This is a genomic window from Lysobacter sp. P5_C4 (assembly GCF_054049695.1).
Genome location: NZ_JBFULX010000007.1, coordinates 1 through 57167 on the forward strand (window position 1 = coordinate 1; position 57167 = coordinate 57167).

Consider the following 57167-nt stretch of genomic DNA (forward strand, 5'->3'; position numbering starts at 1 on the left):
GCGCAACGCGGACGCCGCACGGTGCATGCCTTCGTCGACGCCGGTGATCACCAAAACGCGCTTGGCGTTGTGCGCGCGCAGGAATTCGGCAGCGGCGATGCCGTCGTCTTCCGGCGACAGCGAGAAGCTCGCGTTGCCCGCCGGCGGCGGGACCGCGGCGCGGTTGAGCGCGAGCATCGGCACGGTGCCCTTCGCATCGCGGAACACCGCGGCGACTTCATCACGGCCGAGCGGACCGACCACGAAGTCGTTCCCTTCGGCAACGGCCTTCTGGTAGGCGGCCACGGCGCCGCCCGGCGTCCCTGCGGTGTCGTAGAACGCCACTTCGGGGCGACGGCGGGATTCACCGTAGTAACCGGTGAGGAAACCATCGCGCACCGGCGCCGCGGCGGGTGCGAGGCTGCCCGACAAGGGCAGCAGCACGGCGAGCTTCATGGGTGGGCGATAGCCATCGCGTTCGGCCGGCGGGCGATCGCCTGCGTCGAATTTCCACGCGCCGCGATCGAACGGCCGCGGCAAGGGCAGACCGCGACGCTGCAACGCGTGGCCAGCGTAGGGGTACAGCGGATCGCCGGAAGGCAATGCAGCGGCGTCGGCGGACAGCGCGCCGTCGTCGAGGCCGGCGAGCAGCTTTTCGATCGCACGGTCGTTCTCCGCACGCTGCGCCGCGGGAAGCGTGGCGGCGTTGCGCGCCAGGTCGCGCGCCTGCGCGAAGGCCGGCGAAAACACGTGGCCCGCGGTCGAGGGCCCGGACACCTTCACGGTGGCGCAACCGGCCATGCCGATCGCGAGAATGCCCAGCAACAGCGCGCGCAGCCACGTGCCGCGGGTGAAGGTGCCGGTCCTGGTCCTGATGGAATGCATCGATACCTCGGCCGCGGGCGCGGCATGGGGGGAAGCGGCTAGGATTCTACCTGTCCGCCCGTCGATGCCATCGTTGACGTGCGCATTTCGCCGAAGGGTTCCCGATGTCCTCCCCAGTTCGACCCGGCACGCTCCACGTGATTGCGACGCCCATCGGAAACCTGGGCGACCTTTCGCCGCGCGCGCTGGAAACACTGCGCGCAGTCGCGGCGATCTGCGCCGAGGACACGCGCCACACGCGCCAACTGCTCGCGCACTACGGGCTCGAACGGCCGCTGGTGGCGCTGCACGAACACAACGAAGAACAACTCGCCGACAAGCTCGTGGCACGCCTGCAGGCCGGCGAATCGCTGGGCCTGGTTTCGGACGCGGGGACGCCGCTTGTCAGCGACCCGGGCTTTCGCCTCGTGCGCGCTGCGCGTGCGGCGGGGATCGCGGTGAGCCCGGTGCCGGGTGCGTGCGCGTTCGTGGCCGCGTTGAGCGTCGCGGGCCTGCCGAGCGATCGCCTCGTGTTCGAAGGCTTCCTGCCCGCGAAGGGCAACGCGCGCCGCGAACGCCTCCTGCCGCTCGCCGCGGAAACGCGCACGCTCGCCTTCTACGAATCGGCGCACCGCATCGAGGAAACGTTGGCCGACATGGCGGCGATCTTCGGCGCGCAACGCCGCGCGGTGGTCGCGCGCGAGCTGACCAAATTGTTCGAAACCGTCCTGGACGGCACGCTGGAAGACTTGCGCGCGCGCGTCGCCGCCGATCCGAACCAGCGCAAGGGCGAGTTCGTCGTGCTGGTCACCGGTGCTGAAGCCGACGAGGACGCGCGCATCCTGGAGGGCCGCCGCCTGTACGCGAAACTCGGCGAACACTTGCCGCCTTCGACCGCCGCGAAGCTGGCCGCGGAACTCAGTGGCGCACCGCGAAAGGCGCTGTACGGCAGTGGATGAGGCTGCGCTTGCGCCGGCGCGCCATGCCCGAAATGACAATGGGTAACGGCCGCGGCAGTTGTTAGCGTGTGCACGGATTTTCCCCTGGATCGCCCGATGGGCCCGCCCGAAGCGCCCACTGATTCCCGCACGGCGTACGCGTGCATGCTCGAGGACACACCCGCGATCTGGTCCGCGTTCGTGCCGTGGATCGCAAGCGCACTGGGTCCCGGTGGTATCGATACCTGCGACGTCGTCGTGCATCACGCCGCCCCGCTGCGGCCGGACATCGCCGAGCTTTGCGCCACGCTGGGCCTGCGCACGGTGGCGGTGTCGCCGTTCGATCCGCGTTCCCCGCGTTGCGACAAGCTGCGCCAGGTGCAGACCGATTTCGAAGATGCGCAACGCGTCGTGCTGATGGACGTCGACATGGCGTTCGCCGCGCCGATACCGATCGCGCAGATCCGCGCACCCGTGGCCGGCACGCTCGTCGATGCGGCGGGTCCGCCGCTGCACATCCTGCAACGCGTTTTCCGGTCGGCGGGCGTTGGCATGCCTGCCACGCGCACGAGCGCGTGGCGCGATGCGGCGGGTGCGTCCGACACGCTGCTCGGCAACTTCGATGGCGGCTTGTACATCATCGATGCCGGCTTGCTTCGCGAAGCGCTCGGCCCGCGCTGGGCGCACTGGACACGCTGGCTGCTGGACCGCGTGGGCTTGCTCGAACGGTGGCGCGCGCATGTCGAGCAGGTTGCGTTCTGCCTTGCACTCGCCGATGTCCGGATCGAGGCCGACGTGCTCGATGCGCCGACGCTGCTCCACCAGGGGCGCCTGGATCCGGACATGCGGCTGGAAGTGGGATCCGCTGCCTTGGAAGCGACCCTGCGCGTGAACGCCGCGATCGATCAATTCCAGCGCCAGCGGTTCGACAACCGCACGTTCTGGAACCACCGGTATGTGACGCATCCGATGCTCGGCAGCGGCCCGGAGTCGCGCGGCGAATCGTTGGCGAACAAGCGCGCGTGGTTGTCGGCGCTGGTCGCGCGCGCACCGCAGGCCTCGTTGCTCGACTGGGGCTGCGGCGACCTGGAAGTCGCGCGTGGGTTGCCGTGCGAGGACGGCACCGGCGTGGATATCGCCGTCGAAGCGCTGCGGTTGGCGCGCGCGAAACGCCCGGATTGGCACTTCCTGACGCCGATGCAATTCGACGCGATCGATGGGCGACCGCGCGATCTCGTGTTGTGCCTCGACGTCCTGGCCCATCAACGCACGCGCGCCGATTACGTGCGCTTGCTGCATCGCGTTGCTTCGCTCGCCTGCCTGGGCATGGTGGTGGCGGGCTACGACGCCGAGCCGTCGCTTTCCACGCCGATCACGTATTTCCACGAACCCTTGCGCGCGTCGCTTGCCGCGTTGCCGGTCATGCTCGAAGCCGTGCCGCTGGGCGCTTACGGCGAGGCGACGCTGTACTTTGCCGCGACGAGCGAAGCGGGGCGCGCCCTCGCGCATTCGGTCGCGGCCGCCTGCGCCGCCTGATCTGCGGTCGCGCGCCCAGCGTGGCGCCGCAAGGGGCGCGATGCCCCTTGCGATGCCGCTGGATCAGGTGGCGAAGCCGGCCGATAAGCCGGGTTCTGTCGTGGACAACCATTCCTCTGGACGCATCGTCGCCGATGCGCCTCAAGCAGCCTACCCGGACCCGACGCGGGCAACGTCATGAGGTCCCTATTTGGCCTTGCTCCCGGTGGGGTTTGCCGTGCCGGTCCGTTACCGGACTCGCGGTGCGCTCTTACCGCACCATTTCACCCTTGCCTGATCCCCGAGGGGCCATCGGCGGTTTCTTTCTGCTGCACTTTCCGTCGGCTCGCGCCGCCCAGGCGTTACCTGGCACCGTGCCCTGTGGAGCCCGGACTTTCCTCGGCGCGCTTGCGCGCGACGCGGTTGCCTGGCCGACTCCGCCGCCGGGGATTGTGTCAGAACCGGCGCCCGGCGGGTGGCCACGGGGGCGGGGCCGGAGAGGCCAAATCTCAAAATTTGAGACGGATCAGCGCTTAGTGGATAACTCTTGAACCAGACTCTGAAGTTCGCCGCAAGCCATTGATGGCAAAAGCGAAATGTTGTCCCCAAGCCTGTTGACAACCCTGTGGGTGGGGCCTAACGTGGCGACTTGTGGGGATTCCGGGAAATCCGTGGAGACCCATCCTAACGAGCCCGCGGCAGACGGGCAAAACCGGGCAGGGCGATGTTCCAGGGTGAGACCGCCATCACAATTGACGACAAGGGCCGGCTGGCCATCCCGACCAGCTACCGGGAGGTCGTCGCGCGCGAATGCGGGAACCAGTTGGTCGTTACCTACAGCCCCTTCGACGCCGGTTGCCTTTATATCTACCCGATGCCGGCCTGGGAACGCGTCCGCGACCAGGTCAACGCCTTGCCGCGCACCAAGAGCGTCAGCCGCAACCTGCAGCTGAAGCTGGTCGGCGCCGCCACCTTCGTCGAACCCGACGCGAGCGGCCGCATCTCGCTGCCCGCCAGTCATCGCAACGCGACGGGCCTTGAAAAGAAAGCCGTGCTGTTGGGCATGGGCGACAAATTCGAGCTGTGGAGCGAGCAGTCGCACCTGGCGCAGATCCGGCAGACCTTGTCGGACGACGACCTGGGCGACGGGTTGCTGGAATTGCAGTTGTGACCGGCGGTGGCGCGGATGCCCGGTCCGCCCACCTTCCGGTCTTGTTCGCGCAGGTCATGGAAGGCCTGCGTGTGCGCACCGACGGACGGTACCTCGATGGCACTTTCGGCCGCGGCGGCCATGCCGCCGGCGTGTTGGACCGGTTGGGCGCAGGAGGGCGCTTGCTGCTGATGGACAAGGATCCCGAGGCGATCGCCGAAGCCGAGCGCAAGTTCGGAACGGATGCGCGCGTGGCGATCCGCCGCGGCAGCTTCGCCGACCTCGCCACCTGGGATCTCGTCCGCGAAGGCCTCGACGGCGTGTTGCTCGACCTCGGTGTCTCCTCGCCGCAGCTGGATGTCGCCGAACGTGGGTTCTCCTTCGGCAAGGACGGCCCGCTCGACATGCGCATGGATCCCGATTCGGGCGAAAGCGCCGCGCAGTGGCTCGCGCGCGCCGACGATCGCGAGATCGCGGATGTGCTTTTCAAGTATGGCGAAGAACGCCAGTCGCGCCGCATCGCGCGCGCCATCGTTGCGCGTCGGGAAACGCAGCCGCTGGAGCGCACCGCGCAGCTGGCCGAACTCATCGCGTCGGTGATGCCGCGCGGGGATTCGAAGATCCATCCCGCCACGCGTTCGTTCCAGGCGATCCGCATCTTCATCAACCGCGAACTGGCGGACCTCGAAACCGGCCTGGACGCCGCGCTCGCGTGCCTCAAGCCCGGCGGCCGCCTGGCGGTGATTTCATTCCATTCGCTCGAAGACCGCATCGTCAAGCAGTTCATTGCCCGCCACGCCAAGGCGCCGCCGACGAACCGCCGCATGCCGGTGGTGCCCCACTTCGTGCCGACGCTACGCGTGATCAGTGACGCGACCAAGGCCGATACCGCCGAACTCGCTGCCAATCCCCGCGCGCGCAGCGCCGTGTTGCGTGTCGCCGAAAAACTCGGGGAGGCTGCATGATGTTCCTGCGCAGCCTGATGTTCCTGCTGGTCGTGGCGAACGTGGCCTCGGCCATCGGCGTGGTGTATGCGCGCCATGAGCACCGACAGCTGTTCGTCGCCTTCAAGCGCCTGGAGCGCCAGCGCGACGAGCTCAACATCGATTTCGGTCGCTTGCAGTTGGAACAGGCGACGTGGGCCGAAGCCAATCGCATCGACCAGGTCGCGCGCAACAAATTGGGCATGGCCTTCCCGTCGGCCGAAGACACCGTGGTGGTGCGTCCATGAGGCCGATGCCGCCGAACGAAAAACGCGGCCCGAACGGTGTCGGCCGCCTGCGCGCACTGTTCGGTGCGCAGCGGCAAAAGCCGCGCGGCCGCGCGCAGTTCAACCTGCGCGGGCGCCTGGCAATCGTCGCCGGCACGCTCGCGCTGTGTTCGACCGCGTTGCTCGGCCGCGCCTTCGATCTCCAGGTCGTGCACCAGAAGTTCTACCAGGCCCAGGGCGACGCGCGCTTCCTGCGCGAGATCCCGATCGCCACCTCGCGCGGCATGATCACCGACCGCAACGGCGAGCCGCTCGCGGTGTCCACGCCGGTCGAATCGATCTGGGCGAATCCGCAACTGCTGCTCAAGTCGCCCGAGCGCATCCCGGAACTCGCCAAGGCCCTCGGCGTACCGGCCGACCACCTCGCGCGCAAGCTCTCGCAGCGTTCGACGAAGGAATTCGTCTACCTGCAACGCCGCATGCGCCCGGAAACGGCGGAGGCGATCGTCAAGCTCGGCATCCCCGGCGTGTTCTCGCAGCGCGAATACCGCCGCTTCTACCCGCAGGGCGACGCGGTCGCGCACGTGCTCGGTTTCACCGACATCGACGACAGCGGCCAGGAAGGACTGGAACTGGCGTTCGACGAATGGCTGCGGGGCACGCCCGGCGCCGAGAAGGTGATCCGCGATCGCCGCGGCCGCATCGTCGAGAACGTCGACCTGGTCCGCGCCGCGCTGCCGGGCAAGGACCTCACGCTGTCGATCGACCGCCGCATCCAGTTCCTCGCCTATCGCGAACTGCGCAACGCGCTGCTGGAAAAAGGCGCGAGCAGCGGTTCGGCGGTGGTGCTCGACGTCGCCACCGGCGAGGTGCTGGCGATGGCGAACCTGCCTTCGTTCAACCCGAACGCGGTGGAAAGCGCGAACCGCGAAGCGCACCGCAACCGCGCGGTGACCGACCTCATCGAGCCCGGTTCGACGATGAAGCCGATCACTGTCGCCGCGGCGCTGGAAAACCACTTCATCACGCCCGCCACGCGCTTCGACACGAACCCGGGCTGGATCCCGAATGGCCGCTTCCGCACGACCGACACGCACAACTACGGGGTGCTCGACACCACGGGCGTGATCACCAAGAGCTCCAACGTCGGTGCGGCGCTGATCGTGCATCGCGTGCCGGACCGCATTTTCTACGACTACATGCGCAAGCTCGGCTACGGGCACACGACCGAAAGCGGATTCCCGGGCGAAGCGGCGGGCCTGTTGCCGGCGCCGGACCGGTGGAGTGGCACCAGCAAGCAGACGATGGCCTACGGTTACGGCCTGAGCGTGACGCCGCTGCAGATCGCCCAGGCGTACGCTGCGATCGGCAACGGTGGCAAGTTGGTTGCGCCGACATTCGTGAAAGGCCAGCGTAACCAGGCCCACCAGGTGATGGATCCGGTGGTCGCCAACGAAGTGCTGCGGATGATGGAAACGGTGACGATGCCCGGCGGCACCGCGACGCAGGCGCGCGTGCTCGGCTATCGCGTCGCCGGCAAGACCGGCACCGCGCGCAAGGCGAGCGCGGGCGGCTATTCGCGCCGTTACGTCGCCTTCTTCGCAGGCCTGGTGCCGGCGAGCAACCCGCGCTTTTCGATGGTCGTGGTGATCAACGATCCCGCGCCGGAACTGGCGTACGTCGGCGGATTGGTGTCGGCGCCGGTGTTCCAACACGTGATGGATGGTGCGTTGCGCCTGATGGATGTCGCGCCGGACGATCTGGATGCGTGGCTCGCCGTGCAGGCCGCGGCCGAGGCCAAGCGCGCACCGAAGACGGCGAATGCGCCTGGTGCGACGCCCGCGCCCGTGGCGCCGGTGGCGCTGCCGGTCGCGCCCACGCCGGGAGCGCGCCAATGACGCGCGCGATGCGCCTGTCCGAACTGCTGCCCGATGTCGCGGCCGTGCCCGCCGGTCTGGAAATCACTGGCCTGGTGATGGATAGCCGCGCCGTGAAGCCGGGCGATGCATTCGTCGCGATCGCCGGCTTCGGCGCGCACGGCCTGTTGTTCGCCGAACAGGCGAAAGCCAGCGGCGCCCGCGCTGTCTTGTTCGAACCGCCGGCGCCCGAAAACGCGCCTGCGCCCGCCGATGCGATCCCGGTGCCGGGGTTGCGCGCGCGCCTGGGCGAACTCGCCGATCGCTTCCACGATTTCCCGTCGCATGCGCTGACCACCGTTGGCGTCACCGGTACGAACGGCAAAACCTCGACCGTGCAGTTGCTCGCGCAGGCGTGGACGCTGCTCGGCACGCGCGCAGCGTCGATCGGCACGCTCGGTGCAGGCCTTTACGGCCGGGTGGTGCCGACCGGATTCACGACGCCGCTGGTGCTGCAGGTGCACCAGTTGATCGCGGAATTGCGCGACGAAGGCGCGCAGGCGCTGTCGATGGAGGTCAGTTCGCACGCGCTCGACCAGGGCCGCGTCGCCGGCGTGCACTTCGACGTGGGCGTGTTCACCAACCTCACGCGCGACCACCTGGATTACCACGGCGACATGGCCAGCTACGGCGCCGCGAAGGCCAAGCTGTTCGGTTGGCCCGGGTTGCGCGCGGCGGTGATCAACCTGGACGACGACTACGGGCGCGCGATGTTCGATGCGCTGCCGAAGACGGTGCGCCACGTGGGCACCAGTGCGCGCGGTGATCGCAGCGCGACGGTGCGCGCGGAAAACATCACGCTGGACAATCGCGGCGTCGGGTTCGACCTGATCGTCGGCGACGAACGCCATGCAGTTCGCTCGCCCTTGCTCGGCCGCTTCAACGTCGACAACCTGCTGGCGGTCGCCGGCACGCTGGTCGCGCTCGGCCATGCACCGGCGCAGGTCGCCGAGGTGTTGTCGCGCCTGCAGCCGATCCACGGCCGCATGAATCGCTTGGGTGGCGAGGGCGATGCGCCACTGGTCGTCGTCGATTACGCCCACACGCCGGATGCACTGGAACAGGCGCTGACCTCGCTGCGCGCGCATGCCGCGGCATCGCTCGCCTGCGTGTTCGGTTGCGGCGGCGAACGCGACACCGGCAAGCGCCCGCAGATGGCCGCGATCGCCGAGCGCCTGGCCGACCGCGTGTTTGTGACCGACGACAACCCGCGCGGCGAAAACGGCGACCACATCGTCGACGACATCCTCGCCGGCTTCAGCGATGGGATGCGCGTCGACCCGCGCCTGGCGATCGAACGCGACCGTGCGAAGGCCATCGCGCGCGCGGTCGGCGAAGCCGGGCCGAACGACATCGTGCTCATCGCGGGCAAGGGCCACGAGCCGTACCAGGAAATCGACGGCGTGCGGCACCCGTTCGACGACACGGAAGTTGCTTCCCGCGCATTGGAGGCGCGCCCATGATCGCCATGCCGCTCTCCCGTATCGCGAATCTCGTCGGGGGCCGTGTCGTTGGCGATGACGTCCTGGTCGATGTCGTCGCCACCGACACGCGCGCGATGCCGCAGGGCCATCCGCTGTTCATCGCGCTCAAGGGCGAACGTTTCGACGGCCACGATCACTTGTCGATGGCCGCACGCAACGGTGCCGTCGCCGTGTTGGTCGCGCGCCAGGTGCAAAGCCCGCTGCCGCAACTGATCGTCGCCGACACCGAGCGCGCGCTCGCCGCGTTCGCCGCGGGCGTGCAACGCGAGCGCAAGACCAAGGTCATCGCGATCACCGGCAGCAACGGCAAGACCAGCGTGAAGACGCTGGTGCTCGCGATCCTGCGCGCAGCGTTCCCCGAAGAAGGGGCGGTCTACGCCAACCCGGGCAATCGCAACAACGAGATCGGCTTGCCGCTCGCGGTGCTCGATGCCCCCGAGCAGGCCCACTTCGCCGTGTACGAGATGGGCGCGGGCAAGCCCGGCGACATCGCGTATCTCACCGCGATCGCGCGTCCGGACATCAGCGTCGTCAACAACATCGCCCCCGCGCACCTGGAGCGCATGGGCAGCCTGCTCGGCGTGGCCGATACCAAGGGCGCGATCTACGATGCGCTGCCGGCCGATGGCGTCGCGGTGATCAACGCCGACGACGCGTTCGCGCCGTACTTCGCCGAACGCGCGCACGGCCGCCGCCTCATCCGCTACGGGCTGGAAGCCACCGCCGACGTCACCGCGCATGCGATCGACCTGCTGCCCGACAGCGCGCACTTCACGCTGGTCACGCCCATCGGCGAGGTCGAGGTCGGCCTGTCGCTGCCCGGCCGCCACAATGTGTTGAACGCGCTCGCCGCCGCATCGATCGCGCTCGGCGCGGGCATCGAACCCGAGGTGATCGCCGATGGCCTCGCGCAGGCGCGCTCGGTCGCCGGCCGCCTGGTCACGCATCGCCTGCGCAACGGCGCGGTCCTGATCGACGACAGCTACAACGCAAACCCCGGTTCGCTGAACGCCGCGATCGACACGCTTGCTTCCAGTGGCGACGCCGCGTGGCTCGTGCTCGGCGACATGCGCGAACTCGGCGCGGACGCCGAAGTGCTGCACGCCGAAGCCGGCCGACGCGCGAAGAGCGCCGGCATCGCGCGCCTGTATGCGCTCGGTCCGTTGAGCCAACACGCCGTCGACGCCTTCGGCGACGGCGGACATCACTTCGATACGCATGCCGCATTGGCGCAGGCGGTGGCAAGCGGCCTGCACGCCGGCGTGCGCGTATTGGTCAAGGGCTCGCGCGGAAGCGCGATGGACAAGATCGTGACGGCGTTGCTGCGCGACGAGGGGAACGCACCGCATGCTGCTTGAACTCTTCCGCTGGCTGGAACAACTCCAGAGCGTCTTCGGGCTCTTCGGGTACCTCACGTTCCGCGGCATCCTCAGCGCGCTCACCGCGCTCGCGCTGTCGCTGTGGTGGGGGCCGGCGATCATTCGCCGCCTGGCGCTGCTCAAGGGCGGCCAGCCGATCCGCAAGGACGGCCCGCAGTCGCACTTCTCCAAGGCGGGCACGCCGACGATGGGCGGCGCGCTGATCCTGCTCACGATCGCCGCATCGGTGCTGCTGTGGGGCGACCTGCGCAACCGCTACGTGTGGCTCGTGCTCGGCGTGATGATCGCCTTCGGCGCGATCGGCTGGTGGGACGACTGGATCAAGATCGTCAAGCGCGATCCCAACGGGATGAAGTCGCGCTGGAAGTACCTGCTGCAATCCTTGTTCGGCCTGGGCGCCGGCCTGTTCCTCTGGTACACCGCCGATACACCGGCGGCGACCACGTTCTACATCCCGTTCTTCAAGACCGTCGCCTTGCCGCTCGCGTCGATCACCTTCGTCGCGCTCGCGTACTTCTGGATCGTCGGTTTCTCCAACGCGGTGAACCTCACCGACGGCCTCGACGGCCTGGCGATCATGCCGAGTGTGCTGGTGGCGTGCGCGCTCGGCGTGTTCGCGTACGCATCGGGTAATGCGGTGTTCTCCGATTACCTGCAGATCCCGCCGGTGCCCGGGGCGGGCGAACTCGTGATCATCTGCGCGGCGATCGCCGGCGCAGGGCTCGGCTTCCTGTGGTTCAACACCTATCCGGCAATGGTGTTCATGGGCGACATCGGCGCGCTTGCGCTCGGTGCGGTGCTCGGCACGGTCGCGGTGATCGTGCGCCAGGAATTGGTGCTCGTGATCATGGGCGGCATCTTCGTCGTCGAGACGCTCTCGGTGATGATCCAGGTCGCCTCGTTCAAGCTCACGGGCAAGCGCGTGTTCCGCATGGCCCCCATCCACCACCACTTCGAGCTCAAGGGTTGGCCGGAGCCGCGCGTGATCGTGCGCTTCTGGATCATCTCGGTGATCCTCGTCCTGGTCGGCCTCGCCACGTTGAAGGTGCGCTGATGAGCGACGGCAGCAACGGCCGGCACCAGGCGACGCGGCTCGACGCGATCGAAGGCCGCTTCGATCCGTGGCTGATGGGCGCGGCGATCGCGCTCGCCTCGCTGGGCGTGGTCATGGTCGCATCGAGCTCCATCGCCATCGGCGAGGGGATGCACGTGGGGCCGTTCTATTTCCTGATCCGCCACCTGGTGTTCCTGGCCGGCGGTTGCGCGCTCGCGGTCTGGATGATGCGCACCGAGCTCAAGACGATCGAAGCGAAGAACCACCTGTTGCTGCTGGCGTGCTTCGTGCTGCTGCTCGCCGTGTTCGTGCCTGGCATCGGCCGCACGGTGAACGGCGCGCGCCGCTGGCTGAACTTCGGCGTGTCGAACTTCCAGGCCGTCGAAGCGGTGAAGCTGCTCTACATCGTGTGGCTCGCCAGCTATCTCGTGCGCTTCCGCGATGAAGTCAATGCAACCTGGATGGCGATGCTCAAGCCGCTCGGTGTCGCGGCACTGCTGGTGGGCCTGCTGATCCTGCAGCCGGACTTCGGTTCGCTCTCGCTGATCCTGGCCATCACCGCCGGCATGCTCGTGCTCGGCGGCGTCAACATGCCGCGCATGTTCGGCCCGGTGCTGGTCGGCCTGCCGATCCTCGCGGCGATCGCGATCGCCGAACCGTATCGCGTGCGCCGCTTCACGTCGTTCATGGATCCGTGGGCCGATCCGTTCGACAGCGGTTATCAGCTGACGAACGCATTGATGGCGGTGGGCCGTGGCGAAATCTTCGGCGTGGGCCTGGGCGCGTCGGTGCAGAAGTTGTCCTACCTGCCCGAAGCGCACACCGACTTCATCCTCGCGGTGATCGCCGAGGAACTCGGCCTGGTCGGCGTGGCGCTGGTGATCGGCCTGTATGCGCTGCTCGCGGGCCGCGCGTTCTGGGTCGGTCTGAAGTGCGTCGAGATGCGCCGCCACTTCGCGGGCTATTGCGCCTTCGGCGTCGCGCTGTGGATGAGCCTGCAAAGCTTCGTGTCGATCGGCGTGAACCTCGGATTGCTGCCGACCAAGGGCCTGACGCTGCCGCTGATTTCCTCCGGCGGTTCCAGTGTTCTGATGACGAGCATGGCGATCGGCCTGCTGCTGCGCGTGTCCTACGAACTGGATCGCGCCGAACGCCAGGTCGCGCGCCTGCGTGGCGAAGCGCAGCAACCGGCGCCGGGCCACGTGCCGGCGACGACGCAGCCGCCGGTCACGACCGCGGCGAGCGCGAGCGTGCGCGGCACCAGCCGCCTGCGCCAGCGCGTCGAACCCACGCTGGGGAAGACGGCATGACCGCTCCCGCGCGCGTGATGATCCTCGCCGGCGGCACGGGCGGCCACATCTTCCCGGGCCTGGCGGTGGCGCGTGCATTGCGTGCGCGCGGCGCGCAGGTCACGTGGCTCGGCGCCGACGGCCAGATGGAAACGCGCCTGGTGCCGCAACACGACGTGCCGATCGACACCATCGCGGTGAAGGGCCTGCGCGGCAAAGGCATCGCGACGTTGATCGGCGCACCGGTGCGCGTGCTCAACGCCGTGCGTTCGGCGGCGCGTGTGATCGCGCAGCGTCGTCCACGGGCGGTGATCAGCTTTGGTGGTTACGCCGCGGGCCCGGGCGGCGTCGCCGCCCGCCTGGCGGGCATTCCGCTGATCGTGCACGAACAGAACCGCGCGCCCGGCTTCACCAATCGCGTGCTTGCGCGCATGGCGCGTCGTGTGTTGACAGGCTTCCCGCAGACGTTCGCCAGCAGCGTGATCGCCGAAGTGGTCGGCAATCCGGTGCGCGATGAGATCGCGGCCGTGCAGCCGCCACAATTGCGCATGGCGCGCGGCAACGACCGCATGCGCCTGCTCGTCCTCGGCGGCAGCCAGGGGGCGCGTGCCCTGAACATGGCAGTGCCCAAGGCGCTGCAGGCGTTGAACGACCCGACGATCCAAGTCCGCCACCAATGCGGCGAAAAGCTGCGCGCCGATGCCGATGCCGCGTACGCGCAGGCCGGCATCGTTGCGCGCGTGGAGCCCTTCATCGCCGACATGGCCGATGCCTATGCGTGGGCCGACATCGTCGTGTGCCGCGCCGGCGCGCTGACGCTCGCCGAACTCTGCGCCGCGGGCGTGGGCAGCGTTCTCGTCCCGTTCCCGCAGGCGGTCGACGATCACCAGACGCGCAATGCCGAGTATCTCGTCGAGCGGCATGCCGCCGTGCTGCTGCCGCAGAACGACGCACTCGCCGATCAGTTGCGCAATGCCTTGATCGAGTTGCGCGGCAACCCCGTCAAGCGCAGCGCGATGGCGGAAGCCGCGCGCGCCATCGCGCGCCCCGATGCGGCCGCGCGCGTGGCGCAGATCGTGCTCGAGGAGATCGCACGCTTCGACCGGACACACAGGGAGGCGGCGTGATGGCCAACATCCAGCGCCGCCTGCAGGCCACCGGCGATCTCGCGAAAGCCTACCCGCGCGTGCATTTCATCGGCATCGGCGGCGTCGGCATGAGCGGCATCGCCGAAGTGCTGTGCACGCTCGGTTACCAGGTCTCGGGTTCCGACAACGCGGACAACATGGTCACGCGTCGTCTCACGGAACTGGGCGCAAAGGTGTATCGCGGCCACGGCGCGGAGAACGTGCGCGACACCGATTGCATCGTCGTCTCCAGCGCGATCCGCAAGGACAATCCGGAACTGGTGGAAGCGCGCGCGCAACGCATTCCGATCGTGCCGCGCGCCGAGATGCTCGCCGAACTGATGCGCTTCCGCCGCGGCATCGCCGTGGCGGGCACGCACGGCAAGACGACGACCACCTCGCTGGCCGCAAGCGTGCTGGGCGAAGGCGGGCTGGACCCGACCTTCGTCATCGGCGGCAAGTTGCTCGCCGCGGGCGCGAACGCGCGCCTCGGCGGTGGCCAGTGGCTGGTCGCCGAAGCCGACGAAAGCGACGGCTCGTTCCTGCGCCTGAATCCCGCGGTCGCGGTGATCACCAACATCGACGCCGACCACCTGGAGAATTACGGCGGCGACTTCGCGAAGGTGCAGGAAGCCTTCGCCGAGTTCCTGCATCGCTTGCCGTTCTACGGGCTTGCGGTGCTGTGCATCGACGATCCGGAAGTCGCCACGCTGGCGAAGAACACGCCGCGTCACGTGATGACCTACGGCTTCGCGCCGGAGGCCGACGTGCGTGCCGAAGACGTCGGCCAGATCGGCGCGTGCATGCACTTCACGCTGCACCTGCCCGATGGTTCGCGCACGCCGGTCGAACTCGCGCTCCCGGGCCGCCACAACGTGCAGAACGCGTTGGCCGCGGCCGCGATCGGTTGGCAGCTCGGCGTGGCGCCCGAAGCGATCGCCTTCGCGCTGAAGAAGTTCGAAGGCATCGGCCGTCGTTTCAACCTGCTGGGTCAATTGCGCACGGAGAAGGGCGCGACCGTGCAGCTGGTCGACGACTACGGCCACCACCCGAAGGAACTGGAGGCGGTGTTCGCCGCCGCGCGTGGCGGCTGGCCGGACAAGCGCCTGGTCGTTGCGTTTCAGCCACATCGTTACAGCCGCACGCGCGATCTGTTCGACGAATTCGCCGCGGTGTTGTCGACCGTCGATGCGCTGGTGTTGACCGAGGTCTATCCGGCCGGCGAAGCGCCGATCGCGGGCGCCGATGCGAAGGCGCTGGCCCGCGCGATCCGCACGCGCGGTCGCGTCGATCCGATCGTCGTCGGCGGTGCGAGTGACTTGTCGAGCGTGTTGCCGGATGTGTTGCAGGACGGTGACTTGCTGCTGCTGATGGGCGCCGGCGACATCGGCGCCGCGGCACAGCAAATCGCCACGCAAGGTTTCGAAGGAGCAATGAAGTGAGTGGCAAGCAGAATTTCCCCCCGCTGCGCGTGACCGACCCGGCCGTGTTCGGCCGCGTCGCGGTGCTGATGGGCGGCACCAGTTCCGAGCGCGAGGTTTCGCTGGATTCGGGCCGCAACGTGCTCGACGCGCTGCGCGCGCGCGGCGTCGCCGCCGACGCGGTCGACGGCATTCCGAACCTGATCCGCGAATTGCAGGACAAGCATTTCACGCGCGTGTTCAACATCCTCCACGGCCATGCCGGCGGCGGCGAAGACGGCGTGCTGCAAGGGTTGCTCGATGCCTTGAACGTGCCCTACACCGGTTCTGGCGTGCTGGGCTCGGCGCTGAGCATGGACAAGATCCGCACCAAGCAGGTGTGGTTGTCGCTCGGCCTGCCGACGCCGAAATACGTGCAGCTCGGCAAGGGTGCGGACATCCACGCCGCCGCAATGTCGCTCGGCCTTCCGGTCATCGTGAAGCCTGCCGCCGAAGGCTCCAGCGTCGGTGTCTCGCGCGTGTACGAAGAGAAGGACCTAGACGCGGCGGTCGAACTCGCGAAGCGCTACATCGACGAAGAAGCGCGCGGCGAGTTGCTGATGGAGCAGCTGGTCGAAGGCGACGAGCTGACCGTCGCCGTGCTCGGCGAGACCGCACTGCCCTCGATCCGCATCGTGCCGAAGGGACAGTGGTACGACTACCACGCCAAGTACGTCGCCGAAGACACGCAGTACCTGTGCCCGGGGCTGGAGGGCGAGGCCGAAGACGAGATCCGCCGCCTCGCGGTCGCAGCGTTCAAGGCCGTGGATTGCAGTGGCTGGTCGCGCGTGGACGTGATGCGCGATCGCGCGAGCGGCCAGTTCTACTTGCTCGAAGTGAACACCGCGCCGGGCATGACCTCGCATTCGCTGGTGCCCAAGGCCGCGCGCCAGGTCGGCATCGAATTCGACGAGCTGTGCTGGCGGATCCTCGAAACCTCGCTCGACCGCGACGGAGGTGCGCGCAAGTGAACGCACTGCTGCGCATCCTGGCGTGGACCCTCGCGGTGGCACTGGTCGTGCTGCCGGTCGTTGCGTTGCTCAACGGCTGGGTCGCGTCGGAGCGCTGGCCGCTGCGGACGCTGCGTGTGCAGGGATCGCTCCACAACGTCGACGAAGCACTGCTGCGCTCCACCGTGCTGCCGTATGCGAAGCGCGGCTTCTTCGCCGTCGACCTGGAATCGGCGCAGACCGCCGTCGCGCGCCTGCCGTGGGTCGAGCGCGCCGAAGTGCGCAAGCACTGGCCCGACGTGCTGGAAGTACAGGTGATCGAGCATCGCCCGTTCGCACGCTGGGGCACCGACCGTTTGCTCAGCGAACACGGTCGCCTGTTCCCGGTGGAGGGCATTCGCGTGCCGGCGAAGCTGCCGGAGCTCGCCGGGCCCGACGCACGCGTGCAGGACGTGGTCGCGCTCTACAACGAATCGCGCGTCCTGTTCGCGAGCACGGGCACCGACGTGCGCTCGCTGAAGCTCGATGCACGCGGCAGTTGGTCGCTCATGCTCGACGACGGTACCGAAGTGATCGTCGGGCGCAGCGATGCGCGGCCGCGCCTGGGCCGCTTCGCGCGCTTGCTTCCGCAACTGACGGCGCAGCCGCAACGGATCTTGCGTCGCGCCGACCTCCGCTACACCAACGGGTTCGCACTGCAGTGGGCCGACGCACCGGCCGCCGCGGTCGCACCTGTCACGAATTCGCAGGGAAATACATGAACCGCAAAGGCGACAAATCCTTGATCGTGGGCCTCGACATCGGCACGTCGAAGGTCACGGCGCTGGTGGGCGAATACTCGCCGGGCAGCCCGATCGAGGTGATCGGCATCGGCTCGCACGAATCGCGCGGGCTCAAGCGCGGCGTGGTCGTCGACATCGAATCCACGGTGCAATCGATCCAGCGCGCGGTGGAGGAAGCCGAACTGATGGCCGGCTGCGAGGTGCGCTCGGTCTACGCTTCGATCTCCGGCAACCACGTGCAGTGCCGCAATTCGCAGGGCATCGCACCGATCCGCGACGGCGAAGTCACCTATGCCGACCTCGACCGCGTGCTCGAAGCGGCGAAGGCCGTGGCGATTCCGGCAGACCAGCGCATCCTGCATGCGATCCCGCGCGACTACGTGCTCGACGATTCGCAGGAAGGCATCCGCAATCCGGTCGGCATGACCGGCGTGCGGCTGGAAGTGCACGCCCACCTGGTGGTGTGCGCGCAGTCCGCGGCGGCCAACATCAGCAAGTGCGTGCAGCGTTGCGGGTTGCAGGTCGACGACCTGATCCTCGCCTCGCTCGCATCGAGCACCGCGGTGCTCACGCCCGATGAACGCGAACTCGGCGTCGTGCTGGTCGACCTCGGCGCGGGCACCACCGACATCGCGGTGCACGTGCAGGGCGCGATCGCGCATTCGGCCTCGCTGCCCATCGCCGGCGACAAGGTCACCGAAGACATTGCGCACATGTTGCGCACGCCGACGCCGGAAGCCGAGCAGATCAAGGTGCGTTACGCCTGCGCGCTCGCGCAGTTGGCGACGGCCGAGGAGAGCATCCAGGTGCCCAGCGTCGGCGATCGTCCGCCGCGCCGCCTGCCGCGTCATTCGCTCGCGCAGGCGGTGCAGGCGCGTTACGAGGAAATCTTCGAAATGGTGCAGGCGGAGCTTCGCCGCAGCGGTTTCGAACAGCACGTGCGCGCCGGGATGGTGCTCACGGGCGGTGCTTCGAAGATGGAAGGCGTCGTCGAACTCGCCGAGGAAATGTTGCAGATGCCGGTGCGCGTGGGCATCCCGCAGCACGTCACCGGCCTGGGCGAGGTCGTCGGCAATCCCGTGCACGCCACGGGGGTCGGGCTGCTGCTGATGGGTAGCCAGATCGAAAACCCGCGCAGGCCGTCGATCTCGGCGGGCCGCGCAGGCTCGTTCTTCAACAAGTTGAAGAACTGGTATCGCGGCGAGTTCTGAGGAAGGCGGGCAGGGCGGAAGGGACGGCGGAACACTTTTGCAACACGAATACGTAGTTCATAAAACACCTATAAGAGGACACGGACATGGCGCACTTCGAACTGGTTGAAAAGATGGCCCCGAACGCGGTGATCAAGGTCGTCGGCGTCGGTGGCGGCGGCGGCAACGCGGTCGCCCACATGGTCAACAGCAGCGTGGACGGCGTGGAATTCATCACGGCGAACACCGACTCGCAGGCGATCAAGAACTGCGGCGCGAAGCTGCAACTCCAACTCGGCTCCAACGTCACCAAGGGCCTGGGCGCCGGCGCGAATCCGGAGGTCGGCCGCCAGGCGGCGCTGGAAGATCGCGAACGCATCATGGATGCGCTGCAGGGCTCGGACATGGTGTTCATCACCGCCGGCATGGGCGGCGGCACCGGCACGGGCGCGGCGCCCGTCGTCGCGCAGCTCGCCAAGGAGATGGGCATTCTCACGGTCGCGGTGGTCACCAAACCGTTCCCGTTCGAAGGCCGTCGCCGCATGCAGGTGGCGCTCAAGGGCATCGACGAACTCGGCCAGCATTGCGATTCGCTGATCACGATCCCCAACGAAAAGCTGATCACCGTCCTCGGCCGCAACGCCACGATGATCCAGGCCTTCCGCGCCGCCAACGACGTGCTGCTCGGCGCCGTGCAGGGCATCGCCGACCTGATCGTGCGTCCGGGCCTGATCAACGTCGACTTCGCCGACGTGCGCACCGTCATGTCCGAAATGGGCCTGGCGATGATGGGCACGGGTGCGGCGCGCGGCGACGATCGCGCGCAGGCCGCGGCCGAATCGGCGATCCAGAACCCGCTGCTCGACGACGTCAATCTCTCCGGCGCCAACGGCATCCTCGTCAACATCACCGCCGGCCCGGACTTCACGATGGCGGAGTTCGACGAAGTCGGCCGCACGATCGAGAACTTCGCTTCGGAAGACGCGACGGTCGTGATCGGCACCGTGCTCGATCCGGAAATGCAGGACGAAGTGCGCGTCACGGTCGTCGCCACCGGCCTGAATCGTGCCGTCTCGCGCCAGGCCTTGCCGACGCGCGAGAGCGGCATGGCCTACCAGGGCCGCGAGTCGATGGTGCGTTCGCCGATCAAGCTGGTGCGCAACGCGACGACCGGCCAGCCGGACTTCGATGCGATGGCCAACCTCAACGAACCGGTCGTGCCGAACTTCTCCAACGCGACGTCGGGCAACCTGCGCGGTAATCGCAGCGAGCCGGCCGCGGCGGACTTCGGTGGCGACAGCAGCTACCTGGACATTCCGGCGTTCCTGCGCCGCCAGGCCGACTGAGCAATACAACGGCTGAGAAGCGCGGGGCTGCGCCAGGCCCCGCGCCGTGTCCTTCGGTCGGCCGGACCCTACCGGCCGGCCTCTTTGGGGCACGCCTCCGTCGAACCCGGCGCACCCTAGGGACGCACCCACAAGGCACGTCCACGGGACGCTCCATCCGCCATTTGCCAAAGTGTTCAGCAGGCAGCGTGGTACCCTTTGCGGCCGCTGCGCCACCGGCGCAGTCCGTTCGAATCCCCCGCCTCGGTCCGAGGTGCGAAGAGTCCAGACCGCACGCACACGATGCTGCCCCAACGCACCCTCAAGAACGTGATCCGCGCGACCGGCGTTGGCCTGCACAGCGGAGAGAAGGTCTATCTCACGCTGCGTCCGGCCGCCGTCGATACGGGCATCCGTTTCCGGCGCGTGGACCTGGACCCGGTCGTCGAGATTCCGGCTGACGCCGGCCTGGTCACCGAGACGATGTTGTGCACCGGCCTGTCGTCCAACGGCGGCAAGGTCATGACCATTGAACACCTGATGTCCGCCTTCGCAGGCCTGGGCATCGACAATGCGTATGTCGACCTGTCGGCGCCGGAAGTGCCGATCATGGACGGCTCGGCCGGTCCGTTCGTGTTCCTGCTGCAATCGGCGGGGATTTCCGAACAGTCGGCGCCCAAGCGCTTCATGCGCATCCGCAAGACGGTCGAAGTGCGCGACGGCGACAAGGTCGCCCGCTTTGAACCCTACGACGGGTTCCGCATCGGCTTCACCGTGGTCTTCGACCATCCGGCCATTCCCGCCGCGCAGTCGCGCGCGGAGGTCGACTTCTCCACCACCTCCTACGTCAAGGAAGTGAGCCGCGCGCGCACCTTCGGGTTCATGCGCGACCTGGAGTTCATGCGCGAGCGCAACCTCGGCCTGGGCGGCTCGATGGACAACGCGATCGTGCTCGACGAGTTCCGCGTCCTCAACGACGACGGGCTGCGCTACGCCGACGAATTCGTTCGCCACAAGATCCTCGACGCGGTCGGCGACCTGTACCTGGCCGGCCGCCCGATCATCGGGGCGTTCGAAGGCTTCAAGTCCGGCCACGCGCTCAACAACAAGCTGGTCCGCGCCCTCCTGGCCGATGCCTCGGCGTGGGACGAAGTGACTTTCGACGACCCGGCCGCCGCGCCCGTCGTCTACGGCAACCCTGCCATCGCCTGACCGGCGGTGCTGCAGTGCAGCAAGCCTCATGCCAATCCGACGGCGCGGTCATCTCCGTGATCGATCTGTGAATCGGATCGGTCGCCTTAACGCCTCTTTAACGAATTCGGAATGATTCGTTAGCGAATCAGGGGCAAAGGGCGGGGTAGCATCCCTCCAAGCCGAATCCGGCCTCCCGTGCAAACGTACTCGGGGAGATCGATCGGCCAGAGTCAGGAGTCTTTGGAACCCGTGTCCTTGGGATCCACGAGGGACGCCAGCGCGGACTGCAATGCTTCTTTCGCAGCCGCCGACATCGGTGTGACTTTCGGTTCCGGCCGCTCAGGCGGTTGGAACGGGTGGGTCGTCGTTTTGACGACCAGCTCGGTCGCATCGAGCCCGAGGGATCGGGCCGCGTCAAGGAGGTCCTGTGCGACGAGCCGCAGTTTGGCCCGCCATACAGGTGCATCCACGACGTAGACGAGCCTGCCGCAGTCGACGTTCGCAACCCGTGCATGCGGGGCGAGCCCGGGTGGCAGGGAAGGGCGCAACCGCTGATCCAGCGCGTCAAGCCATAAGGCACGGCGCAGGGGATCGAAGGCGACGTCCGCGAGCAACGCCTCCATGGGCGCTTGCGGACCCGCATTTCGATTTGCGCGTGCAGGCTTTGGCTTGCTGGACTTGGGATCCGATATCGACATGAGCTTCAAGATCGTACTGAACAATCGCCACCGACAGCCGACGGGCCTGGTGGGCCGCCTTTCCGACAGCGCGCAGCGCCGTCCGGGTGTCGCCGCCGGCATTCTCCTCGCTTCGGGCCTCGTATTGGGCCTTGTCGCTTCCGTCGGCGTTGCAGGCGCGTACAACGCGCACCTGCAGGCCAAGGTCGAACAGCAGGGCACCGAGCTCGCCGCCACGCGCGCGAACTCGCAACGCGAGATCAACGCGCTGGCCGCGCGCCTGGGTGAACTCCAGGCCCAGGCCAACCGCCTCAACGCACTCGGCGAGCGCCTTACCCGCGCCGGCCAGCTCGAAGACGGCGAGTTCGATTTCGAACAGCCGGTGCCGACCGGTGGTCCGGGCCCCGTGCGTGACATGCCGCGCGACGAACTGCACCGCGAGCTGACCTCGCTGGAGCAAGAATATGCCGCTTCGGGCCAGCAGCTCTCCGTAATGGAATCGCTGCTGTTCAACCGCGAGCTCGACCGCAACGCGGTTCCCTCGCGCGATCCGATCGCCAACAGCTACATCACCTCCGGCTTCGGCGGCCGCGCCGATCCCATCGTCGGCGGCCACCAGTTCCACAAGGGCATCGACTTCAAGGCGAACGTGGGCGACCCCGTGCTCGCCGTCGCCGATGGCGTGGTTTCCTTCTCCGGCGTGCGCTCGGGCTACGGCAATGTCGTCGAGATCGACCACGGCAACGGCTACGTCACCCGTTACGCGCACAACTCGCGCCTGCTGGGTCGCGTCGGCGACCTGGTCCGCGCCGGGCAGCAGATCGCAAAGGCCGGCTCCACCGGCCGTTCCACCGGCGCCCACGTGCATTTCGAAGTGTGGGACGACGGCCGCGTCGTGAATCCGCGCAAGTTCCTGGGGCAGAACGGCAACCGCTCCGCCACGCGGGGCTGATCCGGGCGGGAACTCCGAACGCTGCGCCCGGTCACATGCGGGCTTGATAGGCGCAGCGTCGGACCCCAGCTACAATGCCGCGTTGCCGTACAAAGGGCGCCCCGCGCCCTTTTTTGTTGCCGGACGCCTCCCCTGCGAGGCCCGGCCCACTTCCCGGAATTGGTGTCCCACGATGCTCAACAGCTTGCTCACCCGCGTTTTCGGCAGCCGTAACGAACGCCTGCTCGGCCAGCTCGGGGGCATCGTCAAAAAGATCAACGCGCTCGAACCGCAGATGCAGGCGTTGTCCGATACCGAGCTCCAGGCGAAGACGCCGGAGTTCAAGGAACGCATCGCGAAGGGCGAATCGCTCGACAAGGTGTTGCCCGAAGCCTTCGCCGTCTGCCGCGAAGCCTCGCGCCGCGTGATGGGCATGCGCCATTACGACGTGCAGCTGATCGGCGGCATGGTGTTGCACCTGGGCAAGATCGCGGAAATGCGCACGGGCGAAGGCAAGACGCTCGTCGCCACGCTGCCGACCTACCTCAACGCGCTCGAAGGCAAGGGCGTGCACGTGGTGACGGTCAACGACTACCTCGCGCGCCGCGACTCGGCGTGGATGGGCAAGTTGTACAACTGGCTCGGCCTTACCGTCGGCGTGGTGTATCCGGGCATGCCGCACTCGGACAAGCACGGTGCGTACGGCGCCGACATCACCTACGGCACCAACAACGAGTTCGGCTTCGACTACCTGCGCGACAACATGGCGCTGGCGAAGGAAGACCGTTACCAGCGCGGCCTGCATTACGCGATCGTCGACGAAGTCGACTCGATCCTGATCGACGAAGCGCGCACCCCGCTGATCATCTCCGGCCCCGCCGACGAATCGCAGGATCTCTACGCCGTCGTCGACGCCATCGTCCCCGCACTGACGCGCCAGAAGGAAGAGGAAGGCGAAGGCGATTACTTCGTCGACGAGAAGGGCAAGCAGGTCCACCTGTCCGAAGCGGGCATGGAACACGTCGAAGACCTGCTGCGCCAGGCCGGCGTGCTGAAGGGCGACGACGACGCGCTGTACGGCGCGCAGAACATCCACGTCGTGCACCATCTCAATGCCGCGCTGCGCGCGCATGCGATCTACCAGCGCGACGTCGACTACATCGTGCGCGATGGGGAAGTGATCATCGTCGACGAATTCACCGGCCGCACGCTGCCGGGCCGCCGCTGGTCCGACGGCCTGCACCAGGCGGTGGAAGCGAAGGAACGCGTGCAGGTGCAGCGCGAGAACCAGACGCTCGCCTCGATCACCTTCCAGAACCTGTTCCGCATGTACGGCAAGCTTTCGGGCATGACCGGCACGGCGGATACCGAAGCCTACGAATTCCAGAACATCTACGGCCTGGAAGTCATCGTCATTCCCACGCACCGCCCGATGGTCCGCAAGGACCTGTCCGACCTGGTGTTCCTCAATCGCCCCGGCAAGTACCGCGCGGTGGTCAAGGAAATCCAGGAGTGCCACGCGAAGGGCCAGCCGGTCCTGGTCGGCACGACCTCGATCGAAGTGTCCGAACTGTTGTCCGAGCAGTTGCAGGAAGCCGGCGTCGTCCACGAGGTGCTCAACGCCAAGCAACACGAACGCGAGGCGCACATCGTCGCCAACGCCGGTCGCCCCGGTGCGGTGACCATCGCGACCAACATGGCCGGCCGCGGTACCGACATCGTGCTCGGCGGTTCGCTGGAAGCCGAACTCACCGCGCTGGGCGAAGACGCGCCGGAAGCCGACAAGGCCCGCGTGCGCGAAGCCTGGCAGCAGCGCCATGACGCGGTGAAGGCCGCCGGCGGCCTGCATATCGTGGGCACCGAACGCCACGAATCGCGCCGCATCGACAACCAGCTGCGCGGTCGTTCGGGCCGCCAGGGCGACCCGGGTTCCTCGCGCTTCTACCTCTCGCTCGAAGACAACCTGATGCGCATCTTCGCGGCCGACTGGGTGCAGCGCGTCATGGCGCGCATGGGCCTGAAGGAAGACGACATCATCGAAAGCCCGCTGGTGACCAAGCAGATCGCCAACGCCCAGCGCAAGGTCGAGGCCCACAACTTCGACATCCGCAAGAACCTGCTCGACTTCGACGACGTCAACAACGACCAGCGCAAGGTCATCTACCAGCAGCGCGATGAGTTGCTCGATGCGCAGAGCGTCGAAGAAAACGTGGCCGGCATCCGCGAGGACGTCGTCGCCGAGCTGGTCGCGCGCTTCGTGCCGATCAACTCCATCGACGAACAGTGGGACCTGCAGGGCCTGGACGCGGAACTGGCGAACGAGTTCAACGCAGAGCCCATCGGCCAGGTGATCGCCGAGCGCAAGGAAATCGACGCCGAAGGCATCGCGGCCGAAGTGCAACAGCACGTGGCCCGGATGTTCGCCGACAAGGAATCGCAGATCGGCCCGGAAAACATGCGCATGCTGGAAAAGCACATCATGCTCAACGTGCTCGACCAGAACTGGAAGGAACACCTGGGCCGCATGGATTACCTGCGCCAGGGCATCCACCTGCGCGGCTACGCGCAGAAGCAGCCGAAGCAGGAATACAAGAAGGAAGCGTTCGAGCTGTTCGGCGAGATGCTCGAGAAGGTGAAGCGCGAAGTGGTCTCGCTGCTCGCCCGCGTGCGCATCCGCGACGAGGCGGAGATCGCGCAGGCCGAAGCCGCCGAACGCGCGCGCGCCGAGGCGATGGCCCGCCAGATGCAGTTCCAGCACCCCGACATGGGCGGGTTGGGCGCCGACGAGGAAGCCGCGCAGCAACTGGCGCAGGGCGGGATGCCCACGCTCGAGATGCTGCCGCCCGGCCGCAGCGAACGCGTCGGCCGCAACGATCCCTGCCCCTGCGGCAGCGGCAAGAAGTACAAGCACTGCCACGGCCAGCTCGCCTGACATGCACGCGCCGGTCGAGGTCGTCGCGGGCGTCATCCGCGACAAGGCCGGCCGCATCCTGCTCGCCCGCCGCACCGAAGGCCGCGATCTCGCCGGCCTGTGGGAATTCCCCGGCGGCAAACGCGAACCCGGCGAGTCGCCCGAAGCGGCGCTCGCCCGCGAACTCCACGAAGAACTCGGCATCGACATCACCTGCGGCCCGCCGGTGATCGCAGTGCCGCAGCGCTATCCGCACAAGCGTTTGCGCCTGGACGTGCGCGCTGTCGCCAGCTGGCGCGGCACGGTGAAAGGCCATGAAGGGCAGGCGCTCGTGTGGGCGCCGCCGCATACGCTCAATGCGTACGCGATGCCGCCGGGGGACATTCCTGTCGTCGCCGCGTTGTTGCAACCCGATCGCTATCTGGTGACGCCCGCGCCGGATGCATCGGATGCCGCCTGGCTCGAATCGCTCGAAGCCGCACTCGCCGCGGGCATTCGTCGTGTGCAATTGCGCGCGCCGCATTGCCCGCCTGCGCGCTGGGCATCACTGGTCGACGCCGCCGTCGATGCGTGTCGCCGGCACGGCGCCGACGTGCTGGTGAACGGCGACATCGCGCTCGCGCAGGCGATGGACGTCGGCGTGCACCTGCGTTCGTCGCAGTTGGCGACGCTCGATGCGCGGCCCTTGCCGAAGGACCGCCGCGTCGGTGCGTCGTGCCACACCCTCGAGGACCTGCGGCGCGCCGAAGCGATTGGTTGCGACTTCGCGGTGCTGGGCCCGATCGCGGCAACGCCGACGCATCCGGAGGGCGCGCCGCTCGGTTGGACGGGGTTCGCCGCGTTGCGTGAAGAAGTCGCGCTTCCGATCTATGCGATCGGCGGGATGCGTGTCGAAGACATCGCGACTGCACGCACGCATGGCGCGCAGGGGATCGCCGCGATCCGGGGCCTGTGGGTCAGCGGCTGAGCGGACACAGCGCCCGATAGCGCGCATCCAACGCAGCGACATGCGCATCGAGTTCCTCGATCGCCCCGTCGTTCACCACCACGTCGTCCGCGATCGCCAGGCGCGCCTGCCGGCTCGCCTGCGCCGCCAGCATCCGTTGCGCCAGCACCGCATCGATGCCATCGCGTCGCATGACGCGTTCGACCTGGATGTCGCGATGCACGTCGACCACCAGGATGCGCGCGAGCCACGGATACACCCCCCGCCCGCCGCTTTCGGCGAGCAGCGGGATCGCGACGATGCAGTAGGGCCCGGGCGCGCGCCGTGCATCGTCGTGCAGCATCACGCGGATGCGGGGATGCAGGATGGCTTCCAGGCGCCGGCGCGCGGCGTCGTCGCCGAACACGTGGTGACGCAACGCAGCGCGATCCAACTGTCCATCCGCCTGCAGCACATCCCCACCGAAGGTCTGCGCGATCTCGGCCAACGCCGGCTGCCCCGGCGCGACGACTTCGCGCGCGGCGACATCCGCGTCGATGACGGCAACGCCGCGTTCGGCGAACGCCGCGGCCACTGCACTCTTGCCCGAAGCCACCCCGCCGGTCAGGCCGATCGCGAACAACGGGCCGGCCGCGGCCATCGCCTTACTTCAGGCCGAAGAGGGACAGGTAGGCATCGACCATGCGATCGCTCCAGAAGAACGCGATCCACCCGGCGATCGCCAGATACGGGCCGAACGGAATCGGCGTCGCGCGATCGCGGCCCTTCATGGCGAGCCAGGCCGAACCGATGATGGCCCCGACGACCGAGGAGAGCAGGATCGTCGGCAGGATGCCCTTGAGGCCCACCCAGGCGCCGATGGCCGCGAGCAACTTGAAGTCGCCGTGGCCCATGCCTTCCTTGCCGGTGAGCTGTTTGAACACCCAGTACACCGACCAGAGCGAGAAGTAACCGGCCATCACGCCCAGCAACGCGGCCTTCTGCCCGATGTAGAGGTTCTCGACGCTCGCGATCAACCCGAGCCACAACAGCGGCAGCGTGAGCTGGTCGGGCAGCAGGCGCGTGCGCAGGTCGATGCCCGCCAGCGACAGGAGGAAACAGGAGAACAGCACCGCCCCGAACCCGCGCCACCCGAAGCCGAACTGCCATACACACGCGAGCACGAGCAGCATCGTCAGTGCTTCGACGAAAGGGTATTGCACCGAAACGGGCGCGTGGCAATGGCGGCACTTGCCGCCCTGGATCAGCCAACTGACGAGCGGGATGTTCTCGTACCAGCTGAGGCGATGCTTGCAGTGCGGGCAGTGCGAGGGCTCCACGACGATGCCGGGCGGCGGCGGATCGTATTCCTCCGGCTCGCCGAGCACTTCGCGGCTGTCGCGCCGCCACTGCCATTCCAGCCGGCGCGGCAGGCGCAGGATGACGACGTTGAGGAAGCTGCCGAGCGCGAGCCCGAATGCGGCCGCGGCGGGAAAGCCGAGGCCGGGGTTCTGGTCAAGGAACGCCATTCAGGTCAGACGACCGAGGCGAGCTTGAAGATCGGCAGGTACATGGCGACCACCATGGAGCCCACGATCACGCCGAGCATGACGACGATGATGGGTTCGAGCAGCGAGGCCAGCGCGTCGACCGCGTTGTTGACCTCCATCTCGTAGAACTCGGCCACCTTGTACAACATCGTGTCGAGCGCGCCGGCTTCTTCGCCGATCGCGGTCATCTGCACCACCATGTGCGGGAACAGGTTGGTCTGCTTCATCGCCAGGTTGACCTGGTAACCGACGGCGACGTCGTCGCGGACCCGCAGCACCGCCTGTTCGTACACCGTGTTGCCGGTGGCGCCGGCGACGGTGTCCAGCGCTTCCACCAGCGGCACGCCGGCGGCGAAGGTCACCGCCAGGGTGCGTGCGAATCGCGCCAGCGCCGCCTCGTGCATGATCTTGCCGATGATCGGCAACTTGAGGATCAGGCGGTCGAGGAAGTGTGCGAAGGCCGTCGAACGTTTCTTCATCATGATGAAGCCGACGATGGCGCCGGCGATCACGCCGAAGATCGCCCACCACCACTTGACCATGAACTCCGACAGGTTGATCACCAGCATGGTGAAGGCCGGCAGCTCGGCGCCGAAGTTGGCGAAGACTTCCTTGAACTGCGGCACCACGAACACCAGCAGGATCGCGCTGACCAGCAACGCCACCGCGACGACCATCGCCGGGTAGAACATCGCCTTCTTGATCTTGCCCTTCAGCGCTTCGATGTTTTCCTTGTACGTGGCGACCGTGTCGAGCACGGTGTCGAGCACGCCCGCCGATTCGCCCGCCTTGACCAGGTTGCGATAGAGCTCGTCGAACTGCACCGGGTGCTTGCTGAGCGACTCCGACAGCGACGAACCGCTTTCGATGTCGGTCCGGATGTTGTTGACCAGGTCGCGCATCTTGGGGTTCTTCTGCCCGCCCGAGATGATTTCCATCGAGGTCACGATCGGCACGCCCGACTTGAGCATGGTCGCGATCTGGCGCGAGAACACCGCGATGTCCTTCGGCGTGATGCGCTTGCCGCTGCCGCCGAAGAGCGGCTTGGTCTTCACCTTCACCACCGTCGGGGTGATGCCCTGCTTGCGCAACTCGGCGCGCACCAGGTTGGCGTTGCGCGCGGCCGACTCGCCCTTCATCTTCACGCCGCGCTTGTCGTTGCCTTCCCACACGAAGATGGGCATGGCCTCCGCGCGCCGCACGGCGGGTTGCTTGGCGGCGGTACGTGCTGCGTTCTTGGTCACGGCCATGCGGCGTTCCCCCAATCCCTGTCTCGTTAGTCTTTCGTCACGCGGTTGATTTCCGCGAGGCTGGTCACGCCCTTGCGCACTTTCATCAGGGCGGATTGACGCAAATCCCGCACGTTGGAACGTTGCGCGGCTTCACCGATCTGCATGACGTTGCCGCCCGACAGGATGATTTCCTGGATCTCTTCGGTCATCGGCATGACCTGGTAGATGCCGGTACGCCCCTTGTAGCCCTCGGTGCAGTCCTGGCAGCCGACCGCCTCGTACATCTTGAAGCCGGCATGGATCTCGTCGGCGGTGAAGCCTTCGGCCAGCAGCGCGTGGTCGGGCAGGTGCACTTCGCGCTTGCAGTCGTGCAGCCGGCGCGCCAGGCGCTGGGCGATGACGAGCGTCACCGACGAGGTGATGTTGTAGGGCGCCACGCCCATGTTCATCAGGCGCGCGATGGTCTGCGGCGCATCGTTGGTATGCAGCGTGGAGAGCACCATGTGGCCGGTCTGCGCGGCCTTGATGCCGATCTCGGCGGTCTCCAGGTCGCGGATCTCGCCGACCATGATCACGTCCGGGTCCTGGCGCAGGAACGAGCGCAGCGCCGCGGCGAAGGTCATGCCGCGCTTGACGTTCATCTGCACCTGGTTGATGCCGGGCACGCGGATTTCGACCGGGTCCTCGACGGTGGAGATGTTGCGCGTCTCGTCGTTGAGGATGTTGAGCGCGGTGTACAGTGACACGGTCTTGCCCGAGCCGGTGGGGCCGGTGACGAGCACCATGCCGTAGGGCTTGAGCACCGCGTTGACGAAGAGCTCCTTCTGGTCTTCCTCGTAACCCAGCTTGTCGATGCCCAGCTTGGCGGCGCCGCCGTCGAGAATACGCAGCACCACCTTCTCGCCGAACAGGGAGGGCAGGGTGCTCACGCGGAAGTCGATCTGCTTGGACTTCGACAGGTTGAGCTTGATGCGGCCGTCCTGCGGGACGCGCTTTTCGGCGATGTCCAGCTGCGACATGACCTTCAGGCGCGCGGCGATGCGCGAGTGCAGCTTCACCGGCACCTTGGCGACCTGCTTGAGCAGGCCGTCGATGCGCAGGCGCACGCGGTATTCGGTTTCGTAGGGTTCGAAGTGGATGTCCGACGCGCCGCGGCGGATCGCGTCCACCAGCACCTTGTTGATGAACTTCACGACCGGCGTGTCGTCGCCCTTGGCGTCGACGCCCGAATCGTTCGAGAGGTCTTCGTCGCCGCCGGTGGTCTCGAGGTTGTCCAGGCCCTCGCTGTCGCCCATCTCGCTGGCCAGGGCGTCGGCGTTCTCGAGCCAGTGGTCGATCGTGCGACGGATCTTGTCGTCGTCGACGAGGATGGGCTCGACCGCCAGGTTGGTGTGGAACTTGATCTCGTCCAGCGCGTGGCTGTTGGTGGGATCGGACAGGCCCACGAACAGGCGGCCGCCACGCTTGAACAGCGGCAACACGCCATGCTTGCGGACGAGTTCCTCGCTCACCAGCTTGATCGCCGACTGGTTGGGGTCCAGCGCGCTCACGTCGAAGATGGGCATGCCGAATTCGGCCGAGTTGGCCGCGGCCAGCTGGCCGGAGGTGACCATCTTCTTTTCGGCCATGAACAAGGCGAGCGGCTTACGCTCGCGGGTGGCCTGGTCCATCGCCTCGCGGGCGCGGGCCTCGTCCAGAACGCCGTCCATCACCAGTCGCCGGGCAATGCCCGTGATGCCCACCAGGTTGGCGGTCGCAACGGTCGCCATGTTCTTTCCCCCAATACGTGTGCCGAAGATACCGCAAACCCCACGTCACACAACGGATGCCCGTCGCTATTCCGGTCGTTGACGGACTTGTTAACCTGTACAGGTCAGTGGAGTGGCCATGCGCATCTCGATCATCCTTCCGGCCAAGAACGAAGCCAACGGGCTTCGGCAGACCCTGCCCGGGCTCAAGGCCGCCTATCCGGAGGCCGAAGTCATCGTCGTGGACGACGGTTCGACCGACGATACAGCGGCCGTGGCCATCGAAAACGGCGTGCGGGTCCTGTCCTCGCCCTATTCGATGGGCAACGGCGCGGCGATCAAGCGCGGGGCCCGCGCGGCCTCGGGCGAGATCCTCGTCTTCATGGATGCCGACGGCCAGCACAACGCCGGGGACATCGCCAAGCTGCTCGAGCGCCTGGAGGCCGGCTACGACATGGCCGTGGGCGCGCGCAACGCCGGCGGCCAGGCCAACGTCGGCCGGGGTGCGGCCAACGCGCTGTACAACCGGCTGGCGAGCTGGATGACCGGCCACCGCATCGCCGACCTCACCTCGGGCTTCCGCGCGGTGCGCGCCGAGCGCTTCCGCGAGTTCCTGCACCTGTTGCCCAACGGCTTCAGCTACCCGACCACCAGCACGATGGCCTTCTTCCGCAGCGCCTACCCGGTGGCCTACGTGCCGATCGACGTCGCGCGCCGCATCGGCCGCTCGCACATCCGGCCGCTGCGCGATGGCGCGCGCTTCCTGATCATCATCTTCCGCATCGCCACGCTGTATTCGCCGCTCAAGCTCTTCGCGCCCACGGCGCTGGGCTTCGCCGTGCTCGGCGCGCTGTATTACGCGTGGAGCTTCGCGAAGTACGGCCGTTTCACCAACATGAGCGCGCTGCTGATCAGCGCCTCGGTGGTGGTGTTCCTGATCGGCCTGGTGTCGGAGCAGATCACGGCGCTGACCTATCGCCGCGATGACTGATCCGCGCCGCACCTCCGCCCGGCCCACCGTCCTCGTCCTTGCGTCCACCTACCCGCGGTGGGCGGGCGACGTCGAACCCGGGTTCGTGCACGAGCTGTGCAAACGATTGACGGCGCGCTTCAACGTGATCGCCCTGGTGCCGCATGCCGAAGGCGCGGAATCGGGCGACATCGATGGCGTGGAAGTCGTGCGTTACCGCTACGCGCCTGCGCAATTGGAAACGCTGGTCTACGGCGGCGGCATCGCCGCGAACCTGCGGCGTTCGAAGTGGAAACACTTGCTGCTGCCCACGTTCGTCGGCATGCAGTGGCTCGCGGTGAAGCGCTTGTTGCGCACGCGGCGCATCGATGCGGTCCATGCGCACTGGCTGATCCCGCAGGGGTGGGTCGCCAGCAAGGCCACGCGCGCCGTGCCCTTCCTGGTGACCTCGCATGGCGGCGATCTGTTCGGCCTGCGCGGCAAGTTCCTCGAGTCGATGAAGCGCGACGTCGCGAAGGCGAGCGCCGCGATGACCGTGGTCAGTTCGGCGATGGCCAACGAAGCGCGCCGCATCGGCCTGGCGCCGCCCCGCCTGGACATCCTGCCGATGGGCGTGGACCTGCGCGAACGCTTCGTGCCCGACGCCAACGTGCCGCGCGAATCCGACGTCCTGCTCGCCGTCGGCCGCCTCGTTCCGAAGAAGGGCTTCAATTTCCTGCTCGATGCACTGCCCGCGATCGTGCGCGCGCGCCCGAACGTGCGCCTGGACATCGCCGGCTTCGGCCCAGAGGAAGCCGCGTTGCGCGCACAGGCCGAGCGCCTGGGCGTCACCCACCACGTGCGTTTCCTCGGCGCGATGCCGCAGGGCAAGTTGCCCGCGTTGTATCGGGCTTCGACGCTGCTCGTCGCGCCATTCGTGCGCGACGCCGCGGGCGACCAGGAAGGCTTGCCCGTCGTGCTGATGGAAGCCATCGGCTGCGGCTGTCCGGTCGTCGTCGGTGATGTCGCGGGCGTCGACGACCTGCTCGGCGAAATGAAGTCGGAAGTCTGCGTGGACCCGCGCGACACCGGACAACTCGCGAACGCCGTCATCACCGCGCTTGCCGATCCGGCCGCGCTCGCGCACCGTGCGCAGGCCATCCGCGCGCTCGCCGCCTCGCGCGTGGACTGGGAACACATCGCGGCCGCCTACGGCCACCTCATCGCGCATTGCATCGACGGACGCCGCGCGTGAACACCGCCGTGCGCCAACCGCACATCGCGCCGGACCTCGCTTCGCGCAAGCCGAAGGCGGAAAAGATCCTGCGCCTGCTCGACCTGCAGCCACGCGCTACGCCGTATCGCGTCCTGGAAGTCGGCACCGGCAGCGGCGGCATCGCGCATTTCCTGGGCACGCATCCGCAGATCCGTTGCGATGTCACGTCGGTCGATGTCGTCGACCTGCGCATGGTGTCCGACGGTTTCGCATGGCAGCAGGTCGAAGGGACGGCGTTGCCATTCGCCGACGCTGCGTTCGACGTGGTCATCACCAACCACGTGATCGAACACGTCGGCGAACACGCGCAACAGCTGCACCACCTGTGCGAATGCCGGCGCGTCCTCGCACCCGGCGGGCGCGGGTATCTCGCGGTCCCCAATCGCTGGGGCGTGGTCGAACCGCACTTCCACCTGCCGTTCCTCAGCTGGCTGCCGCGTGCGTGGCGCAGCCCCTACGTGCGCAGGATGAGAAAGGGCGATGTCTACGATTGCGAGCTGCTTACACTGCCCGGCATCGAAGCGCTGTTCGCCGAATCGGGATTGCAGGCGCGCAACGTGGGTGTCGAAGCCCTGCGCGCGACGCTGTCCATCGAAGGCACGCGCGGCGTGTTGCGCAAGTGCGTGGCCGCGGTTCCCGATGGCGTGTGGCGCGCGCTGTCGCCGTGGATCCCGACGCTGATCTACCGCTTCAACCGCTGACCAGGCGCCGCATCCTAGGTTCGATGGCGGCGATCACCTCGCTCCAGTCGCGGATCGGCACGGCGGCCTTGCGCGGATTGCACAGCTGCGTTTCGAGCTTGTCTGCAAGGTCTTCCGCGTTGCCGGCCTGGTAGAGGAATTCGGGCGTGTCGGCGAACAGGTGGTGCATCGCACCGACATCGCCCACGACCACCGGCAGGTCGCACGCAAGCATTTCGTAAGCCTTCTGCGGGAAGCAGTAACGCCCGAACTCGGTGTCGAGGATGCAGATCGCTCCGACGTCGAGCGCGCCGAAGACCTGCGCGACACGTTCGTGCGGCAACGGCCCCAGCGAATGCACGCGGTCGCCCGTCGGCGGCGGGAAGCCGTGCGGCCCTGCGAGCACGAGGTGCAGGTTCGGCATGCGCTTTTCGAGGACCGCCCATGCGGCATACAAGGCTTCGATGCCCTTCTCGCGATTGAGGCCGCCCGCCGTGCCGACCAGCAACGCATCCTGCGGCAGGCCCAACGCCGCGCGGCATGCGGCGCGATCGCGCGGATGGAACACCGCGCGGTCGATGGTGCTCGGCATCGCGATGACCTCGCCCTTCGCGCGATAGTCGTCGACGACCAGCGCGCGCAAGGGCTCGCTGGTCGTCAGCACGAGATCGGCCTTGCGCGTCGCCCGGCGCAACAAGGAAACGAAGCCCGGGATCTTCGCCTGGCCGAAGCCTTCGAAGTTGTCGTACAGGTCGACCACCAGCGGCACGCGCAACTTTCCCTTCAGCCATGCGCCGAGGGCGACATGCGGAATGTCGGTACCGGCGATGATCAGGTCGGGTTTGAATTCGCGCAGTGCGTGCAGCAAGCGCCACGGATACGTCGGCAGCCCCGGCATCGCCGGTTCCGAATGCCACCGCAACGTGCCTGGTGCGGCATCGTGCGTCCACGTGCCTTCTTCGCGCTCCTTGCGATAGCTCAGGCACCAGGCTTCGACCTGGTGGCCGTGTGCGGCGAGTTTCGCGGGGATTTCGTACACGCGCGCGTAGCGGTCCAGGACCACGTCCTTGCTCATGTAGCGGCGCTTGCAAAGGTACGCGATGCGCATCGTCGGATCAGTCCAGCAGGCGGCGGACCGCGGCGAGCGCCGCGCCGACCACCTGGTCCATGTTGTAGTAGCGGTATTGCGCAAGGCGGCCCACGAAGGTGACGTCGCGTTCGTCCGCGCCCATCGCCTCGTAACGCTTGAACAACAGTTCGTTTTCGGTGCGCGGGATCGGGTAGTACGGGTCGCCGTCGGCCTGCGGATACTCGCGCACGATCGACGTGCCCGCGTGCTGCTGGCCCGTCAGGTGCTTGAACTCGGTGATGCGCGTATAGGCGTGGTCGTTCGGATAGTTGACCGTGCCGACCGATTGATACTGCGCGACGTCCGGCAGATGCTCGTGCGCGAAGCGCAGCGAACGATACGGCAGCCGGCCGTGGCAATGATGGAAATAGGCGTCGATCGGGCCGGTGTACACCGTGTGCGCGAATCCGCCGCGCCGGCGCACGTCCTCGAAGTCGACGTCGAGCTCGACGCGGATGTTCGGATGATCGAGGATCGCCTCGAACATCTTCGCGTACCCGAACTTCGGCATCGCCTGGAAGGTATCGGTGAAATACCGATCGTCGGTGTTGGTGCGCACCGGGATGCGCGCGGCGACGCCGGCCTTCAATTCGGACGGGTCCAGGCCCCACTGCTTGCGCGTGTAGTGCAGGAAGAATTTCTCGTACAGGTCGCGGCCGACGCTGTTGAGCACGACGTCTTCGCTGGTGCGCACCGGTTCGCGCGGCTCGCGCACGCGTTCGAAGAAGGCCTCCGCGCCGGCTTCGTCGAGCTCCAGTCCGTACAACGCGTTGAGCGTGTCGCGATTGATCGGGAAGGGATACTCGCGCCCGTCGACGACACCACGCACGCGGTGTTCGTAGGCGCGCCATTGCGTGAACCGCGACAACCACTCCGAGATGCGCTCGGCGTTGGTGTGGAAGATGTGCGGCCCGTAGCGATGCACGAGGACGCCGTGCGCGTCGAGCTCGTCGAATGCATTGCCCGCGATGTGCGGCCGCTTGTCGATGACGCGCACGCGCTTGCCGGCATCGGCGAGTTCGCGGGCGACGACGCTGCCGGCGTAGCCGGCGCCGACGATGAGGGTTTCAGACATGGTGGATCGAACAGCCGGCGCGTTGCATCAAACGGATCCTTTCTGCCTCGGTGGGCCCATCGCCGACCGAGAGATAAACCTTGTCGGCCTGCCCGGCGGGCACGTTGAGCAGCACCGAAGTGAACCAACCGAACAGCCTGGGCCGCGCATCGCCCGCCAGCACGAAGATCTGTTCTTCGGCGACATCCTGCGAACGCTCCACCCGGGCGTGCGTCGCGAGCGGCGCGGTTTCCCGGGGGTGCGCAAGATAATAATCGACGGGGTTGGCCGCCAGCCACGCGCGCAGCTTCTCCACACCCGAGGCGTCCAGCGTTCCAGCGGTCTGCGCCTCTTCGTACGGCTGCCCGAGGAAGAAGGTGGCCTGGCCCTGCTGCTTGCGCGCCTGGCCTGTTTCGAACAGCGCAAGCGGTCGAATCCGGCCCGCCTCGACGATGTTGTCGAAGCCGGGATAGACCGTGCGATGGACACCGATGCGGGCGCGCAACGCGTCGATCGTCGGAATGCCCAGCACGACGCCCACGCGCCGCTCGGCGGGCGAAGCGGCGCGGTGCAACTGGCTCGACGTGAACACGTTCGCGGCGCCATCGTCGAAGGTGACGATGCGCGCGCGCGGATGGCGGCCGACGAGGTCGCGGAAGAGCAGGCTGTCGATGTTAGCCAGGAAAATCGTGTCGTACGCGGCGGCGCGGAAGCGCCGCAGGCGCACACGGCGCAACGCGTGGCGCAGCAGTGCCGTCGGCGCGCGGACATCCGCCGCGTACACCGCATGGCGTGCATGCGCGGCGAGCTTCGCGAAATAGTGGCGATGCGCGGGCACGTCCGTGCGCGCGGAATAGACGAGGTCGTAATCGGCGACGCCTTCGGCCTGCAGCACACTGGCTGCGACCAAGGCCTGGAACGGCGTCGAAACGAGGACGAGGTTCAAACCGAACGACTCCCGGCCTGCAGGAGCGCTTCGCACAGCAGGAAGTCCTGGAGCGTGTCGACGTCGACCGAGCGATCCCGTGGCATGCGGTACGCCAGCGTGCCCGGCGGCGTGAAGCGCGCATCGGCGCGGAAGCCCGCGACCGCCAGCGCATAGATCGCCCCGTTGAACGTGTACGCGAGCGCCGGGAACGACGCATCGATCGGCTCGACGACGCCGTCGTCGCCCACGCCCACGCACCACGCCAGTGGATGGGGCGTTTCGCACACGGAGACGACGGGCCGCATCGCGCTGCGATGCAAGGCGAGCGCGCCCTCGATGTCTTCGACGGCGCGCAACGGCGATGTGGGTTGGAGCAGGCAGAAGCTGGCGTGACCGGTGCCCGTGTCGAGGGCATGCGCGACGACATCGGCCGACGTCGCGGTGCTCGTCGCGAGCGCTTCGGGACGACGCATCACATGGTGCGCGCCCATTTCGCGCGCAAGCGCAAGCACGGCGTCGGAGTCGGAGGTGACCAGGACCGCATCGATCGACGCACTCGCGAGCGCCGCTTCGATCGTCCACGCGATCATCGGCTTGCCGCCGAGCAGGCGCAGGTTCTTGCCGGGCAAACGCACGCTGCCCGCGCGCGCGGGAATGATCGCGAGCGTGCCGGTGCCGTCACTCACCGAACAACGCTCCCACGTCCTGCTGCGCCTTCTCGAACTCGGCCATGCGCCCGACGTCGAGCCAGTACTCGCGCAGCGGGAACGCCGTCACGCCGCCGCCTTCGGCGATCTCGCGCGAGATCAGCTCCGGCATGTCGAGGCGCTGGCCCGCGGGAACGCGACGAACGAGTGCAGGCGAGAGCACGTAGATGCCGGCATTGATGAACCAGGCGTGCGCCGGCTTCTCTTCGATCGAACGCACCACGTGATCGTCGCTGACGACGACGCCGTAAGGCACGCGATGCTCGTAGCGCGAGACGCACAAGGTCGCGGCACCGGCGTGCGATGCGTGGAATTCGAGGAGCTCGCCGTAGTCGAGCGTCGTCAGCAGATCGCCGTTCAACATCAGCAGCGGCGCATCGATCTCCGCATGCGGCAGCAAGCCCAGCGCACCCGCGGTGCCCAACGGTGTCTCTTCCTGCACGTACTGGATCTGCACGCCCCACTGGCTGCCGTCGCCGAAATGCGCGCGGATCATCTCCGGCATGTAATGCAGCGAGATGTAAAAGCGATGGAAGCCCTGGCCGATCAGGCTGTCGAGGATGTGCTCGAGCAGCGGCTTCTTGCCGACCTTCAGCAAGGGCTTGGGCACGTGCTGCGTCATCGGATGCAAACGTGTGCCGAAGCCGCCGGCCATCAGGAACACCGGATTGTCGCGACGCGGCGGCTGCAGCAGGCCGTCGAGTGTTTCCAGGCCAACGAGCACGCCGGCGTCGTCGACGATCGGCAGGTGCAGCAGTTGGCTGCGCTCCATCAGCGACAGGCAATCGGCGCGCGGCGTGCCCGGCTCGGCGACGGTCGGGGTTTCGCACATGATCTGCGACACCGCGCCATCGAGCGACAAGCGGCGCAGCAAACCGCGGCGCACGTCGCCGTCGGTGATCGTACCGAGCAAGCGTCGATCGCCGTCGACGACCAGCGCGATGCGCAGCGCGCCCTTGTCCAGCACGCGCACGGCCGACTCGATGGTGTCGTCGGGTGCGACGAGGACCTGTTGCCAATCCTTCATCGCTTGTCTCCATGCACGGGCGCGCAGTCGAGGTCGCGGAACCGCTTGCGCGCCAGGCCCTCCAGCGGATGCGTCGCGAGCACGCGCACGATGCGTTCGGCGGCGCCACCGTCGCCGTAGGGATTGCGCGTGTCTTGCAGGCTTGCGCGGAACGCCGGGTCGTAGACCGTGCGCAGAGCGCCCTCGATGGCGTCGCGTGTGGGCTCGCAATGCACCACGCTGCTCGCGCGCGGTCGCCCGGCCTGGCGGTCGCCGATGTCGATGGTCGCCACGCCCAGGCTCGGCGCTTCGGCGACGCCGCTCGACGAATTTCCGACCACCGCGTCGACCTGGCGGGCGCAGGACAGGTAACGCAACTGCCCGAGCGACGCGACGGCACGGGCATTCGAATGCGCGGCGACGAAGGGGGCGATGCGATCGGCGATCGCGCGATTGCCGGCATCGGCGTTCGGCAGCGTGAAGATCAGGCGCGTGTCCTGCAGCGGCGCGAGTGCATCGAGCAATGCATCGAGTTGCGAAAGCGACGCCTCGGCCTCGAGCGTCACCGGATGGAAGGTCACCAACAGATTGCGATCCAGCAGCGGGAAGCCGAGGCTCGCTTCGAGATCCGCGCGCGACAGCAGCGGCAGGCGCTTGATCGCATCGGCGCCAAGGCCACCGACGAGGAACACGCGATCCGGCGCTTCGCCCAGTTGCAGCACGCGCGCGTGCGCATCGTCGGTCGCGACGCAATGCAGGTGCGAGAGCTTCGTCACCGCATGGCGGATCGCGTCGTCGACCGCGCCCTCGGTTACTTCGCCCCCGTGCAGGTGCATCACGGGAATGCAGGCGACCAGCGCGGCGGACGCGGCTGCGAGGATCTCGTAGCGATCGCCGAGCAGCACGATCACGTCGGGGGACAGCCGCGCGAATGCATCCGCCATGCCCGCGGTGGCGTTTGCCATCGCGTGCGCGATGTCGACGGGCGTGTCGTCGCCCAGCGCGAGATCGACGAGCGCATCGGGCGTGTAGCCGGCATCGATGATCTCGCGCAGCGTGCGGCCGTGCGCATCGGACAAATGCGTGCCGGAGGCGACGAGCTGCAAGGTCAGCGACGGATCGCGCGCGACGCCCTGGATCACGCCGAGCAGCAGGCCGAAGTCGGCGCGCGTACCGGTGACGATGCAGATCCTGCGGTTCAAAGCTCGATCAACTCATCCGGTGCGAAATCGCGCGGTGCCGCGCGGCCGATGACGTCGTCCCAGTGCATCGGCGAAATCCCGGTCCCCGGCCGCTTCGCGGTGAGGTTGTCGGCGCTGAAGCGTTCGCCGGCCTGGATCGCGCGGCTGGCCACGAGCGACTTGCGCGCGATCGCGCGATTCTCGAATTCACTGGCGGTGGGGCGTTTCACGCCGTCGCCGAGCGCGCGCTCGACGTTGCGTATCGCACGCACCATGGCTTCGAATTCGGCGGGCTCCAGGCTCGCTCGATGGTCGGGGCCCGGCAGGCCGCGGTCGAGCGTGAAGTGCTTTTCGATCACCGTGGCGCCGAGCGCGACGGCGGCGATCGGCATTTCGATGCCGATGGTGTGGTCCGAGTAGCCGACCTCGAGGCCGAAGGCGGCCTTCAGCGAGGCCATGGCGCGAAGGTTCACGTCGTCCGCCGGCGTCGGGTAGGCGGTGTTGCAGTGAAGCAGCGTCACCCGTGCACGCGGCGTTCCGGCCTGTTCGATGACGTCGAGCGCCGCGTCGATCTCGCCCAGGGTCGACATGCCTGTCGACAGCAGGATGGGGTGGCCGCTCCGGGCCATCCGCTGCATCAACGGCAAGTTGGTGATCTCGCCGGAAGGAATCTTGACCAGGGTCAGGCCGAGGTCTTCGAGCAGCGCGAAGCTGTCGACATCGAATGCCGTGGAGAAGAACCCGATGCCGTGCGCGCGACATTCGTCGATGAGCGCTTCATGGTCGCTGCGCGAGAGCTCGAGCTTGCGCACCATCTCGTACTGGCTTTCGCCGCTGCCGTCTTCCTGGTAGCGGGCCTTCGGCGCGGAGGCGGCGATGCTGCGGCCAGCGACGAAGGTCTGGAACTTGACCAGGTCGGCACCTGCAGCCGCCGCCGCGGCCACGAGCTTTCGCGCCAGTGCGAGGTCGCCGTTATGGTTCACGCCGGCCTCGGCGATGATCAGCGTCCTCATCGGATCTTCCTCGCCGGAACGCCCACGTACGTGGCGCCGGCTTCGCAGTTCGCGACGACCACGGCCCCGGAGCCGATCACGGTATCGGCACCGATGCGCAGCGGCTCGGCAGGCGTGCCCTGGTTGATGGCAGCGCCCGTGCCGATCCAGCAGCGGGCCCCCAGGTGCACATTGCCGGAGATGCAGGCGCCGGGTGCCACGTTGACGAAGTCATCGATCGCCACATCGTGGCCGACCGTCGCATTCAAGTTGAAGATCGTGAAATCGCCGACGGCGATGTTGTTCGTCATCCGAACGCCGGCGCACACGATGACACCCGTGCCGGCCTCGACGACTTCGCGTTGGCGGTGACCGAAGGTGGCGGACGGATGGATCAGGCTTCCGAACGCGACCATGCCGGTGAGTTCGGAAGCGAGCCGTTGCCGGACCTTGTTGTCGCCGATGCCGATGGCGCACGTGAGATGACCAAAACGCTGCACTTCGCTTTGCAGGATGACCTCGTCCGGCGCGGTCCATGCATTGCGCTCGTCGGCGTCGCGCGCGATATAGATCGGACGCAATCCGAGCGCGTGGGCAATGTCGCCCGTTTCACGCGCGAATCCCGACGTACCGAAGATACCGAAGTCCGTCATCAGGCCGCCTCCGCCTCCCCCACCGTCACGCTGCTGGGGAGGTTCACGATGCGGGATTCCAGGAACTCGGCGTTCGACACGTCGCCGCGCACGCAGTTGGCGTACATCGGCATGTGGTGCATCAGCGTCCACACCGGGCGCGTGCCCACGCCGCGGTCGTTGGTCTGCTTCAGCAGCGCATCGCGCGCGTCGCGGTCTTCGCAGATCACGGCGTTGAGCCAATAGTTCGAACGACGATCCGCGGCCTCGACGAAGAACTGCCATTCGCTGCCCGCCAGCAGTTCGGCGTAGCCCGCGGCGAGCGCGCGCTTGGCGGCGATGAAGCCTTCGAGTTGTTCCAGCTGCGCGCAACCGAGCGCGGCGTTAATGTTCGGCATGCGGTAGTTGTAGCCGAGCTCGTCGTGCACGAACTCGAAGGCATGCGGGCGCTTGGCCGTCGTCGTCAGGTGCTTGGCGTGCGCAGCCAGGTCGGGGTCGCGGCACAGGATCATGCCGCCGCCGCCGGTGGTGAGCACCTTGTTGCCGTTGAAGCTCAGCGTGCCGATCGGGCCGAACGTGCCGGTGTGCCGTTGCTTGTAGAAGCTGCCCATCGATTCGGCCGCGTCTTCGACGAGCGTGATCTTCCAGCGTTCGCAGACCGCGATCAGCGCATCGACGTCGCAGGGATGGCCGAAGGTATGCATCGGCAGGCACGCGCGGATCGCATCGTCGCCATCGCGCATGCGGCACGTGCCCGTGTCGTCGACGAACGCATTCGCGTCGAGCCATTCGGACAAGGCCTGGGGCGACATGCCGAGCGTGCGGCGGTCGACGTCGACGAACACCGGCTGCGCGTCGCAATACGCGATCGCGTTGACGGTGCCGATGAAGGTGAGCGGCTGCGTGATCACGCGATCGCCGCGTTGCACGCCGGCGAGCAGCAGCGCGATGTGCAGCGCGGCGGTGCCGTTGACCGTCGCGATGGCGCCCGTGCTGCCGGTGTAGGCGCCGATCTCGCGTTCGAAGCGGCCCACGTATTGGCCGACGCTCGAAACGAAGGTCGAATCGATGCAATCGACGACGTATTCGCGCTCGCGCCCACCGAAGGTCGGGCCGTGCAGCGGGATGGCGTCGTGCGTGCCGTATTCGTGCTGCACGAAGTCGATGAGGCGCTGGAGCGATCCGCCGTTCACAGGTTGTAGATTCCCGTCTTGTAGCGCGCGAGGTTGGCCGGCTGCACGAACCAGTCGATCGTCGCCTGCAGGCCGTCGCGCAGGCTCCATGCCGGCGCCCAGCCCGTGAGCGCGGCGATCTTGGTGTTGTCGCACCACAGGCGGAAGACTTCGGAGTTGGCCGGGCGCAGGCGTTCGGCTTCGCTCACGAATTCGACGTCGCTGTTCATCAGTTCGCGCACGAGCGCCAGCGTGTCGGCAATCGAGATCTCGCGGTTGGAACCGATGTTGACCGTTTCGCCGATCGTTCGGTCGCTGTTCGCCAGCGCGATCAAGCCGTCGCACGTATCGGCGACGTAATTGAAATCGCGCGTCGGCGACACATCGCCTAGGCGGATGACGCGCTCGCCAGCGGCGATCTGGCCGATGATCGTGGGGATCACCGCGCGCGCGGATTGGCGCGGGCCGAAGGTGTTGAACGGACGCGCGATCGTCAACGGCAGTTCGAACGCGTTGTGGAAGCTCATCGCGAGCGCATCGGCCGCGATCTTCGACGCGCTGTAGGGCGATTGCGGTTGCAGCGGATGCGCTTCGTCGATCGGCACGTATTGCGCGGTGCCGTAGACCTCGCTGGTGGAAGTGGCCACCACGCGCGAGACGCCCTTGTCCATCGCCGCCTGGCAGATGTTGAGCGTGCCGGTGATGTTGGTGTCGACGTAGCTGGCGGGCGCGACGTACGAATACGGGATCGCGATCAGCGCGGCGAGGTGGTAGACCGTGTCCACGCCCTCGACGATGCGCCGGCAGAAATGCGGGTCGCGGATGTCGCCGGTGACCACGTCGATGGCGTCGCGGCACGGCACGTCGTCCAGCCAGCCCCAGCTGTTGAACGAGTTGTATTGCGCGAGCGCCCGTACGTCGTGGCCGAGGCCGACGAGGCGTTCGGTGAGGTGCGAACCGATGAATCCGTCCGCCCCGGTAACCAGGATCTTCATTCCGCGCTCCCCGGGGCGCTTCCGACTTTGCGCGCATTGAACCACGGCATCGGGTGCGATTTCTGCGCCACGACCCACGTCAGGAGGAATCGGACCCCCATGGCGGTGGCGAAGGACCACGCGGCGCCCTGCAAGCCGTGGCGCGGCACCAGCACGAGCAGCAACGTGATGTGCAGGGCGCCGGCCGCCACGGTGGCCATCGAGAGCAGGCCGGTGCGGCGGGCGAAGAACAGGTAATTGGTGACCAGCAGGTACATCCCCGCGAAGGCCTGCCCGAGCGCGAGCCAGCCCACCACGGCGCCCGCGCCTTCGAATGCATCGCCCGCCAGCCAGCGCGTGACGGGCGGGCCGACGAGGAACGCGAGCCCCGCCAGCGCCAGCGCACCCGCGAAACCCGCATACGTACCGCGCACGATGGTGCGCTTGTCGGCGGGGTCGTCTTCGGCGAGGCGGGCGAACAACCACGGCACGTAGGCGCGATTGATCGCGTCGAACACGATCGCCATCGCCATCGTGATCTGCACGGCGACCATGTAGATGCCCGCCTGCGCGAGGCCGAGGTCCTTGTTGATGACCAGGCGGTCGGCCGCGTTGAGGACGAACAGGCCCGCGACGTGCGGCACCAGCGGTATGCCGAAAGCGAGGGCTTCGCGAACGTCTTCGCGGCGCCAGCGCAGCGAGAGCAGGCGGTCCCTGCGCAGGAGCACCAGCGCGATCACCGCGCACGCGGGCACGACCAGGACCTGCGCGCCGATGCGACCGGCCGCCCCGAGCATGAATACGACGACGAACAGCAGCGAGAACACCATGTTCGCCAGCGTCTGCCCGACCTGCATCGCCCCGTATTGCTTCGCCTGTCCTGCGACCTGCCACTGGCCCAGGCGCAGGTTCACGATCACAAGGCCCGCGGACACGAGCACGGCGGCGAACACCCAGCGCGTTTCCAGGCCCAACCACTGCGCGAGCGGTTCGCGCACCATCACGATCAGCGCCAGCACCGCGAGCGTGGACAACACCACGATGTGCACGCAAGCGCCGAGGAAACCGGCCAGTGCTTCGTGCGAGACGTGTTTGTCGAACGCCTTGCGACTCGCCGCGCCGACCACGTTGAGGCCCACGACCGCCGCGAGCGCACCGAGCAGCGTCTGGAACATCGCGACCTGCCCGTAGGCCGTCGTGCCGAGCCAGCGCGTCAGGATCGGCAGCAGCAGGAACGGGATCGCGGCATTGCAGATGTTCGAGACCAGGTAGATCGCCGAACCGGACCACAACCCATGGCGGGGCGCTCGGATCATTGCGCGGGACCGCCGGGCGGAAGGCCGAGGCGACGTTCGAGGTCCTGGGCGGCCGCCTCGTTCTCGCCGAACTTGCCGAGTTCGCGCAGCGTCGCGATTTCCTTGAGCGCCGCTTCGCGCTTGCCCAGCGAAATCTGGACCTTGGCCAGGTTGATCCGGTACTGCGATTCGTTCGGCCGCATCGGGATCACGCCTTCGAACAATGCCAACGCCCGTTCGGAGTCATGCAGCACGTTGAGGGTGTAGTCGGCGTACATCGTCTGCATGTCGGCATTCGGGCGCGTGAGCGCGGCCTCGAACATCGCGACCATGTGCGGTTGCGAGAAGCTGCATTCCCCGTTGCGCGCGCAACGCATGATGCTGCCCACGGCGTTCACTTCCTGCGGGCCGATGGGGCCCTTGCGCAAGCGCTCGGTCAAATCGGTCCACCACGCGTCCTTCTGCGGCAGCTGCGCATGCGCGGCCAGCAGCAGCAGCGCGCTGTGCGGGAGGATGCCGCTCTTGGGCAGGGCGATCGCGCGTTCGAGTTCCTTGACGGCAGGTTCGACGTACGGCGAGTCGGGCTGGTACTTCGAAGCGATCACCAGCATGCGGCCGTAGCCGTAGGTCGAACGCGGCGACGCCGGGCGCTTGTTGGCTTCGCTCGCGGCGAAGCGCAGGGGATCGGACCATTCCCGCGCGCGCAGGTGCGTCGTGCCGCCGTACCCCAGCGTGAGCAGGATTGCGACGAGGGCGCCGATGCGCCGCATGTTCTCGCGCGGCAGGAGCAGCAACAGGTCGGCGATCGCCAGCAGCACGCCCATCGAGGCGAAGTAGTTGCGATGTTCGTACACCAGTTCCAGCGGCACGACGGTGGCCGTCAACGCCTGCGCGGCGAAGAACCACAGGATGCCGAGCGCCATGAGCGGCCGGCGCGCACGCAACCACCATGCGAACCCTGCAAGCGCGGCGAGCGCCAGCAGCGCATACAACGTCGAGGGTGGCGACATCCAGCCGCGCGAGACGATGTAATCGTCGTGGTAGAGCGTCAACTCACGCAGTGGCGGCGCCACCGTCCAGCGGAGGTAATCGACGAGGACGCGACCTTCGGTCAGCAGCCGCTCGGCGAGGCTGAAATCGCGGGTGATGAACGCGCGCGGCGAGGTCACCCGCGGAAACAGCCAGACCAGGCCGGCGATCATCGGCAGCCACAACACGGCCGCGAACAACTTGCGCACGTCGCCCTTCTGCGGCGAATTGCGCAGCGCCGGGATGCACGCTTCGGCGAGCCACGCGTAGAGCGGCAACAACACCGCCGACTCCTTGCACAGGATGCCCAGCGCGGTGCAGCCGAACAGGCCGGCCGCGATCCACCAGCGCCCGCTTTCGCCCACCAGTTGCCGCTGGCGCCCGACCAGGTACAGCCACAAGCCCGCGAACACGAACGTATGCGCCAGGCTTTCCATGCGCTGCACGACGTACAGCACGCCCATCGTGTTGATCGGATGCACCGCCCATGCGACGGCGACGAAGGCCGCGGCCCACGTGCGGCGCCGCGCGTCGACGCCGGGCGCGGCGAGCGCGAACAACAGTTGCACCAGGCCCAGCACCAGCAGCGCATTGATGCCGTGAATGACGACGTTGGTCGCCTTCATCGCGACCGAATCCATGCCCGCGAAATACGTGTTGACCGCGAAGCTGAGCATCGAGATCGGACGCTGCAGGCTGCCGGCATCCGAGGAGAACGCCGCCGCGCGCCACGCGGGCCCGTCCAGCGTGTCGAGCTTGAGCGTCGGGTTCTCCACGATGTTCGGGTAATCGTCGAACACGAAGCCGCCGAACAGGCCGGGCCAGTAAAGGGCGAGCACGAGGAGGGGCAGCGCGATCAGCACGAGCCACTTACGGTTGAAAGCGGGGAAACGCATGTGTGTCATCGGCATCGCTTGGCGCCGTGCTGGCGCAGGTCGTCTTCGAGGGTGGCGCGCATGCGCACGAGTGCGTTGGTCCAGTAGCGCTGCTTTTGCAGCACCGTTTCGTGAAGCATGGGCATGGCGCCATTCGGGCGGGCGAGGTGCGGCACGCTTCCCTGGCTTTCCAGCGCGGCGAAACGATCGAGGTGGTCGCGCGCCTGCGCGAAGCAACCGGCGGAGGCGAGCAGCGCGGCTTGTTGCAACGCGGCCTGCGGCGACGGCCAGGCGTCGAGGGCCTGGTCGAACTCGATGCGCGCGGCATCCGGTTGCCCGCGCGTGAGCGCGAGTTCACCGGCGATCGAATGCAGTTCCTGCTGGCGCGGCCGGGCGGCGTAATGCGGATTGTCGCGGGCGGCGGCGATCCATGCGTCCATTGCCTCGAGATTCATGCCGCGGCAGCCGTTGGACCGCGCCGTGTGGAGCGCATCGGTCAACCAGCGGTACATCAGCGCATTGCTTTCGGTGGTGTTGCGCAACGCGTACGCGACGGCAGCGACGTTGCGATGCGTGACGCCGCGCATCGCACAGCGCGCGTCGGCCAGGTTCACCGCCAACTGGAGGTCGGCCGGATCGCGTTCCGACAAAGGCTGCAGGCGGGCGACGGCAAGCTCGGGGTGGCCGCTGTCCTTCTCGAAGATCGCCGCCGTGGCCTGCGCGCGCGACGAGGCGGGATTCGTGCGCGCCCACACCTGCGCCATCTCCTCCTGTTGGGCCCAGAGGGACGCGCGTTGCCAGGTGATCGTCGCCAGCCCGCCGAAGAGCAGCACCACCAGCGCAATGCGCGCGCGATCCGGGATCGACCACGCCATCAGTGCGCGGCCGATCGGCCAGCCGAGCAGCAGGGCCGGCAGGTAGTTGCGATGCTCGTAGTACAACTCCAGCGCGAGCACGGTCGATTCGAGCAGGTGCCCGGCGAAGAAGAACAGCACGGCGCACGCCAGGACCGGCGTGCGGCGACGCAGCGCGAATGCGGCCGCGACAAGCCCGAGCACGAACAGCATCGCGAGCCACGTCGACGCGGGCGACGCAAACCCCGTCGATGCCACGTAGGCATCGTTGTACAGCCCGGTCGACAACACGCGCGGGACCGCGAGCAACTGCAGATAGTCGACCAGCACGCGGGGTTCGGTGAGCAGGCGCTGCGCCACGGTCCACGGGCGCGATGCGAGTTGCGCGTGCATCGCCGGCAGCTTCGACAGCAGCCACGCGAACAGCAGCACGCTCGGCACGATCAGCATCACGCCGCGCAGCGCGCGCAGGCGACGACCGGTTTGCGGCGGATCGTTTCGACGCAACACCACCGCGTCGACCACCCAGGCCAACACCGGCAGCAGCGCGCCGTTCGCCTTGCTGGCCACGGCGAGCACGGTGCATGCGCCGAAAGCGCCCACCATCCAGACCAACGCGATGCGCGGCGACGTCGCCAGGCGTGCGCGCCCGTGCACCCACGCCAGCAGCCCGAGCAGCGTGAACGTCGCGGGCAACATCGCTTCGCGCTGCACGATGTACAGCGTCGTCGACACGAACAACGGGTGCAGCACCCAGAGACCTGCGCCGATCAGCGCCGCGCCGTCGCGCGGGCGCCGGTCGTCGCCCAGGCGCGCGCCCAGCACGCGCAACAACACGAACAGCAGCGCGCCGTTCAACAAGTGCAGCATCAGGTTGGTGCGCAGGAAGGGCGCGGCATCCGCGGGCCAGTCGCGCGCATCGAGCAGGAAGGTCAGCAGCGAAAACGGCCGCCCCGTGGGATCGGCGACACCCGAGGTGATGTAGCGCCAGAAGGCAGGCGCATCATCGATCGGCCCGTACCTGCCGAGCGCCGGCAGGTTGACCAGGTCGTCGAACAGGAATCCGCCCGAAAGCCCCGGCCGATAGGCGAGGAAGGCAAGCAACAGCACGCCAGCGAAAGCCAGCGGGGCCAGGTGGTCCTGCGGTCGGAACGAACGAGGGGTCATGCGGCGCCTGCGGAACGCCGCTTTCGGCGCAGGCGCATCGTAGCGAAACCCCGTCGCGGTCGGCGACGGGGTGGGCGGGAATCAGGAAATCAGTTGTTGTCGCGGCAGACCGGCGGCACGTACTTTTCGTCGAGCGTGTTGGAGCGATTGCAGACCCACTCGATGCTGCCCTGGTGGACGATCGGCGAGAAAGTCAGGTGCCGGCCCTGGATCTCCGCGTGGGAGGTTCCGCCGAACGTCACGTCGATGACGCCGCCCGCCGCGTCGACTTGCGCCACGTAGCGACCCGCGATGGATGCCGGGGGCGCAAGCCCGAAGGAGTCGTTGTCGGCCCCGAAGCGCCCCATGTTCTGGTAGAACTCGGCGATGGACGACTTGACGCCGTCGGCCAGTGTCGCGCCTTCGGAGATCTGCGCGCGGATGGCGTAGTCCTTGTACTGCGCGATGGCGATCGCCGCCAGGATCGCGATGATCGCCACGACGATCATCAGTTCGATCAAGGTGAAACCGGACTCGTCGGATTTCATGCGGCGCCCCCCTCGGGCATGAATGCGTAAGGTATCTGACCGGATATGACGCAAACAGCGTGCCAGACCGGCATCAGGGAGTGTGCCCTCCCTCACAAAAGAGAAGGGCCGCTTGCGCGGCCCTTCGATGACTTCACCTGAACCGCAATTACTGCTGGCGGCAGGGGGTCGGGCGGTACTTGTTCAGAATGCTCGTGCCGGCGCTGTCGTCGCAGGACCACTCGATCGAACCACCGTGGACGATCGGCGAGAACACGAGCGTGTTGGTGCCTTGAGCCTGGATGGCCGTGTGCGCCTGGTTGGCAAAGGTCACTTCGATCTTGCCGCCAGCGGCGTCGACCTGCGAGACGTACTTGCCGGAGATCGAGCCCGGAGGGGCGAGGCCATACGAGTCGTTGTCGGCCGGGAAGCGACCGTAGTTGTTGTAGAACTCGGCGACCGCGGTCTTCGTGCCGTCGGCGAGCGACGAGCCTTCCGACACCTGCGAACGGATCACGTAGTCCTGGTACTGGCTGATGGCGATGGCGGCCAGGATCGCGATGATGGCGACCACGATCATCAGTTCGATCAGCGTAAAGCCCTGTTGCTTCTTCATGTGTGTATCCCCTAGGAGTGTTTAAACGTCACGTGCCTCGTTCAGGCCCGGCTTTTCCGGATCCGTCGGGCAGCCGTGCAACGGTGCACGTGCTCGTAAGGATACGCAGGTTGTGTGCCAAAGGGGACACGCCGACGCGTTCCGAACGAAGGGTGTCGAACATCACGAATTCACTGATTTTGCGAGGTTTTTTGCCGCTGGTCGGAACCATCGCGTCAGAAAGTGACACGCCTTGTCACACCCATTCGTGGCCGGCCGAGTTCACCGCGCAAAAGGGTGCCGTCGCTTGCGCAAACGATCGACGCCCCAGCCCAGCGCGGTCATGACCAGGACCGCCTCGATGCCGCGATAGGCGATGGCATAGCGCGGTTCGGCCTGCAGGAGGACGTGCACCGCGGTGAGGTACAGGGCGAGGACGCCCGTCGCCGCGGCCGGGAGCGCGTCCGCGCGTCGCATGCCGCGCCATGCGAGGACCAGCGCGGTCGCCAGCGCAAGCGTGGTCAGCAGGGGATTGACCGTCGCATACGCCGCGCGCAGCGCGCGCAAGACGCCCATGCGATCGAACGGGGAGCGACGCACTTCCAGGAAGGAGATGTCGCTCCCGCCGAAGACCAGGCCCCACCCCCACAATCGCCACGGTTTGCTTGCGTACCACTTCGCGTAGGCGACGGGCGCGTCCGACATCCGTGCGCCGATGCGCGCCAGCCCTGCGAACGCATCCTGGTGCAAGGTCCGCTGTTCGGCGTCGATCTCGCGGGTGATGGCGATGGCCATCGGATCACCGCTGCGCAGCCGTTGGGCGGCGGCGTGGTAATCGGGCCACGAGCCCTGCACGAAGTTCAGCGACACGCGGTCGCCGCCGCTGGCCTGGTCGGGGCTCGCGATGCGCGCGTTACGCACGCCCAGCGCGAACACCGGCACCAGGAGCACGGCGAGCAGCACGACGGCCGAACGTTTCCGCCCATGCCATGCCACGAGCGCCGCGAGGCCGGGAACGAAAAACAGTGCAACCGGATTGACGAGGGTCGCGAATCCGAACAGCGCGGCGGTCGCGACGAACCACCCAATGCGCCGGGACGTCCACGCACGTGCGAAGGCAAGCAGCCCCGCCATCAGCACGCACCCGAACAGGACTTCCGTCAACAACGTATTCGTCGCCGCGACGTGGTGCGGCCAGCACGCAAGCAACAGGCCCGCGAGGATCGCCCATGTCGCGCTCAACCAATGGCGCGCGAGCAGCGCCGTGGACACGACGGTCGCGGTGCCGAGCAGCACCTGCAATTGCACGACCCACGGATACCAGGGGCCTGCCGCATCCCACGCGGGCGCCTGCCCGAACACCTTCATCGCCGCGGCGATGACCCACGGATAGCCGGGCGCGCGATAGTCGTCGGGCACGGGAACGCCGGGCGGCATCGTCTTGCCGAACACACCGTGCTCGGCGAGGTTCCATGCGTAGGCGACGTACTCGCGGATGTCGCCGCGGATCGGCGCATCGACAATCGTCGACAATACGTAGTGCTCGCGCAACGCGAAGGCCACCAATGCCAGCAGTGCGAGCATCACGCCGAATCGGGGCGCCCGTTCGACGCCCGCATCCACCGCGCCCGCGCGCATCAATCGATGCCGAGCTTTTTCAGCTTGTAACGCAGCGCGCGGAAGGTGATGCCGAGTTGCGCGGCGGCCTTCGTCTTGTTGTAGCGGTTGTCCTCGAGCGCCTGCTGGATCGCGTTGCGCTCGATTTCCTCGATGTAGCTGGGCAAGGCGCTGGTCATGCTGTCGCGCGGGTCGGCCTGGCGCGGGTCGCGGAGCGCGGGCTCGCGTGGCGGCGTGGACGGGCGCTGCGCCGAGGGCGACGGCGAGGACGGGCCATAGACCGGCAGGCGCAGGTCGCTGGCTTCGATGCGGTCGTCTTCGGCGAGCGCGAGCGCGCGTTCGAGGATGTTTTCCAGTTCGCGCACGTTGCCGGGGAACGGATAGGCGCGCAGCGCTTCCACCGCGTCCGGCGTCAGCGCGGGCAAGGGGCGGCCCTGCTGGCCGGAGAGGCGTTGCAGGATGGCGGCCGACAGGCCCGGCAGATCGTCGAGGCGTTCGCGCAACGGCGGCACGCGCAACTCGATGACGTTGATGCGGTAGTACAAATCGTGGCGGAAGCGCCCGTCCTCGATCTGCCCGGCGAGATCCTTGTGCGTGGCCGACAGGATGCGCACGTCGACCGCCACTTCGATGTTCGCGCCGACCGGGCGGATCGACTTCTCCTGGATCGCGCGCAGCAGCTTGACCTGCATCGGCAGCGGCAACTCGGCGACTTCGTCGAGGAACAGCGTGCCGCCGTCGGCCGCCTGGAACAGGCCGGGCTTGTCGATGTGCGCACCGGTGAAGCTGCCTTTCTTGTGGCCGAAGAACTCGCTTTCCATCAGCTCGGCGGGGATCGCGCCGCAGTTCACCGGCACGAACGGCCCGCTCGCACGCGCACCCTGCTCATGGATCGTGCGCGCGACGAGTTCCTTGCCCGTGCCCGATTCACCGGCGATGTACACCGGCGCCTGGCTGCGCGCCACTTTGCCCAGCGTCTGCTTCAACGCGACGATCGCCGGCGAGTCGCCGTACAGGCGCGTGGCGAGCGCATCACTGGCCGGTGCGCTCCCCGCGGGGCGGCGGGCGCCCTTCTGCGGAAGATCGAGCGCGTGCTTCACCAGCCCGCGCAGCACCGAGAGATCCACCGGCTTTGCGACGAAGTCGAAGGCGCCGGCCTTCAGCGCTTCCACCGCGGCTTCCATGTTGCCGAAGGCGGTGATCATCGCCACGGGCGTGTGCGGGTATTGCGCGGAGATTTCGGAAATCAGGTCGATGCCCGAGCCGTCGGGCAGGCGCATGTCGGTCAGGCACAGGTCGAAACGATGCGTCGCGAGCAGCGCGCGCGCTTCATTGAGGCTCGACGCGGTCTCGGTGCGAAGGCCCATGCGGCCCAGCGTGAGCACGAGCAGTTCCCGGATGTCGCGCTCGTCGTCGACGATCAATGCGCTGCGTTGGTCGTTCATCGGCTCCCCTTCCCCCCTCGCGACACATTACCCCGCGACGCGGGTGCGGCGGAAGCGCGCCCCGTCACGCCGGCAGCAATGAATGCGGCCCGGCCAGGCGGATCCGGAAGCAGCAGCCGCCGCCCGGCAACGCCACGTATTCCAGCGTGGCCTGGTTCGCCCGGCACAACTCGCGCGCGATGTAGAGCCCCAGGCCCGTGCCATGGCCGGAGGTGGTGAAGAAGGGGCGGAACAACTGCGAGGCCACCATTTCGGGGATGCCCGGCCCGCGATCCTGCACGTCGACCTGCGGGCCGTGCGCATTGGAGACGTGCAGGTGCACGCGCGCAGGTTCGCCCGGCATGCGGCCGTAGGTCAGCGCGTTGTGGACCAGCGCGACGAACACCTGGTGCAACTGGCGCGGGTCGGCCAGCGCGGGCACGGCCGCCTGGTCGGCGCTGACCTGCAGCGTGTCGCCTTCGAGCGGATGGTTGGTGCGGTACTCCTCGATGAAGCGTCGCGCGAAGCCGACCAGTTCCACGTATTCGGGCTGCGCACGTTCGCGCCGCGCCAGGCCGAGCACGTTCTCGACGATCCCGTTCATGCGCTGCGTCTGCTGGTGGATGATCTCCAGCAGGCGTCGATCGGCGTCGAGGATTTCCTTCGACTCTTCCAGCAATTGCGTCGCGTAGCTGATCGCCGCGAGCGGATTGCGGATCTCGTGCGCGAGGCTTGCGGAGAAACGGCCCAGCGTCGCGAGCGTCAGTGATTCGGCGCGGCGCGAAAGCAGGGAGGTGTCGTCCAGGAAGACCAGCGACTGGTCGCTGTCGGCCAGCAGGCGCGTGAAGCGCGGCACGATTTCCGGCAAATCGGGGCCGAATTGCATCGGCGTTTCGTCGGCCACGCCGTCGTGGCGCCAGCGACGCAGGCGACGGTCCAGGTCCGGCGAGAGCGCATGCAGCGCATCGCCCTGCGAGCCGGCGATCACCAGCAATGCCGCTTCGTTCGCCAGGCGCACCGCGCCTTGCCCATCGACGAGCAGCACGCCGGTGCGCATGCGGCGGATGATCAACTCGCTGACTTCCGCCATGTTCGCGGCCTGCGCGCCGCGGTGCTCGGCGAGCGCGACGCTCGCGCGCATCTGCCGCCCGAGCAGGTTGGTCAGCGTGCCCACGGCGACGAAGCTGATTGTGTACATCAACAGCTCGGCAGGCTGCCGCGCGGAGGCCACGCCTTCGGCTCCGCTCCACAGGTATTCGAGGATCAGCGCCACGCCGGCGAACGCCGCGATCGCGATGCCCGTGCGCATCGACAGGAACAGCGCCGCCGCGCCCACGTTGAACAACAGCATCAGCGCCACGCCCGAGGCGGCGTTGGGCAGGGCATGCATCGCCAGGGTCGCGGCCGCGATGTCGACCAGCACGCCGGCCAGCGCCTGCACCTTCAGCGTGCCCCTGCGACCGGTATAGAGCAGCACGATCGCGGCGACGAGGTAACCGGTGGCCGCCATGCGCCCGAGCATCGGCAGCGCCGGTTCGGCGAAGTAATCGCCGAACGGGCTGAAGACGACCAGGGCGAGGAGGCCGGCTTCCAGCGCACGGTAAAGGGTGAATAGATAGAGCTCGCGGCGAAGCGCGCTCTGCGTGGTGGCGGGGGCGGGCGTGCGCGGCAAGCGGGGGTCCCCGATGAGGTTGGCCGGAGTATAGGGGGAGGCGGCTTTGCCCCGGGGGTCCCGCTTCGGCGACAATACCGCCCCTTTTCGCGCGCAACCCCCCATGAACTTCCACGAATACCAGGCGAAGCAGTTGTTTGCCGATTACGGCATCGCGGTCCCGGCAGGGCGCGTCGCCCGAACGCCTGAAGAAGCGGTCGACGCCGCCAAGGCCATCGGCGGCGACTTCTGGGTCGTCAAGGCCCAGATCCATGCAGGCGGCCGCGGCAAGGCCGGTGGCGTCAAGCTCGCCAAGACCTTCGACCAGGTGCGCGAATATGCCAAGGGCATGCTCGGCACGAAGATGGAGACCTACCAGTCCGCCGGCGTCGCACTGCCCGTCGACTGCGTGCTGGTCACGCAGGCCACCGACATCGCCAAGGAGCTCTACCTCTCGGTGCTGGTCGACCGTTCGAGCAAGGCCATCACCTTCATCGCCTCGGCCGAAGGCGGCGTTGAAATCGAAAAGACCGCCGAAGAGAACCCCGACGCGATCAAGACGCTGCACGTGAACTACGTGCAGGGCCTGCAGCCCTACCAGTGCCGCGAGATGGGCTTCGGCCTGGGCCTGGACGCGAAGCAGGTGAACCAGCTGACGAAGATCATGCTGGGCCTGGCGAAGCTGTTCAACGAGAAGGACCTGGCGCTCGTCGAACTCAACCCGTTGGCGATCATGACCGACGGCAACCTCGCGGTCCTCGACGGCAAGATCAATTCCGACGACAACGCGACCTTCCGCCATCCGGAACTGGCCGCGATGCGCGACATCCGCCAGGAAGACGAGACCGAAGTGCTGGCGAGCCAGCACGATCTCAACTACGTCACGATGGACGGCAACATCGGTTGCATGGTCAACGGCGCCGGTCTTGCGATGGCGACGATGGACGTCATCAAGCTCAATGGCGGCGAGCCGGCGAACTTCCTCGACGTCGGCGGCGGCGCCACGAAGGAACGCGTCACCGAAGCCTTCAAGCTGATCCTGCGCGACGCGCACATCAAGGCGATCTTCGTGAACATCTTCGGCGGCATCGTCCGCTGCGACATGATCGCCGAGGGCATCATCGCGGCGGTCAAGGAAGTCGACGTCAAGGTGCCGGTGATCGTGCGCCTGGAAGGCACCAACGTCGAAGCCGGCAAAGAGATCCTCAAGAATTCGGGCCTGGCGATCATCGCAGCCGACGACATCAACGACGGCGCGAAGAAGGCCGTTGCGGCCGCGGCCGGCAAGTAAGGACACCACGAAACCATGAGCGTTTTGATCGACAAGAACACCAAGGTGATCGTGCAGGGCTTCACCGGCTCGCAGGGCACCTTCCACGCCGAACAGATGATCGACTACGGCACCCAGGTCGTCGGCGGCGTCACGCCCGGCAAGGGCGGCACGCAGCACCTGGACCTGCCGGTCTTCAACACCGTGCGCGAAGCGGTGGAAGCCACCGACGCCGACGCCTCCGTCATCTACGTGCCGCCGCCGTTCGCGGCCGACGCGATCATGGAAGCCGCCGACGCGGGCATCAAGGTCATCGTCTGCATCACCGAAGGCATCCCGGTGCTCGACATGCTGCGCGTCAAGAACGCGCTCAACGGTTACGAAGACGTCGTGCTCGTCGGCCCGAACTGCCCGGGCGTGATCACGCCGGGCGAGTGCAAGATCGGCATCATGCCCGGCCACATCCACAAGCCGGGCGTGGTGGGCATCGTGTCGCGTTCGGGCACGCTGACGTATGAGGCGGTGAAGCAGACGACGGATGTCGGCCTCGGCCAGTCGACCTGCATCGGCATCGGCGGCGACCCGATCAACGGCACGAACTTCATCGACGCGCTGCGCTGGTTCCAGGACGACCCGCAGACGCAGGGCATCATCATGGTCGGCGAAATCGGCGGCAGCGCCGAGGAAGAAGCCGCCGAGTTCATCTCGCAATACGTGACCAAGCCGGTCGTCGGCTTCATCGCCGGTGCCTCCGCGCCAAAGGGCAAGCGCATGGGCCACGCCGGCGCGATCGCCTCCGGCGGCAAGGGCACGGCCGAAGGCAAGTTCGAAGCGATGGAGAAGGCCGGGGTCACCACGGTGAAGTCGCCGGGCGACCTGGGTGCCGCGATCGCGAAGCGGTTGAAGAAGTAACCGCGCGCGTCATCCCCGCGAAGGCGGGGGTCGAAATCGAAGCGACGACATCGCAAGGTGTCGTCGCTTTTTTTGTGCGCGCTTCAAGGCTCCAGGAAGATCAACCACGCCGCCACCGCAATCAACGCAAACCCCGCCCAGTGATTCCACCGCAACGGCTGCCCGAGATACCAGGCGGAGAACCCGGCGAACACGACCAGCGTGATCACCTCCTGCATCCCCTTGAGCTGCGGCGCCGAGTACACCGCACTGCCCCAGCGGTTGGCCGGCACCATCAGCGAGTACTCGAACAACGCGATCCCCCAACTGGCGAAGATCGCCAGGGCCAGGGGCGCGGACTTGTATTTCAGGTGCCCGTACCAGGCGAAGGTCATGAAAACGTTGGACCCCAGGAGCAACAGGATCGGGACCAGGCGGTCAAAACTCATGAGCGGGGGCTCCTCGAAGGGGCGGAAATGGCACGGATATTGACGCCGATGAGCTTCTTCACGGAGTCTCGACCCCGGGGCGGG

48 protein-coding genes, 1 other RNA gene and 2 pseudogenes are annotated in these 57167 nt (G+C 67.4%); 25 read left to right on the forward strand and 26 right to left on the reverse strand.

Translation table 11 applies throughout. From position 1 onward, the window contains the following. On the reverse strand, positions 1-864 hold an 864-nt coding region (locus tag ACXJJ8_RS14625; RefSeq protein ID WP_499031518.1), incomplete at its 3' end, for a penicillin-binding protein activator. A gap of 104 nt (positions 865-968) precedes the next feature. On the opposite strand from ACXJJ8_RS14625, the gene rsmI reads away from it, so the two are divergent. Both rsmI and ACXJJ8_RS14635 read left to right on the forward strand, forming a co-directional pair. Continuing rightward, positions 969-1802 carry a 16S rRNA (cytidine(1402)-2'-O)-methyltransferase gene (gene rsmI / locus ACXJJ8_RS14630; RefSeq protein WP_499031521.1) on the forward strand — a complete coding sequence of 278 codons (834 nt, stop codon included), beginning with the start codon at positions 969-971 and terminating at the stop codon, positions 1800-1802. A 144-nt stretch (positions 1803-1946) separates the two neighbouring features. Beyond that, entirely contained in the window at positions 1947-3317 is a 1371-nt protein-coding gene (locus ACXJJ8_RS14635; RefSeq protein WP_499031524.1) for a class I SAM-dependent methyltransferase, read from the forward strand. A gap of 68 nt (positions 3318-3385) precedes the next feature. Here ACXJJ8_RS14635 and rnpB read toward each other — a convergent pair. Further along, positions 3386-3735, reverse strand: an RNA gene (gene rnpB / locus ACXJJ8_RS14640) — RNase P RNA component class A. Between the two features lie 285 nt (positions 3736-4020). Between rnpB and mraZ the strand changes: the two genes are divergently transcribed. The 15 genes and pseudogenes from mraZ to lpxC all read left to right on the forward strand — a co-directional run bounded on the left by mraZ (position 4021) and on the right by lpxC (position 20824). Next, positions 4021-4467, forward strand: coding sequence for a division/cell wall cluster transcriptional repressor MraZ (mraZ, locus tag ACXJJ8_RS14645; RefSeq protein WP_499031526.1), 447 nt, complete (start codon positions 4021-4023; stop codon positions 4465-4467). Next, positions 4455-5411 carry a 16S rRNA (cytosine(1402)-N(4))-methyltransferase RsmH gene (gene rsmH / locus ACXJJ8_RS14650; protein WP_499031810.1) on the forward strand — a complete coding sequence of 319 codons (957 nt, stop codon included), beginning with the start codon at positions 4455-4457 and terminating at the stop codon, positions 5409-5411. The genes mraZ and rsmH overlap by 13 nt, the downstream gene beginning before the upstream one ends. After that, positions 5411-5677: a cell division protein FtsL gene (ftsL, locus tag ACXJJ8_RS14655; protein WP_499031812.1), complete on the forward strand. Its 267-nt coding sequence runs from the start codon at positions 5411-5413 to the stop codon at positions 5675-5677. Before rsmH ends, ftsL begins: the two co-directional genes overlap by 1 nt. A gap of 5 nt (positions 5678-5682) precedes the next feature. Beyond that, the gene (locus ACXJJ8_RS14660) at positions 5683-7554 is read left to right on the forward strand and encodes a peptidoglycan D,D-transpeptidase FtsI family protein (RefSeq protein WP_499031814.1); all 1872 of its coding nucleotides are present in this window, start codon (positions 5683-5685) and stop codon (positions 7552-7554) included. After that, positions 7551-9035, forward strand: a complete 1485-nt coding sequence (locus tag ACXJJ8_RS14665; RefSeq protein ID WP_499031529.1) for a UDP-N-acetylmuramoyl-L-alanyl-D-glutamate--2,6-diaminopimelate ligase — start codon at positions 7551-7553, stop codon at positions 9033-9035. Before ACXJJ8_RS14660 ends, ACXJJ8_RS14665 begins: the two co-directional genes overlap by 4 nt. Next, the gene (locus tag ACXJJ8_RS14670) at positions 9032-10414 is read left to right on the forward strand and encodes a UDP-N-acetylmuramoyl-tripeptide--D-alanyl-D-alanine ligase (protein ID WP_499031532.1); all 1383 of its coding nucleotides are present in this window, start codon (positions 9032-9034) and stop codon (positions 10412-10414) included. The genes ACXJJ8_RS14665 and ACXJJ8_RS14670 overlap by 4 nt, the downstream gene beginning before the upstream one ends. Continuing rightward, complete coding sequence (gene mraY / locus ACXJJ8_RS14675) at positions 10404-11489, forward strand: phospho-N-acetylmuramoyl-pentapeptide-transferase (protein WP_499031535.1); 1086 nt, start codon at positions 10404-10406, stop codon at positions 11487-11489. Before ACXJJ8_RS14670 ends, mraY begins: the two co-directional genes overlap by 11 nt. After that, positions 11489-12799 carry a putative lipid II flippase FtsW gene (ftsW, locus tag ACXJJ8_RS14680; RefSeq protein ID WP_499031538.1) on the forward strand — a complete coding sequence of 437 codons (1311 nt, stop codon included), beginning with the start codon at positions 11489-11491 and terminating at the stop codon, positions 12797-12799. The genes mraY and ftsW overlap by 1 nt, the downstream gene beginning before the upstream one ends. Positions 12800-12816: 17 nt before the next feature. After that, a pseudogene (gene murG / locus ACXJJ8_RS14685) lies at positions 12817-13866 on the forward strand (undecaprenyldiphospho-muramoylpentapeptide beta-N-acetylglucosaminyltransferase); the annotation flags it as partial. A gap of 38 nt (positions 13867-13904) precedes the next feature. Next, positions 13905-15347, forward strand: coding sequence for a UDP-N-acetylmuramate--L-alanine ligase (gene murC, locus ACXJJ8_RS14690; protein WP_499031540.1), 1443 nt, complete (start codon positions 13905-13907; stop codon positions 15345-15347). Then, a complete protein-coding gene (locus ACXJJ8_RS14695; RefSeq protein WP_499031543.1) occupies positions 15344-16336 on the forward strand; it encodes a D-alanine--D-alanine ligase in 993 nt (330 codons plus the stop codon). The genes murC and ACXJJ8_RS14695 overlap by 4 nt, the downstream gene beginning before the upstream one ends. Beyond that, positions 16333-17016 (forward strand): annotated as a pseudogene (locus ACXJJ8_RS14700) (cell division protein FtsQ/DivIB); the annotation flags it as partial. The gene ACXJJ8_RS14695 and the pseudogene ACXJJ8_RS14700, both read left to right, overlap by 4 nt. Before the next feature lie 56 nt (positions 17017-17072). Next, positions 17073-18308 (forward strand): cell division protein FtsA, encoded by a 1236-nt coding sequence (gene ftsA, locus ACXJJ8_RS14705; RefSeq protein ID WP_036169410.1) that lies wholly within the window; start codon positions 17073-17075, stop codon positions 18306-18308. Between the two features lie 86 nt (positions 18309-18394). Then, positions 18395-19633, forward strand: a complete 1239-nt coding sequence (ftsZ, locus tag ACXJJ8_RS14710) for a cell division protein FtsZ (RefSeq protein ID WP_499031546.1) — start codon at positions 18395-18397, stop codon at positions 19631-19633. A gap of 282 nt (positions 19634-19915) precedes the next feature. After that, positions 19916-20824, forward strand: a complete 909-nt coding sequence (gene lpxC / locus ACXJJ8_RS14715; protein ID WP_036169406.1) for a UDP-3-O-acyl-N-acetylglucosamine deacetylase — start codon at positions 19916-19918, stop codon at positions 20822-20824. A gap of 212 nt (positions 20825-21036) precedes the next feature. On the opposite strand, the gene ACXJJ8_RS14720 is transcribed toward lpxC, so the two are convergent. After that, entirely contained in the window at positions 21037-21504 is a 468-nt protein-coding gene (locus ACXJJ8_RS14720; RefSeq protein WP_499031817.1) for a DciA family protein, read from the reverse strand. On the opposite strand from ACXJJ8_RS14720, the gene ACXJJ8_RS14725 reads away from it, so the two are divergent. From ACXJJ8_RS14725 to ACXJJ8_RS14735, 3 genes are all read left to right on the forward strand, one after another. Beyond that, a complete protein-coding gene (locus tag ACXJJ8_RS14725; RefSeq protein WP_499031549.1) occupies positions 21503-22435 on the forward strand; it encodes a peptidoglycan DD-metalloendopeptidase family protein in 933 nt (310 codons plus the stop codon). The two genes, ACXJJ8_RS14720 and ACXJJ8_RS14725, sit on opposite strands and share 2 nt — an antisense overlap. Before the next feature lie 172 nt (positions 22436-22607). Further along, complete coding sequence (gene secA, locus ACXJJ8_RS14730) at positions 22608-25346, forward strand: preprotein translocase subunit SecA (protein ID WP_499031552.1); 2739 nt, start codon at positions 22608-22610, stop codon at positions 25344-25346. Between the two features lies 1 nt (position 25347). After that, complete coding sequence (locus ACXJJ8_RS14735) at positions 25348-26292, forward strand: Nudix family hydrolase (protein WP_499031555.1); 945 nt, start codon at positions 25348-25350, stop codon at positions 26290-26292. On the opposite strand, the gene coaE is transcribed toward ACXJJ8_RS14735, so the two are convergent. From coaE to pilB, 4 genes are read right to left on the reverse strand one after another with little or no spacing between them, the layout of a single operon-like run. Further along, positions 26282-26911 (reverse strand): dephospho-CoA kinase, encoded by a 630-nt coding sequence (gene coaE, locus ACXJJ8_RS14740; RefSeq protein WP_499031558.1) that lies wholly within the window; start codon positions 26909-26911, stop codon positions 26282-26284. The two genes, ACXJJ8_RS14735 and coaE, sit on opposite strands and share 11 nt — an antisense overlap. 4 nt (positions 26912-26915) lie before the next feature. Continuing rightward, complete coding sequence (locus ACXJJ8_RS14745) at positions 26916-27779, reverse strand: prepilin peptidase (protein WP_499031561.1); 864 nt, start codon at positions 27777-27779, stop codon at positions 26916-26918. A gap of 5 nt (positions 27780-27784) precedes the next feature. Then, a complete protein-coding gene (locus ACXJJ8_RS14750) occupies positions 27785-29050 on the reverse strand; it encodes a type II secretion system F family protein (protein WP_499031563.1) in 1266 nt (421 codons plus the stop codon). A 26-nt stretch (positions 29051-29076) separates the two neighbouring features. Beyond that, positions 29077-30801: a type IV-A pilus assembly ATPase PilB gene (gene pilB, locus ACXJJ8_RS14755; RefSeq protein WP_499031565.1), complete on the reverse strand. Its 1725-nt coding sequence runs from the start codon at positions 30799-30801 to the stop codon at positions 29077-29079. A 118-nt stretch (positions 30802-30919) separates the two neighbouring features. On the opposite strand from pilB, the gene ACXJJ8_RS14760 reads away from it, so the two are divergent. Genes ACXJJ8_RS14760 through ACXJJ8_RS14770 form a run of 3 tightly spaced genes read left to right on the forward strand, consistent with a single transcriptional unit; the run spans position 30920 to position 33706 of the window. Beyond that, positions 30920-31771: a glycosyltransferase family 2 protein gene (locus ACXJJ8_RS14760; protein WP_499031568.1), complete on the forward strand. Its 852-nt coding sequence runs from the start codon at positions 30920-30922 to the stop codon at positions 31769-31771. Next, complete coding sequence (locus ACXJJ8_RS14765) at positions 31764-32984, forward strand: glycosyltransferase (RefSeq protein WP_499031572.1); 1221 nt, start codon at positions 31764-31766, stop codon at positions 32982-32984. Before ACXJJ8_RS14760 ends, ACXJJ8_RS14765 begins: the two co-directional genes overlap by 8 nt. After that, complete coding sequence (locus ACXJJ8_RS14770; RefSeq protein WP_499031574.1) at positions 32981-33706, forward strand: class I SAM-dependent methyltransferase; 726 nt, start codon at positions 32981-32983, stop codon at positions 33704-33706. Before ACXJJ8_RS14765 ends, ACXJJ8_RS14770 begins: the two co-directional genes overlap by 4 nt. Here ACXJJ8_RS14770 and ACXJJ8_RS14775 read toward each other — a convergent pair. The 18 genes from ACXJJ8_RS14775 to ACXJJ8_RS14860 form a co-directional block, all read right to left on the reverse strand. After that, on the reverse strand, positions 33696-34793 hold the full coding sequence (locus ACXJJ8_RS14775; protein WP_499031576.1) for a glycosyltransferase family 4 protein: 1098 nt from the start codon (positions 34791-34793) through the stop codon (positions 33696-33698). The genes ACXJJ8_RS14770 and ACXJJ8_RS14775 overlap by 11 nt on opposite strands. A gap of 7 nt (positions 34794-34800) precedes the next feature. Further along, positions 34801-35889, reverse strand: a complete 1089-nt coding sequence (glf, locus tag ACXJJ8_RS14780) for a UDP-galactopyranose mutase (RefSeq protein ID WP_499031578.1) — start codon at positions 35887-35889, stop codon at positions 34801-34803. After that, positions 35882-36814, reverse strand: a complete 933-nt coding sequence (locus ACXJJ8_RS14785) for a glycosyltransferase family 52 (RefSeq protein ID WP_499031581.1) — start codon at positions 36812-36814, stop codon at positions 35882-35884. Before ACXJJ8_RS14785 ends, glf begins: the two co-directional genes overlap by 8 nt. Next, positions 36811-37482, reverse strand: coding sequence for an acylneuraminate cytidylyltransferase family protein (locus ACXJJ8_RS14790; protein ID WP_499031584.1), 672 nt, complete (start codon positions 37480-37482; stop codon positions 36811-36813). The genes ACXJJ8_RS14785 and ACXJJ8_RS14790 overlap by 4 nt, the downstream gene beginning before the upstream one ends. Further along, a complete protein-coding gene (locus tag ACXJJ8_RS14795; RefSeq protein ID WP_499031586.1) occupies positions 37475-38530 on the reverse strand; it encodes a nucleotidyltransferase family protein in 1056 nt (351 codons plus the stop codon). Before ACXJJ8_RS14795 ends, ACXJJ8_RS14790 begins: the two co-directional genes overlap by 8 nt. After that, the gene (neuC, locus tag ACXJJ8_RS14800; protein WP_499031589.1) at positions 38527-39711 is read right to left on the reverse strand and encodes a UDP-N-acetylglucosamine 2-epimerase; all 1185 of its coding nucleotides are present in this window, start codon (positions 39709-39711) and stop codon (positions 38527-38529) included. Before neuC ends, ACXJJ8_RS14795 begins: the two co-directional genes overlap by 4 nt. Next, positions 39708-40703 (reverse strand): N-acetylneuraminate synthase, encoded by a 996-nt coding sequence (neuB, locus tag ACXJJ8_RS14805; protein WP_499031591.1) that lies wholly within the window; start codon positions 40701-40703, stop codon positions 39708-39710. The genes neuC and neuB overlap by 4 nt, the downstream gene beginning before the upstream one ends. Beyond that, on the reverse strand, positions 40700-41335 hold the full coding sequence (locus tag ACXJJ8_RS14810; protein WP_499031593.1) for a PglD-related sugar-binding protein: 636 nt from the start codon (positions 41333-41335) through the stop codon (positions 40700-40702). Before ACXJJ8_RS14810 ends, neuB begins: the two co-directional genes overlap by 4 nt. Beyond that, positions 41335-42507, reverse strand: coding sequence for a LegC family aminotransferase (locus ACXJJ8_RS14815; RefSeq protein ID WP_499031595.1), 1173 nt, complete (start codon positions 42505-42507; stop codon positions 41335-41337). The genes ACXJJ8_RS14810 and ACXJJ8_RS14815 overlap by 1 nt, the downstream gene beginning before the upstream one ends. Then, entirely contained in the window at positions 42504-43481 is a 978-nt protein-coding gene (locus ACXJJ8_RS14820; RefSeq protein ID WP_499031597.1) for an NAD-dependent 4,6-dehydratase LegB, read from the reverse strand. Before ACXJJ8_RS14820 ends, ACXJJ8_RS14815 begins: the two co-directional genes overlap by 4 nt. Continuing rightward, entirely contained in the window at positions 43478-44776 is a 1299-nt protein-coding gene (locus ACXJJ8_RS14825) for a lipopolysaccharide biosynthesis protein (protein WP_499031600.1), read from the reverse strand. The genes ACXJJ8_RS14820 and ACXJJ8_RS14825 overlap by 4 nt, the downstream gene beginning before the upstream one ends. Beyond that, entirely contained in the window at positions 44773-46680 is a 1908-nt protein-coding gene (locus tag ACXJJ8_RS14830; RefSeq protein ID WP_499031603.1) for a tetratricopeptide repeat protein, read from the reverse strand. Before ACXJJ8_RS14830 ends, ACXJJ8_RS14825 begins: the two co-directional genes overlap by 4 nt. Positions 46681-46685: 5 nt before the next feature. Further along, on the reverse strand, positions 46686-48680 hold the full coding sequence (locus ACXJJ8_RS14835) for a tetratricopeptide repeat protein (protein ID WP_499031606.1): 1995 nt from the start codon (positions 48678-48680) through the stop codon (positions 46686-46688). An 89-nt stretch (positions 48681-48769) separates the two neighbouring features. Further along, positions 48770-49207 (reverse strand): pilin, encoded by a 438-nt coding sequence (locus ACXJJ8_RS14840; RefSeq protein ID WP_499031608.1) that lies wholly within the window; start codon positions 49205-49207, stop codon positions 48770-48772. 148 nt (positions 49208-49355) lie between these two features. After that, positions 49356-49802: a pilin gene (locus ACXJJ8_RS14845; RefSeq protein ID WP_499031611.1), complete on the reverse strand. Its 447-nt coding sequence runs from the start codon at positions 49800-49802 to the stop codon at positions 49356-49358. Positions 49803-50063: 261 nt separating this feature from the next. Continuing rightward, the gene (locus ACXJJ8_RS14850) at positions 50064-51419 is read right to left on the reverse strand and encodes an ArnT family glycosyltransferase (RefSeq protein WP_499031614.1); all 1356 of its coding nucleotides are present in this window, start codon (positions 51417-51419) and stop codon (positions 50064-50066) included. Further along, positions 51419-52843 carry a sigma-54-dependent transcriptional regulator gene (locus ACXJJ8_RS14855; RefSeq protein ID WP_499031616.1) on the reverse strand — a complete coding sequence of 475 codons (1425 nt, stop codon included), beginning with the start codon at positions 52841-52843 and terminating at the stop codon, positions 51419-51421. Before ACXJJ8_RS14855 ends, ACXJJ8_RS14850 begins: the two co-directional genes overlap by 1 nt. Positions 52844-52907: 64 nt before the next feature. Then, on the reverse strand, positions 52908-54494 hold the full coding sequence (locus ACXJJ8_RS14860) for a sensor histidine kinase (protein ID WP_499031619.1): 1587 nt from the start codon (positions 54492-54494) through the stop codon (positions 52908-52910). 103 nt (positions 54495-54597) lie between these two features. Between ACXJJ8_RS14860 and sucC the strand changes: the two genes are divergently transcribed. Next, the gene (gene sucC / locus ACXJJ8_RS14865; RefSeq protein ID WP_499031621.1) at positions 54598-55764 is read left to right on the forward strand and encodes an ADP-forming succinate--CoA ligase subunit beta; all 1167 of its coding nucleotides are present in this window, start codon (positions 54598-54600) and stop codon (positions 55762-55764) included. 15 nt (positions 55765-55779) lie between these two features. Then, positions 55780-56655 (forward strand): succinate--CoA ligase subunit alpha, encoded by an 876-nt coding sequence (sucD, locus tag ACXJJ8_RS14870; protein ID WP_499031624.1) that lies wholly within the window; start codon positions 55780-55782, stop codon positions 56653-56655. Positions 56656-56738: 83 nt separating this feature from the next. Here the strand turns inward: sucD and ACXJJ8_RS14875 are convergent, their stop codons facing one another. After that, entirely contained in the window at positions 56739-57083 is a 345-nt protein-coding gene (locus tag ACXJJ8_RS14875; protein ID WP_499031627.1) for a DMT family protein, read from the reverse strand. Positions 57084-57167 lie beyond the last annotated feature (84 nt).

What these genes read in the sequence shown, in the direction of transcription:
- rsmI (WP_499031521.1), top strand. Translation starts at nt 969, where the DNA reads ATGTCCTCCCCAGTTCGACCCGGCACGCTCCACGTGATTGCGACGCCC.
- ACXJJ8_RS14635 (WP_499031524.1), top strand. Translation starts at nt 1,947, where the DNA reads ATGCTCGAGGACACACCCGCGATCTGGTCCGCGTTCGTGCCGTGGATC.
- mraZ (WP_499031526.1), top strand. Translation starts at nt 4,021, where the DNA reads ATGTTCCAGGGTGAGACCGCCATCACAATTGACGACAAGGGCCGGCTG.
- ftsL (WP_499031812.1), top strand. Translation starts at nt 5,411, where the DNA reads ATGTTCCTGCGCAGCCTGATGTTCCTGCTGGTCGTGGCGAACGTGGCC.
- ACXJJ8_RS14660 (WP_499031814.1), top strand. Translation starts at nt 5,683, where the DNA reads ATGCCGCCGAACGAAAAACGCGGCCCGAACGGTGTCGGCCGCCTGCGC.
- ACXJJ8_RS14665 (WP_499031529.1), top strand. Translation starts at nt 7,551, where the DNA reads ATGACGCGCGCGATGCGCCTGTCCGAACTGCTGCCCGATGTCGCGGCC.
- ACXJJ8_RS14670 (WP_499031532.1), top strand. Translation starts at nt 9,032, where the DNA reads ATGATCGCCATGCCGCTCTCCCGTATCGCGAATCTCGTCGGGGGCCGT.
- mraY (WP_499031535.1), top strand. Translation starts at nt 10,404, where the DNA reads ATGCTGCTTGAACTCTTCCGCTGGCTGGAACAACTCCAGAGCGTCTTC.
- ftsW (WP_499031538.1), top strand. Translation starts at nt 11,489, where the DNA reads ATGAGCGACGGCAGCAACGGCCGGCACCAGGCGACGCGGCTCGACGCG.
- murC (WP_499031540.1), top strand. Translation starts at nt 13,905, where the DNA reads ATGGCCAACATCCAGCGCCGCCTGCAGGCCACCGGCGATCTCGCGAAA.
- ftsA (WP_036169410.1), top strand. Translation starts at nt 17,073, where the DNA reads ATGAACCGCAAAGGCGACAAATCCTTGATCGTGGGCCTCGACATCGGC.
- ftsZ (WP_499031546.1), top strand. Translation starts at nt 18,395, where the DNA reads ATGGCGCACTTCGAACTGGTTGAAAAGATGGCCCCGAACGCGGTGATC.
- lpxC (WP_036169406.1), top strand. Translation starts at nt 19,916, where the DNA reads ATGCTGCCCCAACGCACCCTCAAGAACGTGATCCGCGCGACCGGCGTT.
- ACXJJ8_RS14725 (WP_499031549.1), top strand. Translation starts at nt 21,503, where the DNA reads ATGAGCTTCAAGATCGTACTGAACAATCGCCACCGACAGCCGACGGGC.
- ACXJJ8_RS14720 (WP_499031817.1), bottom strand. Translation starts at nt 21,504, where the DNA reads ATGTCGATATCGGATCCCAAGTCCAGCAAGCCAAAGCCTGCACGCGCA.
- secA (WP_499031552.1), top strand. Translation starts at nt 22,608, where the DNA reads ATGCTCAACAGCTTGCTCACCCGCGTTTTCGGCAGCCGTAACGAACGC.
- ACXJJ8_RS14735 (WP_499031555.1), top strand. Translation starts at nt 25,348, where the DNA reads ATGCACGCGCCGGTCGAGGTCGTCGCGGGCGTCATCCGCGACAAGGCC.
- coaE (WP_499031558.1), bottom strand. Translation starts at nt 26,911, where the DNA reads ATGGCCGCGGCCGGCCCGTTGTTCGCGATCGGCCTGACCGGCGGGGTG.
- ACXJJ8_RS14745 (WP_499031561.1), bottom strand. Translation starts at nt 27,779, where the DNA reads ATGGCGTTCCTTGACCAGAACCCCGGCCTCGGCTTTCCCGCCGCGGCC.
- ACXJJ8_RS14750 (WP_499031563.1), bottom strand. Translation starts at nt 29,050, where the DNA reads ATGGCCGTGACCAAGAACGCAGCACGTACCGCCGCCAAGCAACCCGCC.
- pilB (WP_499031565.1), bottom strand. Translation starts at nt 30,801, where the DNA reads ATGGCGACCGTTGCGACCGCCAACCTGGTGGGCATCACGGGCATTGCC.
- ACXJJ8_RS14760 (WP_499031568.1), top strand. Translation starts at nt 30,920, where the DNA reads ATGCGCATCTCGATCATCCTTCCGGCCAAGAACGAAGCCAACGGGCTT.
- ACXJJ8_RS14765 (WP_499031572.1), top strand. Translation starts at nt 31,764, where the DNA reads ATGACTGATCCGCGCCGCACCTCCGCCCGGCCCACCGTCCTCGTCCTT.
- ACXJJ8_RS14775 (WP_499031576.1), bottom strand. Translation starts at nt 34,793, where the DNA reads ATGCGCATCGCGTACCTTTGCAAGCGCCGCTACATGAGCAAGGACGTG.
- glf (WP_499031578.1), bottom strand. Translation starts at nt 35,889, where the DNA reads ATGTCTGAAACCCTCATCGTCGGCGCCGGCTACGCCGGCAGCGTCGTC.
- ACXJJ8_RS14795 (WP_499031586.1), bottom strand. Translation starts at nt 38,530, where the DNA reads ATGAAGGATTGGCAACAGGTCCTCGTCGCACCCGACGACACCATCGAG.
- neuB (WP_499031591.1), bottom strand. Translation starts at nt 40,703, where the DNA reads ATGAGGACGCTGATCATCGCCGAGGCCGGCGTGAACCATAACGGCGAC.
- ACXJJ8_RS14810 (WP_499031593.1), bottom strand. Translation starts at nt 41,335, where the DNA reads ATGACGGACTTCGGTATCTTCGGTACGTCGGGATTCGCGCGTGAAACG.
- ACXJJ8_RS14820 (WP_499031597.1), bottom strand. Translation starts at nt 43,481, where the DNA reads ATGAAGATCCTGGTTACCGGGGCGGACGGATTCATCGGTTCGCACCTC.
- ACXJJ8_RS14825 (WP_499031600.1), bottom strand. Translation starts at nt 44,776, where the DNA reads ATGATCCGAGCGCCCCGCCATGGGTTGTGGTCCGGTTCGGCGATCTAC.
- ACXJJ8_RS14830 (WP_499031603.1), bottom strand. Translation starts at nt 46,680, where the DNA reads ATGCGTTTCCCCGCTTTCAACCGTAAGTGGCTCGTGCTGATCGCGCTG.
- ACXJJ8_RS14835 (WP_499031606.1), bottom strand. Translation starts at nt 48,680, where the DNA reads ATGACCCCTCGTTCGTTCCGACCGCAGGACCACCTGGCCCCGCTGGCT.
- ACXJJ8_RS14840 (WP_499031608.1), bottom strand. Translation starts at nt 49,207, where the DNA reads ATGAAATCCGACGAGTCCGGTTTCACCTTGATCGAACTGATGATCGTC.
- ACXJJ8_RS14845 (WP_499031611.1), bottom strand. Translation starts at nt 49,802, where the DNA reads ATGAAGAAGCAACAGGGCTTTACGCTGATCGAACTGATGATCGTGGTC.
- ACXJJ8_RS14850 (WP_499031614.1), bottom strand. Translation starts at nt 51,419, where the DNA reads ATGCGCGCGGGCGCGGTGGATGCGGGCGTCGAACGGGCGCCCCGATTC.
- ACXJJ8_RS14855 (WP_499031616.1), bottom strand. Translation starts at nt 52,843, where the DNA reads ATGAACGACCAACGCAGCGCATTGATCGTCGACGACGAGCGCGACATC.
- sucC (WP_499031621.1), top strand. Translation starts at nt 54,598, where the DNA reads ATGAACTTCCACGAATACCAGGCGAAGCAGTTGTTTGCCGATTACGGC.
- sucD (WP_499031624.1), top strand. Translation starts at nt 55,780, where the DNA reads ATGAGCGTTTTGATCGACAAGAACACCAAGGTGATCGTGCAGGGCTTC.
- ACXJJ8_RS14875 (WP_499031627.1), bottom strand. Translation starts at nt 57,083, where the DNA reads ATGAGTTTTGACCGCCTGGTCCCGATCCTGTTGCTCCTGGGGTCCAAC.